General features: G+C 43.5%; 47 protein-coding genes and 1 other annotated feature (1 of these 48 only partly in view). Of the genes, 7 read left to right on the forward strand and 40 right to left on the reverse strand.

The features are described 5' to 3' along the window. From ACZQK9_RS05655 to ACZQK9_RS05825, 35 genes are all read right to left on the reverse strand, one after another. Window positions 1–355: the 5' portion of a DUF6070 family protein gene (locus ACZQK9_RS05655; RefSeq protein ID WP_483269926.1), read on the reverse strand. Its footprint begins 1,934 nt before the window's first position; the window shows 355 of its 2,289 coding nt (coding positions 1–355); its start codon is at window positions 353–355; its stop codon lies off the left edge, out of view. Between the two features lie 61 nt (window positions 356–416). Next, window positions 417–671, reverse strand: coding sequence for a hypothetical protein (locus tag ACZQK9_RS05660; protein WP_483269927.1), 255 nt, complete (start codon window positions 669–671; stop codon window positions 417–419). A gap of 179 nt (window positions 672–850) precedes the next feature. Continuing rightward, entirely contained in the window at window positions 851–1,453 is a 603-nt protein-coding gene (locus ACZQK9_RS05665; RefSeq protein ID WP_483269928.1) for a hypothetical protein, read from the reverse strand. Between the two features lie 11 nt (window positions 1,454–1,464). Next, a complete protein-coding gene (locus ACZQK9_RS05670; RefSeq protein ID WP_483269929.1) occupies window positions 1,465–2,337 on the reverse strand; it encodes a DUF6033 family protein in 873 nt (290 codons plus the stop codon). A gap of 105 nt (window positions 2,338–2,442) precedes the next feature. After that, entirely contained in the window at window positions 2,443–3,384 is a 942-nt protein-coding gene (locus tag ACZQK9_RS05675; RefSeq protein WP_483269930.1) for a hypothetical protein, read from the reverse strand. Between the two features lie 272 nt (window positions 3,385–3,656). Beyond that, window positions 3,657–4,670: a DUF6892 domain-containing protein gene (locus ACZQK9_RS05680; protein ID WP_483269931.1), complete on the reverse strand. Its 1,014-nt coding sequence runs from the start codon at window positions 4,668–4,670 to the stop codon at window positions 3,657–3,659. A gap of 205 nt (window positions 4,671–4,875) precedes the next feature. Further along, the gene (locus ACZQK9_RS05685) at window positions 4,876–6,669 is read right to left on the reverse strand and encodes an oleate hydratase (protein WP_483269932.1); all 1,794 of its coding nucleotides are present in this window, start codon (window positions 6,667–6,669) and stop codon (window positions 4,876–4,878) included. 171 nt (window positions 6,670–6,840) lie between these two features. Continuing rightward, on the reverse strand, window positions 6,841–7,407 hold the full coding sequence (locus ACZQK9_RS05690; protein WP_216506012.1) for a TetR/AcrR family transcriptional regulator: 567 nt from the start codon (window positions 7,405–7,407) through the stop codon (window positions 6,841–6,843). 136 nt (window positions 7,408–7,543) lie between these two features. After that, window positions 7,544–8,164, reverse strand: a complete 621-nt coding sequence (locus ACZQK9_RS05695; RefSeq protein ID WP_483269933.1) for an alpha/beta fold hydrolase — start codon at window positions 8,162–8,164, stop codon at window positions 7,544–7,546. A 1,051-nt stretch (window positions 8,165–9,215) separates the two neighbouring features. Next, window positions 9,216–10,403, reverse strand: coding sequence for an elongation factor Tu (tuf, locus tag ACZQK9_RS05700; protein WP_178018386.1), 1,188 nt, complete (start codon window positions 10,401–10,403; stop codon window positions 9,216–9,218). 145 nt (window positions 10,404–10,548) lie between these two features. Next, window positions 10,549–12,666 carry an elongation factor G gene (fusA, locus tag ACZQK9_RS05705; protein WP_177982257.1) on the reverse strand — a complete coding sequence of 706 codons (2,118 nt, stop codon included), beginning with the start codon at window positions 12,664–12,666 and terminating at the stop codon, window positions 10,549–10,551. 40 nt (window positions 12,667–12,706) lie between these two features. Beyond that, window positions 12,707–13,177: a 30S ribosomal protein S7 gene (rpsG, locus tag ACZQK9_RS05710; RefSeq protein ID WP_021985292.1), complete on the reverse strand. Its 471-nt coding sequence runs from the start codon at window positions 13,175–13,177 to the stop codon at window positions 12,707–12,709. A 231-nt stretch (window positions 13,178–13,408) separates the two neighbouring features. Next, window positions 13,409–13,828, reverse strand: a complete 420-nt coding sequence (rpsL, locus tag ACZQK9_RS05715; RefSeq protein ID WP_021985293.1) for a 30S ribosomal protein S12 — start codon at window positions 13,826–13,828, stop codon at window positions 13,409–13,411. 213 nt (window positions 13,829–14,041) lie between these two features. Continuing rightward, window positions 14,042–17,920, reverse strand: a complete 3,879-nt coding sequence (gene rpoC / locus ACZQK9_RS05720) for a DNA-directed RNA polymerase subunit beta' (RefSeq protein ID WP_483269934.1) — start codon at window positions 17,918–17,920, stop codon at window positions 14,042–14,044. Between the two features lie 19 nt (window positions 17,921–17,939). Next, window positions 17,940–21,764, reverse strand: a complete 3,825-nt coding sequence (rpoB, locus tag ACZQK9_RS05725) for a DNA-directed RNA polymerase subunit beta (RefSeq protein ID WP_178018388.1) — start codon at window positions 21,762–21,764, stop codon at window positions 17,940–17,942. Between the two features lie 228 nt (window positions 21,765–21,992). Next, complete coding sequence (gene rplL, locus ACZQK9_RS05730; protein ID WP_177982249.1) at window positions 21,993–22,361, reverse strand: 50S ribosomal protein L7/L12; 369 nt, start codon at window positions 22,359–22,361, stop codon at window positions 21,993–21,995. A gap of 62 nt (window positions 22,362–22,423) precedes the next feature. Continuing rightward, entirely contained in the window at window positions 22,424–22,912 is a 489-nt protein-coding gene (rplJ, locus tag ACZQK9_RS05735; protein ID WP_178018389.1) for a 50S ribosomal protein L10, read from the reverse strand. 34 nt (window positions 22,913–22,946) lie between these two features. Then, window positions 22,947–23,077: a sequence feature (ribosomal protein L10 leader region), on the reverse strand. A 171-nt stretch (window positions 23,078–23,248) separates the two neighbouring features. Beyond that, entirely contained in the window at window positions 23,249–24,202 is a 954-nt protein-coding gene (locus ACZQK9_RS05740) for an N-acetylmuramoyl-L-alanine amidase (RefSeq protein WP_483269935.1), read from the reverse strand. 132 nt (window positions 24,203–24,334) lie between these two features. Beyond that, on the reverse strand, window positions 24,335–25,645 hold the full coding sequence (locus ACZQK9_RS05745; protein ID WP_178018391.1) for an alpha-amylase family glycosyl hydrolase: 1,311 nt from the start codon (window positions 25,643–25,645) through the stop codon (window positions 24,335–24,337). Window positions 25,646–26,298: 653 nt separating this feature from the next. Next, window positions 26,299–28,878, reverse strand: a complete 2,580-nt coding sequence (gene clpB / locus ACZQK9_RS05750) for an ATP-dependent chaperone ClpB (protein ID WP_483269936.1) — start codon at window positions 28,876–28,878, stop codon at window positions 26,299–26,301. A gap of 370 nt (window positions 28,879–29,248) precedes the next feature. Then, window positions 29,249–30,727, reverse strand: a complete 1,479-nt coding sequence (locus ACZQK9_RS05755; RefSeq protein ID WP_216505981.1) for an NCS2 family permease — start codon at window positions 30,725–30,727, stop codon at window positions 29,249–29,251. Window positions 30,728–30,753: 26 nt separating this feature from the next. Next, window positions 30,754–32,877: an RNA degradosome polyphosphate kinase gene (locus ACZQK9_RS05760; protein ID WP_483269937.1), complete on the reverse strand. Its 2,124-nt coding sequence runs from the start codon at window positions 32,875–32,877 to the stop codon at window positions 30,754–30,756. A gap of 3 nt (window positions 32,878–32,880) precedes the next feature. Continuing rightward, complete coding sequence (locus tag ACZQK9_RS05765) at window positions 32,881–34,416, reverse strand: Ppx/GppA phosphatase family protein (protein ID WP_483269938.1); 1,536 nt, start codon at window positions 34,414–34,416, stop codon at window positions 32,881–32,883. A gap of 334 nt (window positions 34,417–34,750) precedes the next feature. Next, window positions 34,751–35,575 (reverse strand): 2-amino-4-hydroxy-6-hydroxymethyldihydropteridine diphosphokinase, encoded by an 825-nt coding sequence (gene folK / locus ACZQK9_RS05770; protein ID WP_483269939.1) that lies wholly within the window; start codon window positions 35,573–35,575, stop codon window positions 34,751–34,753. A gap of 149 nt (window positions 35,576–35,724) precedes the next feature. Next, complete coding sequence (gene folP, locus ACZQK9_RS05775; RefSeq protein WP_483269985.1) at window positions 35,725–36,531, reverse strand: dihydropteroate synthase; 807 nt, start codon at window positions 36,529–36,531, stop codon at window positions 35,725–35,727. Between the two features lie 271 nt (window positions 36,532–36,802). Continuing rightward, window positions 36,803–37,951, reverse strand: coding sequence for an iron-containing alcohol dehydrogenase (locus tag ACZQK9_RS05780; RefSeq protein WP_483269940.1), 1,149 nt, complete (start codon window positions 37,949–37,951; stop codon window positions 36,803–36,805). Window positions 37,952–37,968: 17 nt separating this feature from the next. After that, complete coding sequence (locus ACZQK9_RS05785) at window positions 37,969–39,186, reverse strand: aspartate aminotransferase family protein (protein ID WP_483269941.1); 1,218 nt, start codon at window positions 39,184–39,186, stop codon at window positions 37,969–37,971. 34 nt (window positions 39,187–39,220) lie between these two features. Beyond that, window positions 39,221–39,853, reverse strand: a complete 633-nt coding sequence (locus ACZQK9_RS05790; protein WP_021985308.1) for a cytidylate kinase-like family protein — start codon at window positions 39,851–39,853, stop codon at window positions 39,221–39,223. Between the two features lie 54 nt (window positions 39,854–39,907). Continuing rightward, window positions 39,908–40,657, reverse strand: coding sequence for an amino acid ABC transporter ATP-binding protein (locus ACZQK9_RS05795; RefSeq protein ID WP_483269942.1), 750 nt, complete (start codon window positions 40,655–40,657; stop codon window positions 39,908–39,910). 11 nt (window positions 40,658–40,668) lie between these two features. Then, window positions 40,669–41,439, reverse strand: coding sequence for an amino acid ABC transporter permease (locus ACZQK9_RS05800; RefSeq protein WP_483269943.1), 771 nt, complete (start codon window positions 41,437–41,439; stop codon window positions 40,669–40,671). A gap of 142 nt (window positions 41,440–41,581) precedes the next feature. Beyond that, window positions 41,582–42,445 (reverse strand): transporter substrate-binding domain-containing protein, encoded by an 864-nt coding sequence (locus ACZQK9_RS05805; RefSeq protein ID WP_483269944.1) that lies wholly within the window; start codon window positions 42,443–42,445, stop codon window positions 41,582–41,584. 457 nt (window positions 42,446–42,902) lie between these two features. Next, window positions 42,903–43,382 carry an HD domain-containing protein gene (locus ACZQK9_RS05810; RefSeq protein WP_483269945.1) on the reverse strand — a complete coding sequence of 160 codons (480 nt, stop codon included), beginning with the start codon at window positions 43,380–43,382 and terminating at the stop codon, window positions 42,903–42,905. Beyond that, complete coding sequence (locus ACZQK9_RS05815; RefSeq protein ID WP_483269946.1) at window positions 43,366–44,697, reverse strand: bifunctional folylpolyglutamate synthase/dihydrofolate synthase; 1,332 nt, start codon at window positions 44,695–44,697, stop codon at window positions 43,366–43,368. The genes ACZQK9_RS05810 and ACZQK9_RS05815 overlap by 17 nt, the downstream gene beginning before the upstream one ends. Next, on the reverse strand, window positions 44,698–45,774 hold the full coding sequence (locus ACZQK9_RS05820; protein WP_483269947.1) for a polysaccharide deacetylase family protein: 1,077 nt from the start codon (window positions 45,772–45,774) through the stop codon (window positions 44,698–44,700). It abuts the gene before it with no gap. 150 nt (window positions 45,775–45,924) lie between these two features. After that, on the reverse strand, window positions 45,925–46,713 hold the full coding sequence (locus ACZQK9_RS05825; protein ID WP_483269948.1) for a hypothetical protein: 789 nt from the start codon (window positions 46,711–46,713) through the stop codon (window positions 45,925–45,927). A gap of 101 nt (window positions 46,714–46,814) precedes the next feature. Between ACZQK9_RS05825 and ACZQK9_RS05830 the strand changes: the two genes are divergently transcribed. Together ACZQK9_RS05830 and ACZQK9_RS05835 are read left to right on the forward strand one after the other, a co-directional pair. Beyond that, window positions 46,815–47,717, forward strand: coding sequence for a hypothetical protein (locus tag ACZQK9_RS05830; protein WP_483269949.1), 903 nt, complete (start codon window positions 46,815–46,817; stop codon window positions 47,715–47,717). Between the two features lie 94 nt (window positions 47,718–47,811). Beyond that, window positions 47,812–48,159 (forward strand): hypothetical protein, encoded by a 348-nt coding sequence (locus ACZQK9_RS05835; RefSeq protein ID WP_178018403.1) that lies wholly within the window; start codon window positions 47,812–47,814, stop codon window positions 48,157–48,159. A 59-nt stretch (window positions 48,160–48,218) separates the two neighbouring features. On the opposite strand, the gene ACZQK9_RS05840 is transcribed toward ACZQK9_RS05835, so the two are convergent. Continuing rightward, window positions 48,219–48,584, reverse strand: coding sequence for a hypothetical protein (locus ACZQK9_RS05840; RefSeq protein ID WP_483269950.1), 366 nt, complete (start codon window positions 48,582–48,584; stop codon window positions 48,219–48,221). Between the two features lie 199 nt (window positions 48,585–48,783). Between ACZQK9_RS05840 and clpX the strand changes: the two genes are divergently transcribed. From clpX to proC, 4 genes are read left to right on the forward strand one after another with little or no spacing between them, the layout of a single operon-like run. Next, on the forward strand, window positions 48,784–50,157 hold the full coding sequence (gene clpX, locus ACZQK9_RS05845; RefSeq protein ID WP_178018405.1) for an ATP-dependent Clp protease ATP-binding subunit ClpX: 1,374 nt from the start codon (window positions 48,784–48,786) through the stop codon (window positions 50,155–50,157). Between the two features lie 23 nt (window positions 50,158–50,180). Next, window positions 50,181–50,519 (forward strand): P-II family nitrogen regulator, encoded by a 339-nt coding sequence (locus ACZQK9_RS05850; RefSeq protein ID WP_178018406.1) that lies wholly within the window; start codon window positions 50,181–50,183, stop codon window positions 50,517–50,519. After that, on the forward strand, window positions 50,516–51,250 hold the full coding sequence (locus ACZQK9_RS05855; protein WP_483269951.1) for a glycerophosphodiester phosphodiesterase: 735 nt from the start codon (window positions 50,516–50,518) through the stop codon (window positions 51,248–51,250). Before ACZQK9_RS05850 ends, ACZQK9_RS05855 begins: the two co-directional genes overlap by 4 nt. A gap of 6 nt (window positions 51,251–51,256) precedes the next feature. Beyond that, entirely contained in the window at window positions 51,257–52,054 is a 798-nt protein-coding gene (proC, locus tag ACZQK9_RS05860) for a pyrroline-5-carboxylate reductase (protein ID WP_483269952.1), read from the forward strand. 91 nt (window positions 52,055–52,145) lie between these two features. On the opposite strand, the gene ACZQK9_RS05865 is transcribed toward proC, so the two are convergent. Next, a complete protein-coding gene (locus ACZQK9_RS05865; protein ID WP_483269953.1) occupies window positions 52,146–52,589 on the reverse strand; it encodes a DUF6465 family protein in 444 nt (147 codons plus the stop codon). A gap of 269 nt (window positions 52,590–52,858) precedes the next feature. Here ACZQK9_RS05865 and ACZQK9_RS05870 point away from each other — a divergent pair, with 269 nt between their 5' ends. Then, on the forward strand, window positions 52,859–53,881 hold the full coding sequence (locus tag ACZQK9_RS05870; RefSeq protein ID WP_483269954.1) for an acyltransferase family protein: 1,023 nt from the start codon (window positions 52,859–52,861) through the stop codon (window positions 53,879–53,881). A gap of 87 nt (window positions 53,882–53,968) precedes the next feature. On the opposite strand, the gene ACZQK9_RS05875 is transcribed toward ACZQK9_RS05870, so the two are convergent. From ACZQK9_RS05875 to galE, 3 genes are all read right to left on the reverse strand, one after another. Further along, a complete protein-coding gene (locus ACZQK9_RS05875) occupies window positions 53,969–55,732 on the reverse strand; it encodes an ammonium transporter (protein ID WP_483269955.1) in 1,764 nt (587 codons plus the stop codon). A gap of 366 nt (window positions 55,733–56,098) precedes the next feature. Beyond that, window positions 56,099–56,440 (reverse strand): type II secretion system protein, encoded by a 342-nt coding sequence (locus ACZQK9_RS05880; protein ID WP_483269956.1) that lies wholly within the window; start codon window positions 56,438–56,440, stop codon window positions 56,099–56,101. A gap of 169 nt (window positions 56,441–56,609) precedes the next feature. After that, complete coding sequence (gene galE / locus ACZQK9_RS05885) at window positions 56,610–57,635, reverse strand: UDP-glucose 4-epimerase GalE (protein WP_178018413.1); 1,026 nt, start codon at window positions 57,633–57,635, stop codon at window positions 56,610–56,612. Window positions 57,636–57,671 lie beyond the last annotated feature (36 nt).

Consider the following 57,671-nt stretch of genomic DNA (forward strand, 5'->3'; position numbering starts at 1 on the left):
TACGAAATATAATACAGTCTGCATCCTTTGTCTGTTTTTTACTCTGAATAAACGCCTGCAATTGTTCTGCACATGCCATATCGACTTTGTTTTCCACATCAACAGCAACATAGCCAAGTGAGCCAATTCCCTGCACAACCTGTGTTTGTTTTTGAACATCCGTTATATCATTGCTGGCATCATCATAAATGGATTGATAGACACGCAAGCACTGATCCAGAGTCCCTTCATCTAAAATACCGGTCTGCTCCTCTTCGCTTTCAATTCTGATATTTCCCTTTCCGTTGTTGTGCAAACACCCTGTCAAAAGGAATATCATACTTATCACCATAGCTATCAAGCGTTGTTTTTTCATCTGTTTTCCTCCTAATACTACATTTGTAATATTTATATATTACAGCTGTAGTATTAGTTTGTCAAATCAAACAACATCCGCGATTATCGCAATCCCACGGATATGAATTCCACCCATATTTTAACGTCGCATCAAACTGTTTCGGATAATCGAACACCACATCCTTGCCTATCGTTATAAAATACCGTGGCAATTTATTTCCATGATTCCCATCATTTGAATTCATCTCATACAAAGCGCAATGAATCTGAAATTCCGCTTTTTCATCCATCAGATTATAGAGTCTGCTCTGCAATTTGCTCCATCGTTTTCCCATTGTACTCCTCCTTTGGACGCTTCTTTTGACCCAGTATCGTGACAAAAGCTCCGTCCCCCGATTAACTATACACTACGATAGCCATATATTTTTGTCAACAAAAAAGACTTCCCACTTTTGGGGAAGCCATTCCTGCATCTATATCTGTAACTACTTACACTGAATCATAAATGTATCTTTTATTCTCCTGATGTATCGAGTTCCCCAGTGGCATTGCTAATTGTTGTTTCCACATCTACAACCTCTGGTCCATCCGCAAATGCATCCGTATTATTTGCTTCTTCGGTTGCACTTATCTGCTCCTTTTCTTCTTCATCCTCCCACAGCGATTTATGTTCTTTGCGTTTTCGCATCTCCAGCATCGCCGCTGCATTTTTTGCCATCATATAAAGCTTCGGATCGTATTCCATCAGCTTTTTCTCATCTTTCGCCGGAACCTTGTCCCCATGCATAATGCGCCTTGCAACAAGCATGATCTTGTTCATTTCTTTTGCCTGATCTGCCATAGCGTCCGACTGCTGTTTGCTTGCTATCTTGTCCGAGATCATGCGCCACTGTTCCATCAGTTTGTCCATGTAATCCTGATATTCCTGTCTCTTCTCATCGACAGCACTGTATTGCAGCTCAAGAATCGCCGACTCATCCTTGTAAACTTCCGCGCCATTCTCGGTCGTCTTTATCTTCTCTTCGAGTTTCTGTTTCTGCGCATACAATTCCTTCTGCTTCGAGTAATAGGTTTTGATCTGTACGTTGTACCGCTCTCTTGCATCTTCAATCTTCATACCTGTCACCTCTATCCCCGGAAATCAAATTTCTGTCCAACGCTCTTTTCACTTTCTGTGAGTACATTTCGCTCGGAGTTCTCATATGCATAAGAAGAAACTTTGTCAATCAGCTCTTCCATTGAACCGGCTGTGATCTGCACGTATTCCTTCTCATCTGCAATCGTTGTTTCCTCATTTTTGGATTCTTCCGCGCGCTTCTCATCGGTCTTCTTTTCTGCTGTTTTTTTCTCAGCAAGCTTCTGATCTTTCGCCTTTTCCGCTTTCTTCTGTGCAGCCTTCTTCTCTGCTGCTTTCTTTTCCGCCTTCTTTTTCGCCGCCTTTTCCACAGTTGCAAAGAAAGTTGCCTTTCCATTTGCGTCAACCGACATACCAAAGTTATTTACACTGGCACCGCTGCTTGTCAGACTGTTTTTTGCCTCCTGCAGCTTTGCCTGTGACATCGCAATAATTCCTTCATATTTTCTCCGGAAAGACTCATCCGTTGCCATCTTCTCAATTTTCTCATCGTCGATCAGAACAACCTGCTTGCTCGCATTTCCATATGCCGCCGCATTTGCCTGCACCTGTGATTTCATGTCCTTGCTTACAAGTATAAAATCCATATTTCCAAACTTGGCTTTCAGTTTGTTGTAATAGTCCTTCGCTTTGTCAGACAGCTCCACATTTCCGATTACCGTCCCATATCCGTTCTTCGTTGTCGGCACGAGCGAACCTGTCGTATCGGCTGGGTTGAAGGTCGTTGCCTTCACGTTGTCTGTCTCTGTTTTCTGTGCATCTGTTTTCTCCGCATTCTTCCGGTCTGTCTTCGTGTTATTCGTGCGGGTGTTGTTCCACGTGTTGTTCGTCTGCTGATACGCAGATACTCCATATAAATTTGCCATTTCTTTCTCTCCCTTCATGTAATATGTAATGCCCCCTCACATCCGTTCGGCGGCTGGTCGTCGGAACCGATCCTAAATATGAACTTCGTTCATATCGGTTTCTCCTCATACCTGTGCTGTAAAGCTTCCTCTGCCACTGTGATTGCGTCGCAGAAATCGTTTGATTTCCTCTGTTATCTCTGTAAATGTCTGTGCAGCTTCCTGCTGCCTGCGTGCCATGCTTGCATCACCGGCTGTCTTCTGCAATTCCGGCGGTTTTATTTTTTCATGTGACTCTACATTTGCAATTTCTACCGTTTCGTATACATCAGACATTTCCGATTTTACATCAGATTGCGGTTCATCCACTTCCTCAGCCTCTGCATCTGCCTTATTTTTATTGTCGACTTTTGAATCTTCTGTCGTTTCTGCCTGCTCTGTATCCTTTTGATGCTCCATTTTCTCTGCAGATTCCTCTGCTGCCTCCCTGCGCAGCTCTTGTTCCTCCGGAAGCTCCTCATATGCCCGGCTCTTCTCAAACGCCTGATGTGCATCACGGATCATGCACACCTCATTATTCAGCCGCTGCATAAGCACTACCTTCTTGTCCTTCGGAATATACGGATTGCTTGCGATTTCCTTCGCCTGTGCCGCAAAGCTTCCCATGCGGTTCAATTTGAGTCGTTGTACATCTTCCTTTGTCCGGCAATTTTTCAGTGCGTTTTCATACGCTTTCTTCTCCGTCTGCGCTTTCTCATATTCCGCAAGTGCTTCCGGATCATGTTCTTTCAGATATGCGATTTCCTCTTCCGTCAAGGTTCCGCCGGTTTTCAACTTCGTATACAGCTCACTGGTCGCAGAACGCTCCCTCTCCGTCTGCGCCTGTCGTTCCAGATTGTCCAACAGGATCTCATCCTGCGTCATACCCTCTGTATCCTTCTTACTGTTGATATCCTGTTTCTTTTTCTGCCATTTCAGATCCAGCATTTGCAGACTGACCTGACTTTGAATCGTTCCTGTATACATCGTCTCACCTCCCGATTTATACTGTTTCACCTGCGTTTCCATGATACAGGCTCCGATCTTTTTATCACAACTATAAATTACGCATTTTCACATAGGAAATAAGCCCACTACAAGGGTAAAGAAATAATACAGAAATAGGTATAGTAATCCCCTATACCTCTGAAAACCTTATTACTTCATCCTTGAAGTTTTTTGAACTCAATTCCTTTTGAGCTTTTATATGTATGTTATCGGATTGGGAAGGGGATTGGTTAACCTTTTAAATCAAGTAATATAAATAAAAGCCAAGAATATATAAATATATCTCTTCTAATCTAAACAGACGTACAAGCCATAGGTTCCACTGCAATCCCCAACGGATCACATACTTTTCTAAGACTTTCTGCGTCACGTTCATTTCCAAAAATGAGCATTTTCTTCAGATTTGGGAACTGCTCCATCTCCGATTTTGTTACTTTTCTGAAATCGAATCTTTCGTCTCTTCCGTCCCACTCTGGTGCTATCTGCATATAGATTTCGTCGGAACCATCCATATTAATTTCCTTGACCAGCCCTGCAAGACTTGCCGGAATCGGTAATTCCTTAAAGAAGCTTACCGCGGCGCGTACATTTTTATCTGTTCCAAGATTCCAATGTGCTTTTTTGAAAATCATATAATCATATATATCAAAATATGGTTTCAAGACTTCCTGATTATACATGAGCTCCTGTATCACGGCGAGCTTAAAATTAAATGTATCGAATATCAGACAAGGTTCATCCGAAACCGTGATATTATAGTTCTCATCACTCTTTGGACGTTCCGGTTTGAATCCGATATATACATCTAATAGAATTTGATCTCCATCATAGACCGGAATATCTTTTCTCTTTAATTCATCTTCTACCTTCAGAACAATATCCATATGAATCTGCCGAACCATATTCCCCTGCTCATCCTTAATTTCTGAATTATAGCCGTAGCCTAAAATATATGGATATAATCTGTCGTGTGACATATTTTGATTTAAGACTTTTAGTCCACCAATATAACATTTTTCTGTCTTTGATTCTGCGAATACTTTTTTCCCTGTAACATACATCGTCATAGATGTAATATTATGCGTCTCATCTATATAAGCTTTCTGTTTTTTTAAGTTCCGAAGATATGCAGTTGCCCCCTCAAACGATATTCCCAGCTCATCATAGAAATACTCAAAATGATTATCACTTTGAACATTTATCCGAGCCTCACCGAATAATGCACGTATATCTTCATAGGAAAGTGGGAATGTCAGCAAATTGCCATTCAATACTACACCATTATCCAAAACCTCTACCTGATTCATTACTTATTGCACCCCCTCTTTCAATGTTAAATAGGAATTTACGAATATATTGTACCATAACAACTATAATCTTCAATCAATAATCAGAATCAATGGCATATTGCACAAAAAGAGGAAACATCGCACATGCTTCCTCTTTCCTTGCTCTTACTTATATTGTCATCTGAGACATTTTGCTTAAATCCATATCAGTGAATAATCTCTCCTACCGAAGTAATCCACTTTCCTTTAGCAAAATCTCCAGGTCGGTTCCTTCCACAGCTTTTATTACTTTCTTTAAGACAATCTTTTCTTTGAGAGAAAGCGGAAGTTCATCAATCGGCTTTTTATCAACTGCATAATATGCGGCCCGCAGCAATTCCCGTACATCGTACTTAGAACCCCACACTTCCGGAACACCACGATCTACGTTCATAAGTGTGTAAACTGCTTCCATACCCGTACGGATGGAGTATTCTGTTGTGAAAATAGTATCTCTCGGTGTCTCCGCAAACTGTCCCAGGAATGCAAAATTGACAGCGCCTTCCGGAACAACGAGCGGACGATCACTTTCTTTTCTTGGCTGGAAGAACGCATTGATATATGGCATGAAGCAGGTTGTTGTATTGCAGCGATTTTTTGCCCAATCGTCAATCTGATCTGTCGGCACGCCAATGTGATACAGCCACTCCCGGCAAACTTCTTCACCTGTACAATCCCGCATTGCCTTCTTCACATAATTTCCTTCTTTATTTGTTGTAAGTGCATATACCCAGATCAAAACTGTATTTTTATCCTGCGCTTTAAACTGCGGCTGACGATTGATTGTCCATGAAAGATACCAGTTGTCGGTACTATCCTTCACTGTCACAATTCCTCCGGTTGTTACCTTTCCCTCTCTCGGATCCCGCTTGCAAATGCTGATAATCTTCTGGATAATCTCTTCATCCGAGGTTTCCACTGTTGCACTCATCCAGTTTGTTGCCTCAAAATTGTCGCAGAATTTATCCGGATTACCATACTCGCCATTCTTTGCCTGTGCAGCAATATTCTTCCACAAATCCCAAGATTCGCCTGCACCGTTTTTAATCCGGCTCAAATCCGGCGCTGTATTCTGATCTCCATAGCAGGAAGTATCTGTACAGCATCCATTTGTTATAAAGACCAGATCATCCTCAATCAAATCAATTGTACCAGGTTTTCCATCCTTCTCATATACAATCTGTGTGGCAGTTTTTTTACCATTTTCATCTTTGATAACAACATTTTTGACATCCATGCCATACTCGACTGACACGCCATGGCTTTCGAGATATTTTACAAGCGGAAGAATCATGCTCTCGTATTGATTGTATTTCGTAAAGCGGAGTGCGGAAAAATCCGGAAGTCCATCAATATGATGGCAATATCTGCATAAATACCGTTTCATTTCCAATGCAGATGACCATCTCTGGAATGCAAACATGGTCTGCCAGTACAGCCAGAAATTCGTGTCCCAGAAGGAATCCGGCAATATCTCACTGATTTTCTTATCCTCCAAATCTTTTTCCGGTGTCATAAACAACTTTGACAATGCCAGGGCTGAATCCTTATCAAGTGTAAATTTCTTATCTGTATGTGCATCCTGCCCGCATTTCTCAGAAGCTCTGCAAAGGGAATAATTCGGATCATGCTTGTTTAACCAATAATACTCATCCAGGACAGAGACGCCCGGCGTCTCTATCGAAGGAACATCCCGGAACATATCCCACATACATTCAAAGTGGTTGTCCATTTCTCTTCCGCCACGCATGTAAAAGCCTTTTCGGACATCCTTTCTTCCATCGCAGCTGCCTCCGGCAAGATCCAGCTTCTCAAGGAGATGAATACGCTCTCCCTTTACCTGCCCATCCCTCACCAGATAAAAGGCGGCAGAAAGCCCAGCCAATCCTGTTCCAATGATATATGCTGATTTCCGGTCAGCACCCTCCGGTTTTTCTGGTCTTGCAAATGCTTCATAAGTTCCTGCTGAATAATACATAATAAACACACTCCTTTTTTGTTTAAACTGTGACATTTTTCTTTGTTTCCATATACACAGTATATCCACAAAATCTTCTTCCTACTATGCACAAAAAAAGAGAACTGTCATAGAAAGCGACAATCCTCTTACATTGCATCCATATACGACAAACTACGGGGTTTGTCGCAATCAGTTCTTGTTCAGTTTTGCATTATTCAATGCATGCGCGAAAGATCCCTGAATCAATGCATTCAATCTTTCTATGATCTGTTTCGGATCCTCCTTCATCCCCTTGTCAATCCATTCTAACACCAGTCCGACAAACCCATATTTGTAAAAATCCGCAATGAATGTTTTATCCTCTTCCCGCACAACCATACCTTCCGCTTTTTCTTCAAGTACATCATATATCAGCTGATACGTTACTTTATACAAATAGCGGTAAATATATCCTCGCGGAGCATTATGATAGATGTTGACAACAAAGGGTTCGTCCTTTTTCAGTAGATGAAATATTGCCAGAAATCCTTCCTGCCATGTATCATATGTTTTATTCTGTTTCAGGACATGATCTGCATCTGTTTCGCAAATCCATTCAATCAACTCATATATATCATGAAAATGATAGTAAAAAGTCTGCCGGTTTATCCCACATTTTTCCGTAATGTCATTGATTGTTATTTTATCAATTGATTTTTCTAATAATAATTCCTTAAACGCAAATGCAATTGCAAACTTTGTCGTTGCCTTGCTCATGCTGCCTGACACCTCCTATCTGTTCCGCTGTTTTCACCTGCCAAACATAGCTTTGACTAAGTAGAATTATCAAACTCAACCATTGGTTGGGAGAGATGTTGTGTTTGATAAATTCACCTTTCATCAACAATATGTCCTAAACTACATTTAATTTCTCTATTATCTTAGCTAGTCCTTTCGGATTATCAATGTTAACCTCATGTCCTGAATTTTCAATCGTGCTGAATTTAGCTCTTGATAGTCTTTCGGCAATCTTTACCGCTGCCTTTTTATTAACATTATCCTTTTCTCCACAAAGAACAAGTACAGGACAAGCAACATTTTCAAGCTCACTTGCAAAATTCATATTAGCCATCGAATTTGTAAGGGTAATAAAGTCCTTTTTTGTTAGTCCTATATCTTTGAACTGACTTTCAGGCATAAATTTAAATAACACATTCTGTACCTTGAGCAGAAATTTCGGCATATTATACTGCGGTGCAATAAGTATAAGTGACTTTACTTTTTGTGGGTAATCGATAGCATAATTCAATGCCAAAACCGCTCCAAGTGAAAGACCACACAAGTTTAATGGCCCAGAAAAATTATTACAATATTCACAAAAGGAACTATACATTTTAGTGTAATAACAGTTTTCTTCAGTAAAAAAATCGCTTAGTTCCGGACAGATTGTTTCAACAGTATTGGATAAATATGATACTGTTTCATCCCAACTTGAAGCATTTTGCCCCATTCCATGTAAAAGTATATATTTCATTTGACACCTCTTTTTTATATGACATATTTCATTGACTTCAAAGTTTTCTATCAATCAAAGCTGATTATATCATAGCCAATGTTATTCTGCACCCTCAATTTAAGAATGCGGAGCTTTACACTCCACACCCAAACTACACATATATCAACTCTATTAATACAATTTTCTCTGCCGAACTTCGCACATTATTCATCAGCCCTACCCACTTCATTTGATCGAAAGTTTCTGCAATTCCTTGCGCTGTTTTGCATTGAATATACTCTTTGTTTCGGCAAGCTCCTTTTCCACATTTGCAAGCTGTTGCTCCCTCCCATAAATAGCAGTATTCTGTTTCTCCAGTTTATTGTAAATATCCGCAAGCCTCGGATACTTGGAAGCAAACGATACAATTTAAGCTGCTGTATCATAAGGATGCGGAAAGAGCAGAACAGATAAAACAGATTAAAGGATGGTAAAAAATAGCTCCAGTGAATATGTGTGTTCACTGGAGTTTTTATCTGAAATGATATTTTAAGGATTGATAAATCGAATTTAGTCTGTTACAATCGGCTCATGGGTGCTACCATAACGGTAGGCGGTTAGTCCTTCAACAGAGGGACTGTGACCCTCTGATTACATAGAAATCCCCAGCTTGTCTGTCGGAAATCTTGCTAAAGGAGGGGATGCCAATGCTGACTATTGAAGGTCTGATTGCAGTTATTAGCTTATGCTTGACTGCTTTTGGACTTGGATATGCCATCGGGAGCAATAAAACACAAAAATAGCCGCCCTGTCTGGTAAACTAAGCGGCATTTTTGTCAATCTAATTTACTTGGGCTGACCGTCTATCGGTAGCACCTTTTCTACCATTATATTAACACTATGTATCTCATATGTCAAAGATTTTTCTCCAACGGATATCTAAATTCGCTGGAGTTTTTATTTTTGGCACCGTATTAGCGCCGCTAACTCTATCTTTACTATTCTTTTCACTTATTTCATGTTACAAAAAGGGCTTCCCGATTACTCGGAAAGCCCCATAAAATCTAACCTTTTGAGGTGCTATCAAAGATTACTCGATGATAGTAGCAACTCTTCCTGAACCTACTGTTCTACCACCCTCACGGATAGCGAATGTAAGACCCTGGCTCATAGCGATTGGGTGGATGAGCTCGATTGTCATCTCTACGTTATCACCAGGCATGCACATCTCTGTACCAGCTGGAAGGTTACATACACCAGTTACATCAGTTGTTCTGAAGTAGAACTGTGGACGATAGTTGTTGAAGAATGGTGTATGACGACCACCCTCGTCCTTTGTCAGAACGTAAACCTGAGCTGTGAACTTTGTATGACATGTGATTGAACCTGGCTTACAAAGAACCTGTCCACGTACGATATCCTCTCTCTTGATACCACGAAGAAGAGCACCGATGTTATCACCAGCCTGACCTTCGTCAAGGAGCTTACGGAACATCTCGATACCTGTTACAGTTGTCTTCTGCTTCTCTGGCTTGATACCAACGATTTCAACTTCGTCGTTAAGATGAATAACACCAGCCTCAACTCTACCAGTTGCAACAGTACCACGACCTGTGATTGTGAATACGTCCTCAACAGGCATGATGAAGTCCTTATCTGTATCTCTCTGAGGATCTGGAATGTAAGAATCTACTGTATCCATAAGTTCCATGATCTTGTCGCCCCAAGGACCCATTGGATCTTCAAGAGCCTTAAGAGCAGAACCCTTAACGATTGGGCAATCTGTGAAATCATACTCTTCAAGCTGCTCTGTAACTTCCATCTCAACGAGCTCAAGAAGCTCCTCATCGTCAACCATATCGCACTTGTTCAAGAATACTACGATATAAGGTACACCTACCTGACGTGAAAGAAGGATATGCTCCTTTGTCTGAGCCATAACACCATCAGTTGCAGCAACAACGAGGATAGCACCATCCATCTGTGCAGCACCAGTGATCATGTTCTTTACATAGTCAGCATGGCCCGGACAGTCAACGTGTGCGTAATGTCTCTTCTCTGTCTCGTACTCAACGTGAGCTGTAGAGATAGTGATACCTCTTTCTCTCTCTTCTGGAGCCTTATCGATGTTCTCGAAATCTGTAGCTGTGTTACCAGCAACTCTAGCAGCCAATACCTTTGTAATTGCAGCTGTTAAAGTAGTTTTACCGTGGTCAACGTGTCCGATTGTACCAATGTTACAATGTGGCTTTGATCTGTTAAACTTTTCCTTTGCCATTATAATTTCCTCCTTAATATAGCCCCTCCGGGCATTTTATTGCCCTTTCCGGGCGTTTACTCGGCTAAAAATCATTATATTAAAATATAGCGATATTTTCAAGCATTTTTATAAATTTATACCACAAATATACTTTGCAGACAAATTATGCGTTCTTGTTTGCAAGAACCTTCTCCTGAATGTTCTTTGGACACTGCTCATACTTCTCGAAGAACATTGAGTAGTTACCACGTCCCTGTGTAGAAGAACGAAGCTCTGTAGAGTAACCGAACATCTCAGCAAGTGGAACCAATGCCTTAACAATCTTTCCACCACCGATATCGTCCATGCTCTGGATCTGTCCACGCTTTGCATTCAGGCTACCGATTACATCACCGAGATATTCCTCAGGCATTGTAACCTCAACCTTCATGATAGGCTCAAGAAGCACTGCTCCACCCTTTGCCATAGCATCCTTGAATGCCATAGAACCAGCGATGTGGAATGCCATCTCTGAAGAATCGACTTCATGGTAAGAACCATCATAAACGTTTGCCTTAACACCAAGTACCGGATATCCGCCAAGAATACCAGCCTTTGCTGCTTCCTCGATACCTTCACCAACAGCTGGGATATATTCCTTAGGAATAGCACCACCGACAACAGTTGACTCGAAAATAAACTGCTCTTCGCCGTTTGGATCCATAGGCTCGAACTTAACCTTACAGTGACCATACTGACCACGACCACCAGACTGCTTCGCATACTTGCTATCTACATCAACAGCCTTTGTAAATGTCTCCTTGTAAGCAACCTGAGGTGCACCAACGTTTGCCTCAACCTTAAACTCACGGAGAAGACGATCAACGATAACTTCCAAGTGAAGCTCGCCCATACCTGCGATGATTGTCTGACCTGTCTCTTTGTCTGTATGTGCACGGAATGTAGGATCTTCTTCAGCAAGCTTTGCCAAAGCTTCACCCATCTTACCCTGATCATTCTTTGTCTTTGGCTCGATAGCAAGCTCAATAACCGGCTCAGGGAATTCCATAGACTCAAGGATTACCGGATGCTGCTCGTCACAGATTGTATCACCGGTTGTTGTAACCTTGAATCCAACTGCTGCAGCGATATCACCAGAGTAAACCTTGTCAATCTCTGTACGTGAATTTGCATGCATCTGAACGATACGTCCTACACGTTCCTTCTTACCCTTTGTTGCGTTCAGTACATAAGAACCTGAGTTCAATGTACCGGAATATACTCTGAAGAATGCTAACTTTCCTACGAAAGGATCTGTCATAATCTTAAATGCAAGTGCTGCAAATGGAGCCTCATCAGATGAAGGACGAGTTACCTCGTTACCATCTTCGTCTGTACCTGTGATATCAGGGATATCTGTAGGAGCAGGCATATACTCAATGACACCATCAAGCATCTTCTGGACACCCTTGTTCTTGTATGCAGAACCACAGAATACAGGAACTGCCTCGTTTGCGATTGTACCCTTACGGAGTGCAGCCTTCATATCAGCGACAGATGGCTCCTCACCCTCAAGATACTGCATCATAAGGTCATCATCAAGCTCACAACACTTCTCTACCAGATTCTCATGCCACTTATCAGCAAGCTCCTTCAAATCTGCAGGAACCTCTGTGATCTCGATATCTGTACCCTCATCGTTCTTATAATAGTATGCATCCATCTCGAACAGATCGATCAGTCCGATGAAATCATCCTCCTGTCCGATTGGAATCTGTACAGGAATTGCATTCTTGCCAAGACGGTCAATGATTGTCTGTACAGACATGAAGAAGTCTGCACCCATCTTATCCATCTTATTGATAAATGCCATACGTGGAACATTGTATGTGTCAGCCTGACGCCATACGTTCTCTGACTGTGGCTCAACACCAGCCTTTGCATCAAATACACCAACTGCTCCGTCCAATACACGAAGTGAACGCTCTACCTCAACAGTAAAGTCTACGTGTCCCGGAGTATCGATGATGTTGATACGGTGCTCTAAAGCACCTGGCTTCTTCTTATGATGATCCTCTAATGTCCAGTGACATGTTGTAGCAGCAGATGTGATTGTGATACCACGCTCTTTCTCCTGCTCCATCCAGTCCATGGTAGAAGCGCCATCATGAGTCTCACCAATCTTATAGTTTACACCGGTATAGTAAAGAATTCTCTCTGTAAGAGTTGTCTTACCAGCATCAATATGTGCCATGATACCGATGTTTCTTGTTCTATCAAGTGGATATTCTCTTCCAGCCAAGGTTTTTTCCTCCTTATTTTAGTATATATGCACCCGAAAACTAGAATCTGTAATGAGCAAATGCCTTGTTTGCCTCTGCCATCTTGTGCATGTCTTCTTTTCTCTTAACAGATGCGCCTGTATTGTTTGCTGCATCCATAAGCTCTTTTGCAAGTCTTTCTTCCATAGTCTTCTCACTTCTTGCACGTGAGTAAGTTGTCAGCCAACGAAGTGCTAAAGCCTGTCTTCTGTCAGGTCTTACTTCGATTGGAACCTGGTATGTTGCACCACCGATACGTCTGGCCTTAACCTCGAGTGATGGCATGATATTATTCATAGCAGCATCAAAAACCTCTAAAGCCTCCTTACCAGTCTCGTTTGCGATACGATCAAAAGCACCGTAAACGATCTTCTGAGCAACACCCTTCTTACCATCAAGCATGATGTTGTTGATAAGCTTTGTAACGATCTTATTGTTATAAATTGGATCCGCTAATACGTCTCTTTTTGCAATATGTCCTTTACGTGGCACGGTTCTTCCCTCCTTAATTATTTTTGGATCATTCAATCCGAATTAATTCAACGGTACTCACATTCCCCTCAATAGAGATACAGCAAACCGTTACCTGCTGTACTTGAGTATTGTGGAAATGTGTTCGTGCGGAAATTGCTATCTTTCCTTCTATAAATAATGGAAAACATAACCCACTTTCGCACTTTTTAGTTCTTGAAATACGAACTGTTACAATACTAATCTACCGACTTATTTTGCATCCTTCGGTCTCTTAGCACCGTACTTAGAACGTGCCTGACGTCTCTTAGCAACACCTGCTGTATCAAGAGTACCTCTGATAATATGGTATCTTGTACCAGGTAAGTCCTTTACTCTACCACCACGGATCAGAACAACGCTGTGCTCCTGAAGGTTGTGACCTTCACCCGGGATGTAAGATGTAACCTCGATTCCGTTTGACAAACGAACTCTGGCGATCTTTCTAAGAGCTGAGTTAGGCTTCTTAGGAGTAGCTGTCTTAACTGCTGTACAAACACCTCTCTTCTGTGGTGAAGCTGTATCAGTAGGCTTTTTCTTAAGTGAGTTGTAACTTCTTAAGAGCGCTGGTGCAGTAGACTTCTTCTCTACAGTCTGTCTTCCCTTTCTAACTAACTGGTTAAAAGTTGGCATGTTTTCACCTCCATTCAAATATTTTACACCATGCATACACAAGTATGCACACAAATTACATGCCTTAAACGCATGCTTGACTATTATATTATCGAAATCGTCGGATGTCAACAGGAAAACCCGCAAAATATAAGAAAAAATTTCATTTTTTAGAAAATAAAGTATTTCATAAGAAAACACACATGGCTGATAACAACCATGTGTGTATTTTTATTACTCTTCGATATTCACAGTTTCTTCTACTGTAATATCTGCATCTTCAAAACCATCTGTATCTTCGCCTGTTACCTCAGACATATCGATGTTTCCATCACCTGTATCAAGCTTTACAGAACGATAACGCTTCATACCTGTACCAGCAGGAATCAGCTTACCAATCAGAACGTTCTCCTTCAGACCAATCAACGGATCAACCTTACCCTTGATAGCAGCATCGGTCAATACCTTTGTTGTCTCCTGGAAGGATGCAGCTGATAAGAAAGAATTTGTAGCAAGGGATGCCTTGGTGATACCAAGCATAATCTGTGTTCCCTTTGCCGGCTCCTTGCCTTCTGCCTCCAGCTTCTCGTTCAGCTCTGCGAATTCAAGTGCATCTACATTGATTCCCGGCAGATACTCACTGTCTCCACTTTCCTCAATACGGATCTTCTTTAACATCTGACGCACGATAACCTCGATATGCTTATCGTTGATCTCAACACCCTGCAGACGGTATACCTTCTGTACTTCCTGGATCATGTAATCCTGTACAGCACGTACGCCCTTGATCTTCAAGATATCATGTGGATTTACAGAACCCTCTGTCAGCTCATCACCAGCTTCAAGTACCTGTCCATCCTGTACCTTCAAACGTGAGCCGTAAGGAATGAGGTAAGCCTTTGCTTCGCCTGTCTCCTGATTTGTAATAACTACTTCACGTTTTCTCTTTGTCTCACGGATCTCAACCACACCACCAAGTTCTGTGATGATTGCAAGTCCCTTTGGCTTTCTTGCCTCGAACAACTCCTCAACTCTAGGAAGACCCTGTGTAATATCTCCACCGGCCACACCACCTGTATGGAATGTTCTCATTGTAAGCTGTGTACCAGGCTCACCGATTGACTGCGCAGCGATGATTCCGACTGCCTCACCAACCTGAACAGCCTGTCCGGTTGCCATGTTTGAACCATAACACTTGGAACATACGCCAAGGTGTGAACGACAGGTGAGAATCGTACGAATCTTGATCTTCGCATCTCTTCTTGGTTCTGCCTCACCCTCAAGTGTGAATGGAACACCATCCTTATCTACACCATTCTTCAAAACGTTCTCTGCACGCTTTGGAGTGATCATATGGTTAGCCTTCACAAGCATGTTACCATCTTTATCGAAAATGCTTTCAGCCGCATAACGACCTGTGATACGATCCTTCAGGCTCTCGACTACACGGTCACCTTCCATAAATACTTCAACATACATGCCTGGCTTCTCATCACGATCCACACTACAATCTACATCACGGATGATAAGATCCTGTGATACATCAACCAGACGACGTGTCAGGTATCCGGAATCGGCTGTACGAAGGGCTGTATCAGAAAGTCCCTTACGAGCACCATGTGCAGAGATAAAGTACTCCAATACGTCAAGACCTTCACGGAAGTTTGACTTGATTGGGAGCTCGATAGTACGTCCTGATGTATCTGCCATCAATCCACGCATACCAGCCAGCTGCTTGATCTGCTTATCACTACCACGGGCACCGGAATCTGCCATCATGTAGATGTTGTTATACTTGTCAAGTCCATCCAACAGAGCCTTTGTAAGCTTGTCATCGGCATCCTGCCATGTCTTGACAACGGCATGATAACGTTCTTCGTCGGTCAGATATCCACGACCGAACAGCATATTCTCTTTATCTACGATTTCCTGTGCATGCTCCAGAATATCCTTCTTGGATGCAGGCACTGTCATATCGGAAATAGATACTGAAATCGCACCTCTTGTTGAGTACTTATAACCCATTGCCTTGATATCGTCCAATACCTCTGCGGTCTTTGTAACACCGTGTGTATTGATACACTTGTCAAGGATCTTCTTCAACTGCTTCTTATCAACATGGAAGTTGATTTCTGGCTCCAGAACATTTTCCGGCTTGCTGCGATCTACAAAGCCTAAATCCTGCGGAATGATCTCATTGAAGATCAAACGGCCCAGTGTACACTCTACAAATCCTGTATGCTCCTCGCCATCCGGAGTTGTAACCGTACGAACAACTTCGATCTTCTGATGTAATGTAATCTCTTTGTTCTCATATGCGAGCATTGCAAGGTTCTCGCTGCTGAACTTCGGCTTCATGAAGTTTCTGACTGTTCCTACAATATTCTTGTAGAATGTCTCTGCCTTTGTCTTCTTTGCAACGACACGAACTCTGATATAATCATCTGCATCTAACTCGCCTGCGTAACAATCTGTATGCAACTGCTCCAGATTGCCCTTCTCATCATCTGCAAGATATTCTTTCTTGATTTCTACATTTGCAGCTTCCTCGTCAGAAATACTTGCATAACGCTCCATAGTCAGATAGTAGATACCAAGTACCATATCCTGTGAAGGAACAGCTACCGGACCACCATCGGAAGGCTTCAGCAAGTTGTTCGGTGACAGAAGCAGGAATCTACACTCGGACTGTGCCTCTACAGAAAGTGGAAGGTGCACAGCCATCTGGTCTCCATCGAAGTCAGCGTTGAACGCAGTACATACCAATGGATGAAGCTTGATTGCCTTACCTTCTACCAGAATCGGCTCAAATGCCTGAATACCAAGTCTGTGAAGCGTCGGGGCACGGTTCAGCATAACCGGATGCTCTTTGATTACATCTTCCAAAACATCCCATACTTCCGACTCCAAAGACTCAACTTTCTTCTTTGCTGCCTTTACGTTTGTGCAAATTCCACGTGCTGTCAGTTCTTTCATTACGAAAGGCTTAAACAGTTCGATTGCCATTTCCTTAGGAAGACCACACTGATAAATCTTCAGTTCCGGTCCTACAACGATAACAGAACGTCCTGAATAGTCAACTCGCTTACCAAGAAGGTTCTGGCGGAAACGTCCCTGCTTACCCTTTAACATATCAGAAAGAGACTTCAATGCACGGTTACCAGGACCAGTTACCGCACGTCCTCTTCTACCATTATCAATCAATGCATCAACAGCTTCCTGAAGCATACGCTTCTCATTACGAACGATGATGTCAGGTGCCTTCAGATCCAGCAGTCTCTTCAGACGGTTGTTACGGTTGATGATTCGACGATACAGATCATTCAGATCAGAAGTTGCGAATCTTCCACCATCCAACTGTACCATTGGACGGATATCCGGTGGGATAACCGGAATTGCATCCAGAATCATCCACTCAGGTTTATTGTGTGAGTTACGGAATGCTTCTACAACCTCCAGACGCTTGATTACACGCGCACGCTTCTGTCCGGTTGCTGTCTGCAATTCCTCTGTCAATGTCTCAGACTCCTTGTCCAGATCGACGGCCTGCAAAAGTTCCTTGATCGCCTCAGCACCCATTCCAACACGGAACTTTCCGCCGAAGTCCTCTTCTGCCTTTCTGTATTCTGCTTCAGAAAGTACCTGTCTATATTCCAGATTCGTCTCTCCCGGATCAATTACAATGTAAGACGCAAAGTAAAGTACCTTCTCCAAAAGCTTTGGAGAAATGTCAAGCATCAAACCGATACGGCTTGGAATACCCTTGAAGTACCAGATGTGTGACACTGGTGCAGCAAGTTCGATATGTCCCATACGCTCACGACGTACGGAAGCCTTTGTAACCTCTACACCACAACGGTCACAGACAACGCCCTTAAAGCGGATCTTCTTGTACTTACCACAATGACACTCCCAGTCCTTGCTCGGTCCAAAAATTCTCTCGCAGAAAAGTCCGTCTTTTTCCGGCTTCAAAGTTCTATAATTGATTGTCTCCGGCTTTGTTACTTCACCATGAGACCATTCTCTTATCTTTTCAGGAGATGCAAGTCCAATTTTGATGGCATCAAAATTTATAGGCTGCTCTTGATTTTTCTCGTTATTCATCGCTAACATCTCTTACAAATCTCCTTCCTTAAAATTCATCATCATCGAAATTACCGTCGAAATCATCGTCCAGATAATCATCATTCAAAGACTCTAATTCGTTATCTTCGTTAATTCCGCTGTATCCGTTCTCTCCAAGATCCTCATTGAAGTCATCCGGATCTTCGCCCATGAACTTCTTCACGTTCTCATTTCCGGTATCCATAGACTCACCAAGTTCTACTTCTTCTCCGTTCTCATCGAGAACTCCAACATCCAGACCAAGTGACTGGAATTCCTTAAGCAATACCTTGAAGGATTCTGGAATACCAGGAGCCGGGATATTATCTCCCTTGATGATTGCTTCATAAGTCTTCAGACGTCCTGTTACATCATCAGACTTCACAGTCAGGATCTCCTGCAATGTATGAGATGCACCGTAAGCCTCAAGAGCCCAAACCTCCATCTCACCAAAACGCTGTCCACCAAACTGCGCCTTACCACCAAGTGGCTGCTGTGTAACCATTCCGTAAGGACCTGTCGAACGTGCATGGATCTTATCATCAACCAGGTGATGCAGTTTCAGATAATGCATGAATCCGATTGTAACCGGTGAATCAAATTCTTCTCCGGTTCTACCATCACGTACCTTTACCTTACCTGTACGGTTGATTGGAACACCCTTCCACTCTTCACGGTGGTCTCGATGCTCATACAGATAATCCATAACCTCTTTCTCTGTATCATCCTTATACTTCTCATAGAATGTCTCCCAATCGGAGTTTGCATAATCATTTGCCATCTCCAGAGCATCCATGATATCATGCTCATTTGCGCCATCGAAGACTGGCGTAGATACGTTGAAGCCAAGTACCTTTGCAGCAAGGCTCAGGTGAATCTCAAGCACCTGTCCGATGTTCATACGGGAAGGTACGCCCAATGGGTTCAACACAATATCAAGCGGACGTCCGTTTGGCAGGAATGGCATATCCTCAACTGGAAGGATACGCGAGATAACACCCTTATTACCATGACGACCAGCCATCTTATCACCAACGGAGATTTTTCTCTTCTGTGCAATATATACACGAACAGACTTGTTAACTCCTGGTGGCAATTCATCACCATTTTCTCTCGTAAAGATCTTTGTATCCATAACAACACCGTAAGCACCATGTGGTACCTTCAGTGATGTATCTCTTGTCTCTTTTGCTTTCTCACCGAAGATTGCACGAAGCAGTCTCTCTTCAGCAGTTGCCTCAGTCTCTCCCTTTGGAGTTACCTTACCAACCAGGATATCACCGGCACGAACCTCAGCACCGATACGGATAACACCATTCTCGTCGAGATCCTTCAGGGCATTGTCACCATTTCCGGAAACTTCCTTTGTGATCTCTTCCGGTCCGAGCTTTGTATCTCTTGCCTCTGTCTCGTACTCTTCAATATGAACAGATGTATAAACATCTTCCTTTACCAGTCTTTCACTCAGAAGAACAGCATCCTCGTAGTTGTAACCTTCCCATGTCATGAAGCCGATCAATGGGTTCTTACCAAGCGCAATCTCACCATTTGATGTAGATGCACCATCTGCGATTACCATTCCCTTTGTTACGCGGTCGCCCTTCTTTACAATCGGGCGCTGATTCATACAGTTTCCCTGGTTGCTTCGTGCAAACTTGATTACATGGTATTCATCCAATGTACCATCATCACACTTGACAATGATTTTTTCACTAGATGACATTTCAACAACACCATCATGCTTTGCAACGATACATACGCCAGAGTCAACAGCTGCTTTACCTTCCATACCCGTTCCAACAACCGGAGCTTCTGTTCGAAGAAGTGGCACTGCCTGACGCTGCATGTTGGATCCCATGAGGGCACGGTTTGCATCATCGTTCTCCAGGAACGGAATCATGGATGTCGCAACTGAGAATACCATCTTAGGTGATACGTCCATCAAGTCTACATTCGCCTTCGGGAACTCAGATGTTTCTTCTCTGAAACGACCGGATACGTTGTTCTTCTTGAAGTGTCCATCCTCATCCAATGGCTCGTTTGCCTGTGCAACAATATAATTATCCTCTTCATCCGCTGTCAGATATACAACTTCATCTGTAACAACCGGATTGGCAGGATCTGATTTATCTAGTTTTCTGTATGGTGCTTCAACGAAACCATACTCATTGATTCTTGCATACGTAGCAAGAGAGTTGATCAAACCGATGTTCGGACCTTCAGGCGTCTCGATTGGACACATTCTACCATAATGTGTATAGTGTACATCTCGAACCTCGAATCCGGCACGATCTCTTGACAAGCCACCAGGTCCAAGGGCCGACAGACGTCTCTTATGTGTCAGCTCGGAAAGCGGATTGTTCTGATCCATGAACTGTGACAACTGGGAGCTTCCGAAGAACTCCTTGACTGCTGCTGTAACAGGCTTGATATTGATCAGAGACTGCGGGGTAACAGTATCCTTATCCTGTGTTGTCATTCTCTCACGAACCACTCTCTCCAAACGGGAAAGTCCGATTCTATACTGATTCTGGAGCAATTCACCAACTGCACGGATACGACGGTTACCTAAGTGGTCGATATCATCGTCGTTACCGATACCATACTCCAGATGAATGTTATAGTTAATAGAAGCAATAATATCTTCCTTTGTTATATGCTTTGGTACAAGCTCACTTACAGATGCTTCGATGGCAGCCTTTAACTCGTCCTCATCATCGTACTCCTGTAAGAGCTTCTCTAATACCGGATAATAAACCGCTTCATGTATGCCAACTTCCTTCGGATCAAAACCTACATATTCAGAAAGATCTACCATCATGTTTGACAGAACCTTTACATTCTTCTCCTCTGTCTGAATGTACACAAAAGGAACTGCTGCGTTCTGAATCGCAGTTGCATCCTCTCTTGTAAGAGTGGTGCCTGCTGCAAACAAAACTTCACCAGTACTTGGATCAACGACATCCTCTGCCAGAACATGTCCTGCGATACGATTCTTTAATGCAAGCTTCTTATTATACTTATAACGACCAACCTTTGCCAGATCATATCTTCTTGCATCGAAGAACATACCCATAAAGAGATTTGTCGCATTTTCCACTTCCTCCGGTTCACCTGGGCGAAGTCGCTTATAAAGCTCGATGACACCTGTCTCAAAACTGTTTGAAACATCCTTCTCCAAGCTCGCCATAATCTTTGGCTCCTCACCAAACAGATCAATGATCTCCTGATTGGTTCCAAATCCAAGTGCACGAATCAGAACTGTGATTGGTACCTTTCTATTTCTATCAACATGTACGTAAAATACATCATTGGAATCCGTCTCATACTCCAGCCATGCTCCACGGTTTGGAATTACAGTAGATGAGTACAAGGTCTTACCAAATTTATCGTGATCGATTGCATAGTAGATACCAGGAGAACGAACCAACTGGCTGACGATAACTCGCTCTGCACCATTGATCACGAATGTACCTGTCTCTGTCATAAGTGGAAGATCACCCATGAAGATATCATGCTGTGCAATTTCACCTGTCTCTTCGTTACGAAGATGCACATTGACCTTGATTGGAGCTGCATAAGTTGCATCACGTTCCTTGCATTCTTCGATAGAATACTTGATGTCTTCCTTACACAACTGATAATCAACCAGTTCCAAACTCAAATTGCCTGTGTAATCGACAATTGGAGAAATATCCTTAAACACTTCTCTCAAGCCTTCGTCAAGGAACCACTGATATGAATTTTTCTGTACTTCGATGAGGTTTGGCATGTCCAAAACTCTCTTCTCAGTTGAAAAACTCATTCGCATACCTCTTCCCGATTTCACAGGACGCATTCTGTACTTTTTCATCGACGCATTCACCCCTTGAATTTATTTGGTTTTTTCTTTACTATCCGAATTTATAGCACACATATCCATAGTAATGACATTTTACTATGTTAACATAGTTGGAAATTTGTGTCAACACACTTTTAGAAAAAAATTGTAGAAAAATAAAAAAGATTTTTTGTATCATTTCTTAGATAAAAAATCCGGCTTGGCATCTGCCAAACCGGACATTTTTTGTTTAAATCAAAATTACTTAAGAGTAACCTTAGCGCCTTCAGCCTCAAGCTTCTCCTTGATCTCGTTAGCCTCTTCCTTAGAAGCACCTTCCTTAAGAACCTTAGGAGCGCCATCAACAACATCCTTAGCTTCCTTAAGTCCAAGACCTGTACAGTCACGAACAACCTTGATAACCTTAACCTTGTTAGGACCTACTTCTGTAAGCTCTACATCGAAGGAATCCTTCTCCTCAGCTGCGCCAGCACCGTCTCCGCCTGCTGCTGCAACTACAACGCCTGCTGCTGCAGATACGCCGAACTCTTCCTCACATGCCTTTACAAGGTCATTTAACTCTAATACTGATAAACCTTTGATAACTTCAATAATTTCCTGAGTTGTCATAATAATAATCCTCCATTATAAATTTAAATTTGTTTTGTAATTTCCAATCTCAATGATTCCAATTAAGCTTCCTTGCTCTCAGCGATCTGCTTAATAACACGAGCAAAGTTTGTAATTGGTGACTGGATGCTTCCAAGGAACTTAGAGATAAGTTCGTCTCTGGAAGGAATTGTAGCGATTGTCTTAATGCCGTCTGTGTCGTAGTGAGTACCCTCAACAACACCGCTCTTAAGCTCAAGTGCTGGGTTTGCCTTAGCAAAATTAGCTGCCAATCTTGCAGGAGCTGTTGCATCTGTCTTAGAGATTACAACGGCTGTAGGTCCTTCGAGCTCGTCCTTTAATGACTCGAACTCTGTACCAGCGATAGCAATCTTTACCATGGTATTCTTGTATACCTTGTAAATGACATCTGCCTCTCTCATTGACTTACGAAGCTGTGTATCCTGCTCAACTGTAAGTCCACGGTAATCAACCAATACTACTGACTTTGCGTCCTTAATATTCTCTTTGATTTCCTCAACGACAGGCTGTTTTAACTCGATCTTAGCCAAAGTCTTGCACCTCCTTATAATATTAACGGAAACTGCACTTAAAAGAAAAACTCCCATACTGCAGTATGAGAGTTAAAATTCGTTCATCACGATTCTTCCTCGGTAGGCGTTTACCTGCTTATGCCTTTCGGCACCTACTGTCTACGGCAGTTCATCGTTTGATACTTTATCATGTAAACCTATGGTTGTCAATACCTATTTTTCAGTTTTATCGACAATTTTGAACAGTTTTCAATATTTTTATATATGCCAAAACTGATATCGTACCAAGATTTATTTGCCAATATTTTATTTATATACATTGCAGCATTTCTTTTAAGTGCTGTTTTTCTAAGCTTATGCCTTATGCACAATCAGCGTATCGTATCCGCGGTCGCGCAGTTCCCGCTGTGCGATGATTGCATCTTCGATTGTTTCATAATCCCCGACGCGCACCTGATACAATCCATCATCCTCATACACCATCGCATCATATCCTGCATTGATAAACCGGTTTGCCTGATATGATGCAGTACCGAATGTCCGGTAGATTCCAACCAGAATCTGGTAACCCATCGATGTCTGCGGTTCCTCTTCCGCAAATGCAGGAACCGTTCTCGAAATCCCGTAATACTCATTTACCACCTGTGTACCGGTATATACTTTATTTTTCCGGTTTTCATCTGCACTGGCACTCGTTGCAGTTCCCCGTTTTTCGTTCTGTATGGCAGTCTTTACCGCACCTTCCCGATTTCCAGTCTGCGACACTGCATAGCCCGCATCCCGGATTGTCTCGTCGATACCGCGTGCGATTGCCTCCGCTGTCTCCGAAAACTTTGTATCAAAGAGATTATTGTCCTCATCGCTGTTGATAAATCCGGCTTCCACCAAAATCGCCGGCATCTTCGTACGACGGAGCACCGCGAGATCTGGTCGTTCCACCACGTTAATGTTCCGGTAACCGACCTGTTCGAGTTCTTTGTTCACATTTTCCGCCATTACTGCCTTCAGTCCGGCATTATTATAGATTAACGTCTGTACACCATTATACTGGTTCGGTGACGGAGAAGAATTCCGGTGAATAGATACAAAGAAATCCGCCCCACTCTCATTTCCGATCCGTGCCTTCTGCACCGGGGAGTCATAGACATCATCCGTTCTCGTATAGATGACATCGTATCCCTGTGCCTCCAATATCTCACCGACCGCAAGTGCCAGTGCCAGCGTATCATCCTTCTCTCTTCTTCCATTATACGTAGCGCCGGCATCATATCCACCATGTCCGGCGTCAATCACGATTTTTACTGCCATAAAAAAGCCTCGCAAACATACACCTTCTGTATAGTTTATGCGAGACTTTTTATTTGTTGAAGAAATCAGCCTGCGCCCTTGCCGGATGTGCAGATATTTCTTATCTATGGTGTTTATATAATTCCACAGTCATTAATGCTCCATCTTCCAGAATGCTGCAGAATATGGAGGAAGTTCAGAGCCGCCTCCGAAATCATGCGGCTGTCCGGTAATCAGATCCTGTGCCATTCCACATCCGGCATCAAAATGCGCCGTATATGGCTGGTCACTTGCATTGATTGCCACAAGCACGCGTTCATGCTCGGATTTTCTTTCGAAGATGCACTGATGATTCGTGAGTACAACCGAACGGAAACCACCGTAATTCAATGCCTCGCTATGCTTCTTTGCCTCTGCCAGCTTACTGATCCAGTCTGTCAGTTCGTTCCATTCCGGCTTCTCATAGCTGAGACGCAAAGACGGATCTCCCTCTTCTTTTCTGCCTTCTGCCCCCCACTCGCTTCCATAGTATACACAAGGGATACCCGGCATGCCGAATGCAAGTGCATAAATAAGCGGCAGATGATTCTTGTTATTCAGGATGCTTGCCACTCTTGTCACATCGTGATTATCCACGAAAGACAGGAAATGTTTTCCTTTATAGCGAGTCCATTCTTCCGGTCCAAACTGCTGCAGCAGACTATGAATGATCTCAAACATGTTCATGCAGTTGAAGCTTGAATAAAGTCCCTTATAGCACATATAGTTTGTCGCGCTATGCAGCATGCCATCGTTTACGAATACATTGTAATCACCGTGCAGCAATTCTCCTAACAAGAAGAAATCCTGTTTCAAGCCGTCACAGTGTGTGCGCAGTCTGCGAATGAAATCATGATCTAGGCAATATGCCACGTCCAGCCGGAGTCCGTCGATATCGAACTCATCGATCCATCCCTTCACACAGGATAAAATGTGCTGGATTACTTCTTCGTTGCGAAGGTTTAATTTGACAAGGTCGAAGTTTCCTTCCCATCCCTCATACCAGAGTCCGTCGTTATAATTGGAATTGCCGTCAAAGCTGATATGGAACCAATCCTTGTATGGGGAATCCCAGCGGTTTTTAAGCACATCCTGAAATGCCCAGAAGCCTCGTCCCACATGATTGAATACTCCATCTAAGACAACCTTGATTCCTGCTGCATGCAGCTTGTCGACAACCTCCTTGAAATCTTCATTCGTGCCAAGACGGCAGTCAATCTTCGTATAATCCCTCGTATTGTAGCCGTGTGTATCACTCTCGAACACCGGCGAGAAATATATTGCGTTGGCGCCAAGCTTTTGAATGTGAGGAATCCAGTCCTCTACCTTCTTGATTCGTGACACAAGTTTCCCATCGTTTTCAAATGGTGCGCCACAAAAGCCAAGCGGATAAATCTGATAAAATACACTTTCGTTTGCCCACATAGTTTTGTCTCCTTTCATACATGCCGTGATATACATGCGTAAGTATATGCGTCTCTCCAAATCACATATAATTTCACATAGTCTGTCGCATATAAATGTATTGAACCTAAGAAGTTCTAAATGCTCTGATTCACATATTAACACCGCACGAAACCGTCGCCAATTCGCCATCCATGGCTCAGTGGCGACTTGATTGAACATCGTGTTCAATCATTTCTAAATACTCCTTCAAGCATTAAGAACTTCTAAGATTCAAACATATCTATATGCTTACAGACCATCTTGAAATTATATGTGATTCATCTACATTCTATATACTTACGCATGTATATCCTGCACGTTTTGCCTTATTTATTTTACCATTTTTTTTTAGTCTGAACAACCTTTTAGGAGCAATATGTCAAATACAATAATTATACTCCAATATCGACACTGAGCAGCTATGCGCGCAATCTGATACTCAGACAGAATTGTTGCATACAATACCTTTCCCACGTAATTAGACAAAAACACCGCCAATACGGGATTGCTCCCATACTGACGGTATCATTATATTATATATGTCTCTCCGGCATCGTTTTACTTTCTGCCTAGCAACTGGCTTATGCTATATGCATTCAATATCTCAAGTTACTATCCCGCACACATTACGCTTACTTCTTGATATACAACGCATTGCCATCATAATCAAGTGTGATCGTATCGCCCGCACGAAGCTCATTTGACAAGATGCTCTTCGCAACCAGTGTCTCCACATTCTTCTGCAGATAACGCTTGAGTGGCCGCGCCCCATAATGCGGATCGTAACCGGCTTCGATAACATGATCCATCGCTGCATCGGTGAGTTTCAGTGTCAGTTCCTTATCTGCAATCCGCTTATTAAGATCTGTAAGCAGCAGATTGACAATACCACTGATAGACGCCTTGTCAAGTGGCTTGAACATGATAATCTCATCCAGACGGTTCAAAAACTCCGGGCGGAAATGATTCTTCAAGCCTGCCATAACCTGTGCCGACGCCTCCGGTTTGATCTCGCCATTCTCATCGATACCTTCAAGCAGATACTCAGAGCCAATGTTTGATGTCATGATCAGGATCGTATTCTTGAAATCGACCGTCTTACCCTTCGAGTCTGTGATACGTCCATCATCAAGTACCTGCAGCAGTACATTGAATACATCCGGGTGTGCCTTTTCTACCTCATCAAAGAGGACAACGGAATACGGCTTCCGTCTGACTGCTTCTGTAAGCTGTCCACCTTCATCGTATCCGACATATCCCGGAGGCGCTCCAATCAGACGTGCCACACTGTGCTTCTCCATGTATTCACTCATATCGATACGCACCATGTTTGCTTCATTATCAAACAGCGCAGCAGCAAGTGACTTCGCAAGTTCTGTCTTACCTACACCGGTCGGTCCAAGGAACAGGAACGATCCAATCGGTTTTGTCGGATCCTTGATGCCTGCCTTAGAACGGATGATGGAATCACTGACCAGACGGACTGCTTCATCCTGTCCGACGACACGCTTATGCAGTTCATCCCCCAGATGCAAGGTCTTGTTACGCTCACTCTCGGTCAGCTTTGCAACCGGAATTCCTGTCCATTTTGCAACAATCTTCGCAATCTCTTCCTCTGTGACACACTCATGTACCAGACTTCTGTCCTTCTCACTGACCTGTGCCTCCAGATGCTCCAACTCCTGCTTGATCTGCGGCAGTTTACCATATTGCAGCTCTGCTGCCTTCTCCAGATTGTATTCCCGCTGTGCGACCTGAATCTGGTTATTCACATCTTCTAACTCTTCCCGAAGCTTCCGTACACGTTCAACATCCTGCTTCTCGTGCTCCCACGTTGCCTTCATCTGCTTGGATTGTTCACGCAGATCCTCCAGTTCTTTCCGAAGTACCTGCAGACGATCCTGACTCAGATGATCGGTTTCATTTTTAAGAGCGGCTTCCTCAATCTCCCTCTGCATGATCTTTCTGGATATCTCATCCAATTCAGCAGGCATGGAATCAAGCTCCGTCTTAATCATCGCACACGCTTCATCAACCAGGTCAATTGCCTTATCCGGCAGGAAACGATCGGTGATATAACGGTTCGAAAGTGTTGCGGCACTAACCAATGCGCCATCACTGATCTTGACACCGTGGAACACTTCATACCGGTTCTTGATACCACGCAGGATGGAAATTGTATCTTCCACAGTCGGTTCGTTCACCATAACCGGCTGGAAACGACGCTCCAATGCCGCATCCTTCTCGATGTATTTCCGGTATTCATCCAGTGTTGTCGCGCCGATACAATGCAGTTCGCCTCGTGCAAGCATAGGCTTCAACATATTACCCGCATCCATAGAGCCCTCGGTCTTACCGGCTCCGACGATTGTATGAATCTCATCGATAAACAAGATCAAATGACCTTCGGAATTCTTCACTTCATCAAGAACAGCTTTCAAACGTTCCTCAAACTCACCACGATACTTGGCACCTGCTAACAGCGCGCCCATATCCAAAGCGAAAATATCTTTATCTTTGAGCGAATCCGGGACATCACCACGTACGATACGCTGTGCCAGTCCTTCGATAGCGGCAGTCTTACCTACACCGGGCTCACCGATTAAGACCGGGTTGTTCTTCGTCTTACGGGACAGGATTCGGATAATATTCCGGATCTCGTTGTCACGTCCGATTACCGGATCGAGCTTCTGCTCTCTGGCACGTTGTACCAGATTGTATCCGTATTTGTTCAGTGCATCGTAAGTGTCTTCCGGATTGTCACTCTCCACCTTCCGGTTACCACGGATATTTGCCAGCACTTCAAGGAATTTACCTCTTGTGATACCATACGCATTTATCACTCGCTTGATATCCTTATCTGCCTTCTCAAGCAGGCCCAAGAAAATGTGCTCGACAGAAATGTAGTCATCACCCATCTGTTTTGCTTCTTTTTCTGCCTGAATCAATGCCTTGGAAAATTCCGGACCTGTAAACAGCTGTCCGCCCGATACCTTCGGACGGTTTGCAACCAGCTTCTCACATTCGCCGGTAAACGCATCCATATTGATTCCCATATTCGTAAGCAGCTTCGCAACAAGGCTATCCTCTATCGTTACGAGTGCATACATCAGATGCGCCTGTGTCAGTTCCTGATTGTTATACTCATATGCAAGCTTCTCACAACTCTCTATTACTTCCAATGATTTCTTTGTAAACTTTTCAGCATCCATACTTCTCAACTCCCTTCCGGATCTGTATCTCTTTTTCTGTTCTATTTGAAGTATAACACATATAGCAAATTAGTCAACAAGAAATACTATCCAATATTTTAATCGGTTTCCTTCCTGTTATTCGTCAAATTGCACAACCTGAATTGTGAACATTGTATAACACTATCTCGTTTGCCGGATGACGTGTGTGAATCATCCTATAAATATACGAACGCACACAATTCTATATAACATGTTTTGCACGAAAAAGGACCGTACCCCGCAAGTACGATCCTTTTTATCCTTCTATGACTAAAGAAAGAAACTAATGCATGTACAGCAATGCTCTCCACATCAGTTTCAAACATCATTAAGTCTGCATAGTTTATTACTACATCGTAACGAAGATAAACTTACATACGAACAATGCAGCGATAACTGTAATCACAATATCCTTCTTCTTGAAGTTACCTGTGAACAGTGCAATTACAACATAAGCGATTGCTCCGATACCGATACCATTTGAGATAGAGTAGGTTAAAGGCATCATGATCAATGCAAGGAAAGCTGGAACTGCAGAAAGCATATCGTCCATATCTACCTTTGCAAAGTTTCTGGCCATAAGAACACCTACATAGATCAGAGCCGGTGCAGTTGCACAGCTTGGAATCACACTTGCAAGCGGGCTTAAGAACAGGCAGAACGCAAAGCAGATTGCTGTAACAATACTTGTAAATCCTGTTCTACCACCGGCACCAACACCGGATGCAGACTCTACGAATGTTGTACATGTAGATGTACCAAGAAGTGCACCGGATACTGTACCGATTGAGTCACAGAGCATACACTCATTCATGCTGATCGGATCGCCATTCTCATCCATCATGTTTGCAGATGCGGCTGTACCATAGATGGTTCCGATCGTATCGAACATATCTACCAGACAGAATGCTACGATCAGCATAATTCCGGAGAATACACCGCCGACATACGAACTGTTAAATGCGGCATCCCATGCGTCACCATTAAATACGCCCAAGAAACCTACATTTGCAAAATCCTTGAAGGACTGAGAAATATTGCTCATATCAAAAGAAGGTACTTCCCACATAAACAGGTAATAAAGTACTGCTGATGCAAGGATTCCAATAATCACGTTTGACTTAATGCCCTTCTTCGCAAGGATTGCAATGATAAGCACACCAAGCAAAGCTACGACAACCGGTACAATCTGATGCCATACATCCAGTCCTGTTACCATCACGCCGTCAACCTCTGTACCGATCTGCTTGATTCTGCCATGAAAATCGTAGAACTGTACAAATGTGTACTGGTTATCTTCGATAATACCTGCATTCTTGAAACCGATCATTGCGATGAACAAACCGATACCTGCAGGAATTGCCTTCTTCAGGCACTCCGGCATAGATACCGCAATGTACTTACGAAGTCCGGTTACAGAAAGAAGCAGGAATACAATACCTGACAAAAATACGATAACAAGACCTGCCTGATAACCTGTCTTAACATCTTCGCCAGCGAAGAAAGATCCTGCTACGAAGATTGTACAGAAGAAGGAATTGAGTCCCATTCCACATGCCTGTGCAAACGGCATATCTGCGACAAATGCCATCAACAACGTACCGATGATTGCTACGATGATAGATGCGATGTATACAGAATTCCAAATCTGTCCCATCATTCCCGGATCCGCTCCTAATCCGACAAGCCATCCATTTGCGCCCTCTGCTGCAACTTGGTTCGGGTTTACAAAGATAATGTAAGCCATCGCGAAGAAGGTTGTAATACCTGCGAAGATCTCAGTCTTAAGCGTTGATCCTCTTTCTTTGATCTTAAAAAACTTTTCCACTTTTTAAGTCTCCTCTCTTGTTTTTATTAATCACCGATCTTCATGCGCGGAATGAAGATACGGGATATTTTCTTTTTATCGTCCTCTTTCAAGGATCCCATCGCCTGCTTGCAGAAATAATTCTGCGCTTCAAGCTTTTCGCGCCCCCTCAGATCCTGCTTTGCATATGAACCATCCGGCTGTAAAATGTATGCTTTCAATGTATCAGAAAGCTGAATCTCCAAAATTTCAATGACACGTTTCTTTAAATCCTCATCCTCAACCGGGAATGTGATTTCCACGCGTTTGTCAAGATTTCTAGGCATCCAGTCGGCACTGCCCATATATACATCCTCGAATCCATCATTATAGAAATAGAAGATTCTCGCATGCTCCAAGAAGTTACCTACAATCGAACGAACCGTGATATTCTCTGAAAGTCCCGGGATACCCGTCTTCAGACAGCAGATACCACGCACGATCAGTTCAATCTTTACCCCTGCATTGCTAGCCTCATACAATGCACGGATGATCACCGGATCACACAGGGAATTCATCTTGGCGATGATTCTGGCATTCTTGCCCATACGTGCATTCTCTGCTTCCCGCTCAATCAATGCCAGGAAACGATCCTTCATCCAGATTGGTGCCACAAGCAGCTTGTTCCATGCCGGTGGTTCGGAATAACCCGACAACATATTGAAGACTGCGGTTGCATCCTCCCCAATCGCATCCGATGCAGTCAACATGCCCATATCTGTATATAACTTTGCTGTAACATCATTATAGTTACCGGTTCCAAGATGTACATACCGCTTGATGCCATCTTCTTCCCGTCTGACAACGAGCGCAATTTTGGAATGCGTCTTTAATCCTACCAGACCATAGATAACATGGCAACCCGCTTTTTCCAGTTTCTTTGCCCAATTTATATTATTTTCTTCATCAAACCGGGCTTTTAGCTCAACTAATACCGTTACCTGCTTGCCATTTTCCGCCGCGAGTGCAAGAGCTGCAATAATCGGGGAATTGCCGCTGACACGATAGAGCGTCTGCTTGATTGCAAGCACATCTGGGTCAATCGCTGCCTGCTTGATGAATTCGATCACCGGTGTAAACTCATCATACGGATGATGTAACAGAATATCCTTCTTCTTGATCTGGTCGAAGATATTCGCATCAAGATCCAAGCCCTTGACCGGCTGCGGAATGTATTTCTTATTCTTCAAATGATCAAAGCCATCGAGTCCACGTACCTTTCCAAGGAACGTAAGATCAAGTGGTCCATTTACCGAATAGACATAATCACTGTTGACATTCAACTGCTTCTTCAGCTCCTTCAACAGGCGCTTATCCATCTCTGCCTCCACATCAAGACGGATGACTTCTCCCCACGCACGCTTCTTGATCTGCTTTTCAATCTCCTTCAGCAGATCGGAAGCATCGTCCTCGTCGATTGCGAGATCTGCATTTCGCATAATTCTGTATGGATGTGCACAGATAATCTCATAATTCAGGAAGAGTTGATTTAAATTCTTCTCGATGATCTGTTCGAGTAAAATAATCTCTCTGCATCCGCCCTCGCCCGGAATCTCAACCACACGGGGCAATACCGATGGCACCTGAACCGTTGCAATATCAATCACATCCTTCTTCTTATCACGGATCAACGCACCGATATTCAAGGTCTTGTTGCTGATCAGAGGGAACGGTCTCGAAGAATCAACTGCCATCGGGGTAAGCACCGGATAGACTTCCTTCTCGAAGTATTTATCTACGAACCGGCTCTGTTTCTCGTTTAAGTCTTCGTAATTCTTGACCAGCTTCAGTCCATTCTCTTCCATCGCCGGAAGAATCTGACGATTCAGTGTACTGTACTGGCTCGCAATCATGTTTTTCGTCTCCGGTATGATCTGGTCAAGCTGTCCCTGCGGTGTCAGTCCCGCAATGTCCTTCTTCTTCACTTCTGCATGTACGAGATCGATCAGAGATGCCACACGCACCATGAAGAACTCTGACAGGTTTGATTCTGTAATACTCAGGAAATTCAGACGCTCAAACAGCGGGATTGACTTATCCTTCGCCTCATTTAAGATTCTGTAATTGAACTGAAGCCAGCTCATTTCCCGGTTATAATAATTTTCCGGTTTTTCCAATAATTTTTTGTCCATGTCTTACACACTCCTTTTCACCCGAAGTACCGGTCTGATACCATAGATCTGCTCGAAGAAATCCGCACGTGCCTCGAAAAGTCCCGCCTCCAGCGAGATATCTTCGTACGTCTTTGCCAGAATGATCAGCTTATCTTCTTTCATTGTCACCGAAATATCCTCAATCTTCTGCATGTGGCTCTTGTCAAGGATATTTGCAATTCGAAGGATTGCTGCCAGCTTCGCTATCACGATATAATCACAGCCATCGAGCTCTGCTGATATCTTATCCTTGGACGGAAGGTACAGAGGGTTATACCTCACCACGTTTGCGACCTCCATCCGTTCCTTATGTGACAATCCAAGAATCTCGGTATTGGCAACTATATAATAAGAGTTCTTTGCTCCATCATGCAGATTGATGAAATTTCCACATTCGTGCAAAAGTGCAGCAATCTGAAGCTGTAGCCGCTGCATCTTATCGAGTCCAAACGACTTCCGGATCACATCAAATATTTTCAGTGCAAAATATGCGGTCTGATTCACGTGATTCCAATTGCAGCGATACCGTTTTGCAATATTATTCGCCGTTGCCACGATATCCTCTTCAAAGTTATGATTGAATACAACCCGGCTTCCTTCGTCCATGTAATTTGCCACGATGCACTCACAGAAATCCACATCCGGCACATACATTTCCTCCGCCTTACAGTTGTTCAGGAAAGACTGGTAGATTGTAATGTTCGGTAGCATCAATGTCGCACGTTCATATGGAATACCATATTTCTCCGCAAGCTCCTGTGCCGGCATACTGATCACACGCTTGTACATCGCATCGAACTGCGCCCGTGTAATCACATCCTTAATGGAAAGCTCCGGCACAATCTTCTTCAAGGAGCTTACAACTTCCCCCACCGCAATAATATTCTTGATTTCTTTATCCTTCAGATAAATATTCCGGAAGGATACGATATCGTTATCCACATAATCTGCCATGATTTCATCGAGCCGGCCGGATTTGTGTCCGATGAGAGCCAGATAATCGCGGACACGCACGGCACCGATCTGGATATTCTCTGTAACAACCAGATTATTCTTGTCAAACAGGGAAATCTGCACGCTTCCGGCACCGACATCCACAAATGCAGTGTTCTTGCTTACAACCTGGTGAAAATCCTCGTATTTTGCAACCAGCCCCTTGAAGCTGATATATCGCTGTTCGGAGTTACTCAGTACCTGCACCCGGATACCGGTTGTATGTTTAATCACATCGAGCACCAGATCCATATTCTTCGCCTCACGCACAGCGCTCGTTGCATAGGCCCGGTACTCCGTGATTTTATATTCATCCATCTTATTCTTTAACCCGTTAAGTTCTTCACAGATCATCCGGATAGATTCCTGACTCAGTTTTCCTTCGCGATAGGTGTCCCGCCCTAGTTCCAGTATCCGGCTGACACTGTCGATCTGTCGAAATGATTTTCTGCCATTTACCTGAAAGATCTTCATGGATATCTCGCTGCTTCCCACGTAGATGGCGGCAAACATTTTGTATGCCATAGTTTTTACCTCCCTATTTCATCCGCAGATAATTATCCGACATTTCCTGTATGTCTCATGCAGAACACTGCTATTATCCATACGCAGACGCGCTCTCGCTCACTTCCGCACATAGCAGACACTAAGCTCCTAACACATCATTCTGCGAATGAATGCGTTACTCGCTAAGTGCTGATGTGCTCCAATGGTCTGCGTTAGGATAAATACCAGTGTCCCGCATGATTTCTACACATCGATTGTATCGGATAATTATCTGCTCATTTATATACTTCCGGTTACAATGCAAATGGCATACGCATGTCATTTGCCGCTCCCTTGAATAGTTTTCAATATTTCATTCTTCCTTATGATTTAATGCTTCCAGTAGTTCGATGATGGTCTTGTGGTAGCCCGGATGGTAGGCATATGGTGCGATTTCGGCAAGTGGTTCAAGCACGAACGCACGCTTTGCCATCTCCACATGCGGCACCTTCAGATTCTCTTCCATGATCATCTCCCGATCGTAGAGCAGGATATCAATATCTAAGGTTCTTGGTCCCCAGTGGATCAGGCGTTTTCTGCCGGCGCCCTGTTCAATATCGTTGATAACAGCCAGCAGATCCTGAGGAGCGTAGATTGTCTCAATCTCCAGACATCCATTTAAGAAATCATCCTGTTCCACATCGCCATATGGTTCTGTTATTATATAGGAAGAAACCTTTGTCACCTGAATATACTCATCTTTGTTCAGCTGATCGACCGCATAGTCAAGGTATGCCTCCTTGTCTCCGAGATTGGAACCGATACCCAGATATGCAATATGTCTGCCTCTTGTAATATCCACACAGACCGTATCAAACTCCATCGGGATAGGAGCACTCGGCTTACTTACAATCACATGAACCATTTTTATCTGCGGATAGGCAAGCAAAATCGCATCCGCAACATTCTCTGCTGCTGCCTCAATCAGATCGTAGCTTTCCTCCTGCATCGTCCGCCGGATCAGTTCACACACCTCTGCATAATTGACCGTTTTATCCAGATCATCCGTCATGCCTGCCGCATGCAGATCCACATCCATGGATACAGTTACATAGAAATTCTGTCCATTTCTTTTTTCTTCCGCAAGGACACCATGATATGCAAATATCTCTAAATCTTTAATCCATATTTTATCCATATAGTTTCTATCCTTTTCTGTCTTATATCCTCAATTAATGCCATGACATCATTATCACGCATTCTTGTCTCTACACTTTCGAGAGCATTCCATTACGTGGCTGTCTATATATACAGGCGCATTTTCTCCACGTTTTCAAGAGCATTCCATTACGCCTTAAGCATCGCATCTGTCATTGCAAGTGCACGTACATTTTTCTTCACATCATGTACGCGGAAGAAGCTGCACCCCTTCACAAGTCCCAAAACTGAAGTTGCCATCGTACCTTCTTCCCGCTCATCAACCGGCAGATTCAATGTATTACCAATCATAGATTTCCGGGAGGTTCCAAGCAGTACCGGATAGCCAAGTGCAACCAGCTCCTCCAGATGGTTCATAAACTTTAAGTTCTCTTCCGTAGTCTTTGCGAATCCAATGCCCGGATCTAAGATGATCTTATCGTCAGCAAGTCCTGACGCGTGCGCAATCTGTACGCACTCCTTCATATCTGCGATCACATCCGCAATAAAATCATTGTATACCGCTTCCTTCCGGTTGTGCATCAGGCAGACCGGAATCTGGTATTTCGCGCAGAGCGGTGCCATCTCATCGTCCCATTTAAATCCCCATATATCGTTGATCAGATCGGCACCAGCCAGAATTCCCGCCTGGGCCACCTGATATTTGTACGTGTCTAACGAAACCGGAATTTCAAACCGCTCCTTGATTGCCTCAATCACGAAGCAGGTACGCTCGATTTCTTCCGCAACCGAGATCTTCACATGTCCCGGCCGGGTGGATTCTCCTCCGACATCAATAATATCTGCACCATCCCTGATCATTTCTTCTGTATGCTTCAAAGCCGCATCCAGATCCCCGTATCTTCCGCCATCCGAGAAGGAATCCGGTGTTACATTCAGGATTCCCATCACATAAGGGCGCTTCCCGATCTCAAAGCTGCGGTTTCCGATTGTTATTACCTGATTTTTCATAATTTGTTCGTCCTCATCTCTATACTTATCCATAATTATTGTTATTTTAACATTTTTACCATGAAACTGCCACCGCTTTATCTTTATTTTTTTAATTTAGAGGATTTAAACTTTCTTAGATTCAATACATCACATACGATTTCCAATAATAGAATTTTCCATGCTGATCACGCTCAGAGTTTTTTGCAAATAATATTCCCATTAGAAAAAGGCTGCCGCTTCGCGACAACCCTTTCCCGTGTAGACAGGTTTGATATTACATAGCCTTTTTGTAAAGGGCTACGATATCCTTCTTCATAGAGCGGCGTGGGTTCACCATGATATTTCCGCTCTTCATGGCATCATCTGCCATGACATCAATCTTGTCCTCCGTCACTCCTACTTCCGCAAGGGTTGCAGGAATCGAAAGACTATCATTCAACGCTCTGATTGCATCCACCAACATGTCTGGTGTAAAGTTCTCATCGCTTCTGTGTGTCTCACTCACATATTCATAAATCTTCTTATATTTACCTTTATCGGCAAGCTTGTTGTAATCCAGAATCGTCGGAAGCAGAATGGCATTTGCCACGCCATGCGGTACATCAAAATACGCACTGACCGGATGACTCATTGCATGTACGTTGCCAAGTCTCGCCCAGGAGAATGCAATACCTGCGAATAACGAACCAATCAGCATATCGCTGGCTGCATCGACATCCGTACGATTTGCCACATAAGCTCGAATCGAACGACCGATCAATTCCATTGCCTTCTCGGACATTGCCTCCGAAAATGGCGAAGCATCCGTCGAGATATACGACTCACACGCATGGATAAACGCGTCCATGCCACACGCCGCAGCGACCGAAGCCGGTGCTGTTGCAATTAAATCCGGATCCAAAATCGCATACTTCGGAATCAGTTCATAGCTAAATACCGTCAGCTTATAATTCCGGCTGTGATCGGTGATAACTGAAAATGCAGTCACCTCAGAACCGGTACCCGCGGTCGTTGGAATCGCAATCTGCGGAACGATCGGTCCCGGCACTTTGCCGCCACCCTCGTATTCTGTGATGCTTCCGCCGTATCTGGCAACAACTCCGACTGCCTTTGCCACATCCATTGGAGAACCGCCACCGAATGCCACGATAAAGTCCGCACCGCATTCCTTGTACAGCTTTGCAGCCTTTTCAACTGTCTCAACCGAAGGATTTCCCTCTGTCTCGGTAAATGCATCCGCCGGAATCCCAACCTCTGCCAGAGACTGTTTACATACATCCACCAATCCCATCTTATTCAGATGGGGGCCGGAAATAATAAGCGCATGTTTTCCCTGCAGCGACTTCGCGCATTTACCTAATTTCTTAATAGAACCTGCGCCGACAATAATATCCTGCGGCACCGAAAAATTAAAATTCTGCAATCTAATTCACCTTACCTTTATTTTGAAAGTGCCTTCACTGTCTCTTCCAGAATTGCATATGCCTTGTCACAATCCACTCTGCTAGCGATCAGTGGTGGAACCATACGGATTGTGTGTCCACCGATGGCTGTGATCAGAAGCTTTCTGTCGAACGCGCCATGCTTCACATCGACAGCATCAATCGTATCATCAAACTCCACACCGATCATCAGTCCCATACCACGGACTTCCTTCACATGTGGAAGATTCTTCAGCTTATCCATGAAATATGCACCAACTTCCTTTGCATTGCCTGCAAGGTCGCGGTCAAGAAGCTCGTTTACTTCCGCATAAGCGGCTGCGCAGCTGACCGGATGTCCGCCAAAGGTTGTACCATGGGAACCCGGTGTAAATGCGGTTGCAACTTCAGCAGTTGCACAGATGGCACCGATCGGCATACCGCCACCAAGTCCCTTCGCCATAGAGACAATATCCGGCTTAATGCCATAGTTCATGTAGCACATCGGCTGACCGGTTCTGCACCATCCGGTCTGTACCTCATCAATCAAAAGCAGCATATTGTTCTCATCACAGAACTTACGAAGTCCTGTCATAAACTCGTAGGTTGCAGGATGGACACCACCTTCACCCTGAATCGGCTCGATCATGATTGCGATCGTATTCTCGGTACAAGCATCCTTGAACGCCTGCAGATCATTGTATGGTGCATAAGAGAAACCATATGTCATCGGTCCAAATCCTACCTGACAGCCATTGCCCGGCTGACCGGTTGCAGACATCGCACCAAACGTTCTACCGTGGAAGCCCATCTTCGCAGTTACGATATGGTAACGATTTGGTCCATAATGCTCGATACCGTATTTTCTTGCCATCTTGATCATAGCTTCGTTTGCTTCTGTACCGGAGTTCTGGTAGAAGATCTTATCCATGCCGATGGTTGTACAGACCTTCTCAGCAAGCAGAGCCTGCGGAATTGTGTACGGATAGTTGAATGTATGCATGATATCATCGACTTGATCCTTGACGGCTGCAACAACCTTCGGGTTTCTGCTTCCCGCATTATTTACGGCGATACCTGCATAGAAATCCAGATACGGAGTTCCTTTTTCATCGTACATGTACATGCCCTCGGCTGTCTCTGCCAAGAAATCAAAACGCTCGTATGTATCGATCATGTACTTGCTTACCTTATCCTTGATGTCCTGCTTTGTTAATCCAAGATCCTTTAATTTCATAATAAACGCCTCCTAAATATATAAAATGTTTTCGTTACTTTATAATTCCTTTGATCTTCATGTAATCCTTGATCAGCTTCACGCTGTCCTCGATCCCGACCTTCTCACTATTGATCGTCAGATCGTAGTTAACCGGATTCGTCCAGTAATTTCCATGTGTATAATACTTATAATAATCCGCACGGAACTTATCCGTATGCACGATTGTCGCTGTCGCAACATCCTCGGTCACGCCCATATGTTCCATCGTCCGCTTCACACAGAAATCACGCGGTGCTTCTATATAGATACTTACGATATTCGGTCTTCCCCGCAGAATGTAATCCGCACATTTTCCAACGATGACACACGATTCGGTATCCGCTAAGTTCTCAATAATCTGCTTCTGATACTCAAACAGCTTATCATCGGACACGAATTTCTCGTTCCGGCTGATATAGCTTTTCGCACGCGGCAGGCCTTTCAAGAAGCTTGAGAAACCACCATTCGAACGCACCTTCTCATTGACCTCCTGAAATAACTTCTCATCGAGTCCGCTCATCTGTGACGCCAGTGTCAGGATTCGGTTTTCGTAGCAATGGATGCCAAGCTCCTTCGCAAGCTTCGATGCGATTTCCTTTCCGCCGGTACCAAAGCCTCTTGCAAAAGTAACAACATAATTTTCCATATTTTTCCCTCACAATCTATCTACACTTTTTAAAACCATTTTCAAGCAAGGTTGTTATGCGATGAATCTGCTTAAGAACTCTCTGCTTCGATCGTTCTTCGGATTCGTGAAGAACTCCTCCGGCGGAGCATCTTCTACCACATAGCCTTTATCCATGAACAGCACACGGGACGATACATTCTTTGCGAAATCCATCTCATGTGTCACAATCAGCATTGTAAGCCCGGAGCTTGCTAGTTCCTTCATAACGTTCAATACTTCACCGACCATCTCCGGGTCAAGCGCGGATGTCGGCTCATCGAACAACAGCACCTCCGGATTCATACAAAGTCCTCTGGCGATTGCCACACGCTGCTTCTGTCCACCGGATAACTGCTCCGGTCTGGCATTGATGTATGGTGCCATACCAACCTCTTTTAGATGCTTGATTGCACGGTCAAACGCCTCTTCCTTTGATACATGCAAAACCTTTCTTGCACCCTCCATGCAGTTTTCCAGCACTGTCATATTGTTAAACAAGTTAAATGACTGGAACACCATACCTACTTTGGAACGAAACTCGTTAATCTCCTTCTGGACATTCCGGATTTCCTTGCCATGGTACAACACCTGTCCACTCGTCTGTGTCTCCAGCTTGTTGACACATCGAAGCAATGTAGATTTTCCGGAGCCGGACGAGCCAAGGATACAGATTACTTCCCCTTTTTTTACTTCGAAATCAATCTTTCGCAAAACCTCATGATCACCGAAGGATTTGCTTAAGTCTTTTACTTCAATAATACTTTCTTCATTATTTTTACCCATAAGCGCACCTCCTACTGTTTGTCTTCCATATATTCTACGGCAAGCACATAATCTTTTTTGCCCGCCATCTTTTTCTCAATAAACAAGAACAACCGGTTAAATGCCACACAAAGCACCAGATAAATCAATGCAATTACAAGATATGATTCAAAGTACTTGTAATACGTACCACCAACGGTTTTTGCCTGCATGAACAATTCCTGAATACCGATTACATTCAACACAGATGTCATCTTCAGGTTTGTCAGAAATGTGTTTGCCATCTCCGGTATAATATTCTTGAACGCCTGTGGTAATATGATGTAAAACATTGCCTGCATCGGCGACATTCCCATTGCCAGGGCGCCTTCACGCTGACCGACATCAATGGATTTGATACCGGCACGCACTGTTTCTGACATATATGCACCTGTATTTAATACGGTTACGAGAATACCTGCAACAATCGGGTTGATATTCACACCACCCTGACGGAGGCCGAAATATACGATCATCGCCTGTACGATCATTGGTGTTCCTCGGAACAACTCTACATATAAGAAACAAATAAATTTGAAGAATTTGATAATTCCCTTTTTAACCGGATTATCTTCTTTGTGAATTTTGATATCTCCAACAATACCCACAATGTAACCAAGTATGAAACCTACGATCGTGCCGATCACAGACACATACAGGGTAATCCATGTTCCCTGTAAGAACATGCTCGAATACTTCTCGGCAAGAAATGCCATCCATTCAAAGATATTGCTTGGGGACGATAAACTTAAAATAGTTCCCATATGATTTCCTCCTGTCCTACACGTTTTTTATAATTCCCCCGCAGCCTGAAATCACGAAAGGCTGCGGGAGGATTTTACAACACTATATTTATTATGTACGTAGCAAGCTGCTTACGAATCATCCCCGTCCGGGAGCTGATTTTTAGTTAGCTGCCGGCTGCAAACTGATTGCATCTTCCATTGTCTTATCCATAGTATCCTTATCATTCCAGCCGATGGCATTCATTGCTTCCTGAACCTTATCACGAAGCTCTGTATCATCTTTTCTTGTTGCGATACATACATTTGTCATTTCCTCATCGCCCTGGAACTTATCATTCGGATCAAGATAGATGATTGCCAGATCATCGTTTGTCATAGCTGCCGATTCCGCTGTTGGTACATCGATGACACATACATCTGCGGTTCCGTTTGAAATTGCCATGAAGCACTCTGCTGTTGTTTCATAATTAGAACCAAGCTGTGCATCCGGTACCTGGTCAAGCAGGTTTACCCATCCGGTACCAAGCTGTGTCGTAAGTGTTACATTCTTGCCTGCCAGCTCCGAAAGACCTTTGATACTCTCCAGTCCGGATCCTTTCTTTACAACTAAGCAGTTATCTCTATAATAATATGGATCTGTAAATGAGTATGAAGCTTCTCTTTCTTTCGTACGTCCCATACCTGCGATAATCACATCATAATCACCTGCATCAAGTGACATTCCGATGGAATCCCATTCAACCTTATGTACTTCCAATGTCTTGCCCATCTGTTTTGCAAGTTTTTCTGCTACCATGACATCGTAGCCATATGCATACATGTTTGTTCCGTAGATTGGAACTGCCTTTTCACCATTTGCAAGTGCATCTGTTTCCTGTGACCAGTTGAATGGAGCATATGCACATTCCATTCCGACTCTCAATACGCTGTCATCTCCGGAGGAATCTTTTTTTCCACATCCGGTAAGGGATGTCAATGCTAACGTTGCCGCAAGTACCATGCTGATTAATTTTCTTTTCTTCATAAACATCATCCTCTCTTTCTTTTCACTTTTTCTTAATTTTCTTAAGTCATTTACCCTTGACTTGGGTGTATTATGTTCCTGTACCATTACTTTGTCAACATAGATTAAGAATTTCCTAATTTATTAAAAGTTTTTGAACATTGAGTTATTATATTTAGAAAAAAAAAAGGTTTTTCCTATTATTTTTATGCTTTGTCAGAGTTTTATCAAGTGTTGTTTTGCTTTTGCTTGTTTTTCATGCGTGCAATTGTATTTCTTGTTGTTTTTACAAAGTATCATTTTTTGTTTTGTTATTTTCTTTATCCATCGAACTTCCGTCTATTGCGGTCCTATCATCCCTATACTGAAATCGCATGCCTGTTAATTGTACAAAAAACAGCCGGGTAAATGATATGATGTCTGTCTACCTGACAGGTATCATATCATTTACCCGGCTGCTTCCCTATTGTTATGTATTTTAATATCGTATCGTATAATTCTTTTTTTCATCCGGCCAGTAGCACTGTTCCCGTACCGGACAAGCAAAACAATTTCTGGACTGCTTATCTGCATCATATAGCAGTGTTGCAAGAGATCCTGCCTGCTCACTCGGTGCTTTATGTCTGCCAATCGCATCACAGATTTCCACACATTCAGTCTCTGTATATCCACACGATAAAAGGATTGGACGTGCCAGATCCGCTCCCACCTCATGATGAGACTTCCCGGATGCATACTCCTCACATCTTCCGATATCATGCAGCAACGCCATTGCATAGATCACATCCTGCTGCAGCTTAAACCCCTGTTCCAAATTCTTTATATATCCGATTCTTGCTACATCCAGGCTATGCTCGATTCCATGCAGACAGAACACACGCGTGCGTTCCTGTTCCTCAATCCGACGCATATAAATCTGAAATTTCGGATGTGAGAGAATTCTATCTATTCGCTCCATTTTTTTCATCTCCGCTTTCTAATTGCAGATATTCTGCCAGAAAAGATAACGAACCGCTTACAAGAATTACATCCTCTTTTCCTGCCTGTTCTCTTGCCCTTTTCAGTGCATCGGCACCCGTATCCGCAAGTTGAACCGGTACCCCTTTTTCCTGCAGTAATGTTGCTAAGATTTCCTTTGGCAGACCGCGTGGCGTATCCGGTGTAATGACAACCGCTGCCGCCATCGTAGGTGCCAGAATCTCCACCATTTTTTCGTATTCCTTATCTTTCAGTACTCCTATTATATAGATTACCCTGCGGTTTGTAAAATACTTTTCCACCGATGCGCGCAAGTTTTCCCATGCCGCTGCATTATGTGCACCGTCTACATAGATATACGGATGTTCCGCAGTCTTCGTCATGCGTCCCGGCCATACAGTCTGTGCAACACCCTTATGTATCGCCGTCTCTTCTATATGTAGTATACGAAGTATCGTGATTGCAGTCTGCGCATTCGCAATCTGATGCTCTCCCAACAGTGAAATATGATATGGTTTTCTCCTGTCCCTGATATCCGCAGTCATATTGGTTTCATCCGGATTCGTTCCACAATCCACCAGATCCGTGCCATCCAGATTCATCTGCCCAACTTTCCAGTCTGAAGGGTTCACTTCTATATAAGAAGCATGTTGCTTGTCACACGTCTCCCGCAGCACCTTCGACACCTCCGGTACCTGCGGTGCGGAGATTACCGTCGTATAGGATTTGATGATGCCTGCTTTCTCCGTCGCAATCTTCGTCAGAGTATCGCCTAAGAACTGCATATGATCCATGCTGATCTGTGCAAATACACAAGCTTCCGGTTTTGCAAGCACATTTGTCGCATCCTCTCTTCCCCCCATGCCACATTCGAGCAATACATAGTCCACATGATTTCTTGCAAAATACAGAAATGCCACCGCTGTCTCAATCTCAAATGCAGTCGGACTGGCAAACCCATCCGTCTCCATCGTATCAATCACCATCGCAACTTCTGTAAGTAACTCCGCAAATTCCTCCTCTGACATATAATGTCTGTCCATCTGATATCGTTCGAGGTACGTCAGGATCGTCGGAGATATATACCGTCCCACATGATACCCTGCGACAAGCAGGCTCTCCTGTACAAACGCAAAAATAGAGCCCTTCCCATTTGTCCCGGCGATGTGCAGTGTCCTGCACGTATCCTGTGGATTGCCGAGTCTCCGTAAGAGCTCCTTTACCTGTGTCAGGCCGGGCACAATCCCCAGCCTGCCTTTTTCTTCAATATAATTTTGTGCTTCTTCGTAGTTCAATTATTTGTCTCCCTTATATTCTACATGCTGCACTGGCTTTGTAGAATCATCAATCGGACAAATCTCATATCCCTCATCCTTCAAAGTCTGGATCAAAGCCGGAAGTGCTTCGATCGTTGCATGATTGTTCTGCAGATCATGCATCAATATCACGGAATCACCCGCATTTGCATGTACATACCCAAGTATATTATCATTTAACTCATCCGGTGTCAAAGATGCATCCACGGCATCCCCCGACAGCGAATTCCAATCATAATAGACAATGCCCTCATCATGCAGATAGCCGATCAGATCCTGGATATCCACCTTGCTTACCTGATTGGAGCTTCCACCCGGGAACCGGTACAGATGTGTATCCACACCCGTCTGCTCCTGTATGTAATCGTGAATCTTCGTCACATCTTCTTCAAAGCTTTCCTGACTCGCATACACCTGATCATACACATGACTGTAAGAATGCATTCCGATTGAATGTCCTTCATCGACAATCCGCTTGTAATACTGCTGTGCTTCCTTATCATCATTGTAGACAACAAAGAAGGTTGCCTTCACATTGTTTTTCTTCAACACATCCAGTAGTTCTCCGGTGTAAGTACTTGGACCATCATCAAAAGTCAGGTACACCTTCTGTCCATTGTAGTAGGTCTGCTCCGGCACATCACTTTCCGCTTCGGTTGTTGCCTCTGCATCCTCCTTCTGTACACTGCTTCCATCCCCATTGTCTGTCAGGGCCACATGTACTCCTTCCGAACCTTTCCCCAGATCTCCATACGCCATCTGCTCACTCGTCATCGTCTCGGTTGATTCATCAATCAATCCAATGTTTGTACTGACCAGATTTTTTCCTTCCTCTACCCGGTCAACCAGATTTTCAATCCGGTGATCCAGCCGGTTCATCTTCACCATCAAAAACATACATAATGTAATCGGAATGGCACATACCACCAGGAATGTGACCATCAGCATTCTTTTAAAGCCTCGTACCTTCCGCTTTCGCAGATTCTCCTCTTCCATCTCTTGTGCTTCGGAAATTTCTTTTTCGTATTCAGTTAAAGTTTTTTTCTTGTCTTCCATAAAATTTTCCTTTACATTCTCTATATATTGTGGTACATTACCCATGTAATACAAATTACATTTTGCAGCCTTTAGACGTTTCCGAAAAAAAGGTTGCATTTTTTATATTATAAAATTCTACGAATTATGTCAAGTAAATTTTATTTTTTCTTAATCTTTTGTAATACTTTTGTAATATAATTCCCGCCACTTGCGGCCTTCCTCCTGCATACCCTGTGTCAGCTTTGCCAGCTCATCATATTGCTGTTTGTACCGCTGTTCCATATTTTTTACTGTTGATTTCAACCGCGACTCATAATCGTCCTGCATCTTCCGGATTGCTTCATTATAATTTCTGTCATTTTCTTTACATCGCTTTTCAAGTTCCTGCATCGTCTGTTCTTTACATAATATATACTCCGACAGACTTATGTCACCTAATCTGGAAACATCCACGGCAAATATCCGCGGCTTGTTTTCCGTTGCTAATTTATATAGAAGATAACTGACTTCACCATGCTGTAAAATCTCATAACGCTCAATCCGTCCTGTTCCGTGCACCAACCTCTGAACCTTCCTCTCCCCAAGTGGATTTATCACATACAGACTGTCCGTCCCATCTCCCGGATCTGTCATACGATACCATACATATAGCTGTGTCTGCTCTCCTGTGATCTGTGCGATCTGAACCTCCGAAATGCTCCCCCAAGCATCGCCCTTTACAAGAACCAGCCGTCCCTCCGCGAAAAGCTTATCCCACATTAAAACATTTTCTGTATTGACATATGCCACATAGATTTCATCCTCCCAGTGCAGACTTACACCACAGGAATGATAATCCCGGCACAAACTGCCCCATTGTACCGTCCTGCCAGCTCCAATTACCTGCGCCAGAATTTGATTTCCCTCCTCATAGAGTAAAATCCGTTTATCCCCTTTCCATCTATAAACTGCCTCCAAGTCTGCCTCCCAATTCTTTCTTTTACAAATATATTATAGAAACCGAACAAAAATGCATAATCTGAATATATTATTGTAAGCATATCTGAAAGGAAACGAACATGTCTAAATGCTGTGGCTGTAACAAAAAAGTCTTAAGCAATGCAGTTGCAAACAACACAGATTCCTGCGCATACAGCTTAACTGATACCTGTACCGATGTATGTGTAACACCGCAGTGTGGCGATCCAAAGCTGTTAACAGTGCTTGTTCCTGTCATCTACGACGAGATCGGAATCAATGTATGCCGGACAATTCCGCTTGCTACCCTGCTTGCAGATTATCCAACAACGGCATATATCCGGGCAGAGGTTACGAACATTACCTTTGCAACAGGAGCGGCGCCTTCCGTAACAATCAAGCCGATTGCAGGACGTCCAAACTGCTACGAGCTGACACTTACGAACCTGACCGTTGATTTTGTCATCTATGCCTACGACTGCTGCAAACGTCTGCTTGCAACACTCCCGGTTACAGGTGTTGTCTATCTTCCTTCGACAACTACGGATCCGGAATACGACGAAGATACCAACCCAACTTCTGTAACGATGCAGTTGTTCGCCCCTTATGGTGTCACTTATACCGATACGACGGCAGCAACACCAAACCTGAATTTTATCGGCTTCCTCTCCACCAATGGAACAGTGTCACAGGGACTCAATCTCATGGCGATGTCCAAGGTATTGAACTTCGATATTGCAAGCGCAGAAATGACGGTAGGGCTTACCTTGATCGTAAAATCAATCTACTATAACCAATACCGGATTCCTCACAACGGAAAAGCAATCGTATCCAAGGGCACACTGGCAGGTCCGGAGGATTCTGTCTGCATGAGCTTTGTAAGCGGAAGCCTCTTAGACCGGAACATCAAGCCATTGGAGCTTTGCAATCCGCTTGATCAAAAGCGAAACTGCGAAAGCTGTACCGGTTCTGATGACTGTACCTGTCTGACACCATCGGATTGAATTTCGAAAATTACCGGAAATTGGTAAAATAATCTCCTTATTTAGGTTCATACTATTTTTATAGAATGAAAACTAGATAAGGAGTGTTTTTATTATGAAAAAATTTAAGACAACTGCTGCGATTGTTGCAACTGCTATGATGCTTTCCATCTGTATGTGTGGATGTGGTACGGACGAGACGAGTAAAGACAACGCAACAACTTCTGAACAAACACAGATGACAACCGAAAATAACAACGCAACCGGTGGCAATGCTACCAATTCCAACGGTGTTGGAAACGGCATCAAAGATGCTGCAGACGGTGTCGGTGAAGGAGTAAAAGACGCTGCCGAGGGCGTCGGCGAGGGTGTCAAGGATGCTGCCGAGGGTGTTGGCAATGGTGTGAAAGATGCAGTTGACGGCGTGGAAGATGCTGTCGACGGAAATCAAAGCAAGCGATAACAACAAAGAAAAAGGTTCCGCCTGTGGTGCAGTTTCTACACTACAAACGGAACCTTGTTTTATTTTTTGTCATCCGGTTTTACCCGAAAAGATGGCTCAATCTTGTTCATCATACGATCATATTGTTCGTACATTTTCTGCACACTGTTTTCTAACAGATAATAATGCATGACATATGGAATCAACAACACCAGAAGTGCAAACACCAGTGCCACGATAATCAATGAGCCACTGAAATTCAAATATAAAATAGAAATCACGGTTGCAATCGCAAACAACGCCATTACAATCAGATGTACCTGCCGCTCATGTGCAAAAAAAGCAATCTGTATCAGATGTTTTTCTTTCTCATGCTCCCAGTCGACATCATCCTTCTCTAACAGTGCATCAATATATGCCAGATATTCGGTAATTCTCTTTTTCATCTTCCATTCCTCCTGCCAGTTTCTCTTATTTTCTAATTTATCTAAATCTCTTACACAGTTTCATTTATTTTTGTCTGTATCCTGCTGCCATCACTTTTCATTTATTATATCGCTGTCTGCATAAATATTCCATAGTCATATGTACATTTCCGTGCTATAATAAGGATGCATTTTTATGCATATACATAAGGAGGAAATTATGCCAGACAACAACGGAAATAATCAAAATAACAACGACGATGATGAATACGAAAAGTATTGCTATCTCTGTCGCAGACCGGAATCCGAGGCCGGTCCATTTATCCGGATGCCGGGAAATATGTATATCTGCAACGACTGTATGCAGAAAAGCTTCGACTCCTTTAACAATGGAGCGATGCAGTTTTTAGATCTTTCCAAGATGCCGAATATCAACATGTCGCAGTTCATGCCATTTGATGATATTCCAACTTCCCAGAAGGTCAAAAAGAAGAAAAAGCAGAAGGAAGAAAAAGAACAGAAACCGCTCACGATGGCGGATGTTCCAGCCCCTCACAAAATCAAAGCAATGCTCGATGAATATGTCGTAGGACAGGAATATGCGAAGCGTGCCATGTCTGTTGCGGTATACAATCATTACAAGCGTGTGATCACAGACACGATGGACGACATCGAGATTGAAAAATCCAACATGCTGATGCTCGGTCCAACCGGATGCGGTAAGACGTATCTGGTTCAGACGATTGCGAAAATCTTACAGGTTCCACTCGCCATCACCGATGCTACCACGTTGACAGAAGCTGGTTATATCGGAGATGACGTAGAGAGCATCCTCTCCAAGCTTCTTGCCGTCGCAGATAACGATGTTGAGAAAGCGGAACGCGGAATCGTCTTTATCGATGAAATCGACAAGATTGCGAAGAAGAAGGAAACGCGCAGCCGTGATGTCAGCGGTGAATCTGTACAGCAGGGACTTCTGAAGATCTTAGAAGGTGCCGAAGTTGAGGTACCTGTTGGTTCCGGCAGCAAGAACGCCATGACACCGATGACGACGATGAATACGCGAAATATCTTATTTATCTGCGGTGGTGCATTCCCAGATATCGAGGACATCATCAAACAGCGTCTGAACAAGCAGTCTTCTATGGGCTTTGCAGCAGACCTGAAAGATAAATATGACAAAAACGATAATCTGATCAAGGAAGTGACAACCGAGGATCTGCGTGAATTCGGTATGATTCCTGAATTTCTTGGTCGTCTCCCAGTACTTTTCACTCTGGATGCACTGGACAAAGACATGTACATCAAGATTTTAAAGGAACCAAAAAATGCAATTCTGAAGCAGTACAAGAAACTGCTTGCCTTGGATGAGGTAGATCTCGAATTCGATGACAGTGCCTACGAAGCAATTGCAGAAAAAGCAATGGAGAAAAAAACCGGTGCCCGTGCACTCCGTGCAATCATCGAGAAATTTATGATGGATATTATGTATGAGATTCCGCGCGACGACAATATCGGTCGTGTCACCATCACCGGCGATTATATCAATGGCAAGGGCGCACCGATCATCGAATTACGTGGTACCAATATTTAAACAACAGGACAGGAGGTATCAAGATGAAAAAAGTGGAAGTGATCATCCGACCTGAGAAGCTGGATGACATGAAAGAGATTTTGGATGAATGCAGCACAACCGGAGCTATGGTCAGCAACATCATGGGCTACGGCAACCAAAAGGGATATAAATCCCAGCATCACAACGGCGATTATTTTGTAAATCTGCTTCCAAAACTGAAGGTTGAGACGGTTGTCTCCGATGATGTATGTGAGAAATTAATTTCCATGATTACAGAACGTATCCCAACCGGAAGTTATGGAGATGGCAAAATATTTGTATATAATATAGAAGATGCTGTACGTATTCGTACCGGCGAGCGCGGAGATGATGCTCTATGATAACTGCGATTATCGCACATCGTGGTGCTTCAGCACTCGCTACCCATGAAAATACATTAGAATCGTTCCAGATTGCAATCAACCTACAGGCAGATTTTGCAGAGTTCGATATTCGAAGAACCAGAGATCATCAGATGATCGTATTTCATAACCCGGACTTAAATGGCACAGATATCCGGCAGCTTACCTATGACGAGATCTGCAAGGTCACGGGGACGCACGGTTACAGGGTTCCTCTTTTGCAGGAGGTTCTTGAGTTGTGCCGTGGCAAAATCAAGCTGGATATTGAGTTAAAGGAGACCGGATATGAACAGAGAGTGATTGATCTGGTGGAACGTTATTATGATTATCCTGATTATATGATGAAATCGTTTATCGACCATTCAGTGCTCCGCATCAAAGAGATTGATCCGAACATCAAAGCAGGTTTATTGATTGGAACACCGCGCAACACGATTGTCCATCGTTTAAACGAATATTTTCCTCTTCACCGGCTGCATATGTGCAAGGCAGATTTCATTTCACCACATTTCCAGTTTGTGACACGGGAATTTCTCCTGCGCATGCATCTGCATCATAAAGAGGTTTACGCATGGACAGTCAATGATATTGCAAAGATGAGCAAGCTGATTCACAAAGGTGTCGACGGAATCATTACCGACCGACCCGATTTTGGTTTGCAGGCACGCATGGCTTTTGAAGAATCAGACAAACAAAGACAGAAAGGATGAACAAGCATGAAATACAAAGTTGGATTTATTGGTTGTGGAAATATGGCAAGCGCCATTATCGGCGGATTGAAATCACACGCCAGTATCGACGCTTCTGAAATTATTGCAGCAGACGCTTCGCAAGCTGCTCGTGAAAAAGCAAAGGAAAACCTCGGCATCTGTACAACAGCATCAAACACAGAGGTTTCCACACAGGCAGATGTGTTATTCTTATCCGTAAAACCACAATATTATGAGACAGTGATTTCTGAGATTCAGCCGACGCTCCCGTCCGGACAGATCATTGTTACGATCGCACCCGGCAAGACACTTGCGTGGCTTGGCGAACGTCTCGGCGACGTAAAGATTGTCCGTACCATGCCAAATACACCAGCCCTTGTCGGAGAAGGAATCACCGGGGTCTGTAAGAACGATCTAGTCACAGAAGAAGAATTTACATATGTCTTAAAATTACTGAGCAGCTTTGGACTTGCTGAAGCTATCCCGGAATCCCTGATGGATGCCGTTGTCTCTGTCAGTGGCAGTTCTCCGGCTTATGTATTCCTGTTTATCGAAGCGATGGCAGATGCCGCAGTTGCCGATGGTATGCCACGGGCACAGGCTTATAAGTTTGCAGCACAGGCGGTACTCGGAAGTGCAAAGATGGTTTTAGAAACCGGAAAGCATCCGGCAGAGTTAAAAGATATGGTCTGCTCTCCTGCCGGAACAACGATTGAGGCAGTTCGTGTCTTAGAAGAAAAAGGCTTCCGCGGTGCGGTCATGGATGCCATGAAAGCATGCACTGCAAAAGCAAAGGGAATTTAGCCGCTTTCATCTTATATAAAAACATAAAAAAGAAGCACCCGATCAATATCATCGAGTGCTTCTTTTTTATGAAAGGTTTTGGGAATACAAATTATAATGAGAAAGAACCCTCTGTTCCATCTGCTGTATAGTATACCATGTTTGTCTCTGGCTGATAGTATACGTTCAACTCCTTGATGGCTTTCTTTCCACTTGCCTCTGCTGCCTTTGCCGCGATATCTTCTGTGGATACCTGACCACCCTGATACTCAACAAAAAGCTTTACAGCCTTAGGAGCTGCTGCCTTAGCTGGAGCTGTCTTCTTAGCAGGTGCTTTCTTAGCTGGAGCTGCTGCTTTCTTTGCCGGCTCTGCTTTCTTTGCAGGAGCTGCTGCCTTCTTTGCTTCTTCCTTTGCAGGAGCTACTGCCTTCTTTGCTGGCTCTGCTTTCTTAGCCGGAGCTGCTGCCTTCTTTACTTCTTCCTTTGCAGGTGCTGCTGCCTTTGCTGCTTCTACCTTTGCCATAGTTGCGTCAACTGTTGCTTTCTTTACTGCCATAATCCATTCCTCCGTAAAATTTGTATGTATATTTTCAGTATCACTATGTTGTCTTTTATTTCATTTGTTGACATGATATTACGCCACTTTCCTTGAATTTGCAAGGCTTTTTGGCATTTTCTTAAGTATTTACCAATGGATTTGCGCTTTCAAGAAAAAAAGAGGACATTTTGCACAATGAATTTCTATTGACTTTTGTCCCCGACAAGACTACTATAAACGACAGCTTTTATAGCATATTATTTATTATAAGAAAAGGAGTTCCTTCTATGTCTACGCAAAAAAGAAACATCTGGCTGGACAATGTAAAAGGATTTTTGATTATCTGTGTTGTCGCCGGGCATTTTTTAGAGAGCGGAATTGACTACCATTCCAATATGTGCAAATCTTTATTTTTATTTATTTACAGCTTTCACATGCCCTTATTTGTATTTGCAAGTGGTCTTATGTGTGAGCATGCAATCAAAACAAAGGAACGCTTCTGTAAAAAGCTTGCAAGCTTTGCTGGTCTGTTTGTTCTGTTAAAATTGCTGATTTTTCCATTCCAGCGCCTGAACAATCCTGATCTGACATTTTCACTTGTAAAAACAGACGGGGTTCCCTGGTATCTGTTTGCAATGTGCGTGTTTTATACTTGTGCCTACCTGCTTCGTAATATGGATAAGCGCAAGGTGTTCGCGATATCTTTCTTCATTGCACTGATGGCAGGCTATGACAACGGAATTGGGGATGTATTTGCATTTTCTCGCTGTCTTGTATTCTTCCCATGGTTCGTGCTCGGATGGATGAGCGACGTGAACAAATTAGAATTCCAGCTTCACAGGCGGAGCCTGCGGATACTCGCACCAATAATTGTACTTACATTTTTTATTCTCTGCCGCGTAAATATAGACAGTTTCTATATTTTCCGCCGTTTCTTCACCGGGCGGAGCTCCTATGAAGCTTTACTGGATGACGCAGGCGAAATCGGAATTTTGTTCCGGCTGTCCGCTTATATGATCACATTTATTATCGGTGTATGTATTATGAGTATCATTCCAAGGAGAAAGCTGTTCCATCTTGATGTCCTTGGAAAAGAATCGATGTCGATTTATTTTTTCCATCGTCCGGTTCTCTTCTATCTGGAATACGCGGAGACATATCCGTTCCTGTATCAGCATTTTCATGGATGGGCAAATATTTTATGGCTTATCATCGCGATAATTCTCGTAATCATACTTGCACAGCCACTGTTCGAAAAGCCTTTCAAAATCTATAATGCGTGGATTCAACAAAGGGTTCATGTTTCCTGAATCATCTTGTATCCGGTGAAACCTTATAGCAAAAGGCGGTCTGCACATAACATACAGACCGCCTTTCTTTATATGTAAGGAAATGATTTAGTTTTCTCCCTGCAAAGCGTCGTAACCTTCTTCTCCGGTACGAACCTTGATTACATTCTCAACACCATAGACAAAGATCTTGCCATCGCCGATGCTTCCTGTATAAAGCGCTTTCTTTGCTGCCTTTACAACGGTAGCAACCGGAACCTTGCTGACAACGACTTCCACCTTTACCTTCGGAAGCAATGTCATATCCATCTTAACACCACGATAGTACTTCGTCTGACCCTTCTGGGCACCACATCCAAGTACCTGTGTGACTGTGATACCTGTTACACCGGCATCGTTCAAAGCATTCTTCAGATCCTCAAACTTATTCTGCTTACATATGATAGAAATCTTTGTAAGCTTGACATCCGAAGCAACACCTGTGCCACCACTCATAACCTGAACCGGAACTGCCTCATCCTCAGGTACTGCATTCTCCGAAATCACAGGAGTTGATACCGTTGTCGTACCATCGCTGCTGATGTGATCGCCATATGTCATGAATCCTGCATAAGCTGTCTCTAAGCCATGCTCAGTTGCATCCAGACCTGTGATTTCCTCCTCAGCGGATACACGCAGACCAAAGATTTTCTTAATTACAAGGAATGTGATTGTAATTGTAACAGCTGTCCATGCTGCTGTTGCAAGCATACCTGTCAACTGAATACCAAGGAGCTTGAATCCTCCACCATAGAAGAGACCAAGTAATTTGTCACCATTTGCATCTGCAAGAGAATAGGTAGGTGTACTGTCTGTAGCAAAAAGTCCAACTGCGATAGTACCCCAGATACCATTCATCATGTGAACAGCTACTGCACCAACCGGATCATCGACACGGAGCTTGTTATCAAGCAGCCATACACCAAATACTACGAGTACACCGGATACCGCACCGATTACAATTGCGCCAGTCGCATCTGCAACATCACATGGTGCTGTGATTGCTACCAGACCTGCCAGAGATGCATTCAGACACATAGATACATCCGGCTTACCATAACGAATCCATGTAAAGATCATACATACCACTGTTGCAACAGAAGGAGCAATCGTTGTTGTTGTGAAGATCGCACCAAGCTGTGGAACCGATGTTGCGGCTGCACCATTAAATCCATACCAGCCAAGCCACAGGATAAATACACCAAGTGCACCAAGCGCTAAGTTATGTCCAGGGAATGCACCAACCTTGATGCTTCCATCCTTCTGCTTCTTAAACTTACCAATACGTGGTCCAAGGATAGCTGCTCCAATCAGGGCACAGATACCACCAACCATGTGGATACAGTTCGAACCGGCAAAATCGTGGAAGCCCATCTTAGACAACCAGCCGCCGCCCCATGTCCAGTGTGCTTCAATCGGATAGATGACTGCAGAGATTACTGCGGAGTAAACACAGTAGGATAAGAACTTGGTTCTCTCTGCCATCGCTCCGGATACGATTGTTGCTGTCGTAGCACAGAACACTAAGTTAAATACGAAGTTTGACCAATCAAAATTTGCATAATTTGTGAAGATATCAAAGCCAGGCTTACCTACAATACCTGCCACATCCTCACCTAAGAACAAACCGAAACCGATCAGGATAAACATCACGGTACCGATACAGAAGTCCATCAGGTTCTTCATGATGATGTTACCAGTGTTCTTCGCTCTGGTAAATCCTGCCTCCACCATCGCGAAACCTGCCTGCATCCAGAATACCAACGCCGCACCGATTAAGAACCAGACGCCGTAGACTTCACTTGAAATTGCATTCATAATTTCTTCTGTCATAATCATTTCCTCCTCATCTCGTCAAATTCTTTTGTTAAGTCTGCTAGCTCTTCTCACTCAACATGTTGTCATTATACTTAATAAAATTAATTTGTCAAACAGTTTTACCAAGTCATTTCTTCATATATTGTAATTATATCAAGTATATTCTTGTTTTTACATTCGTTTCTCAAGTGCAAGTAATGAAAACGATTAATTTTTGAAAGTGCAATCGCGGATCGTTAACAATTTTTTAAGTTTAATAGAAAAAAAGAAGCAAAAATGCATTTTTGCTTCTCTTTTTCTATCGCATTAGCCGTTTTACTTCCTTTTATCAAGTTCGTGATCTTTGTTTCTCTGAGAATCAACCTTCATATTTCCTTCCAGTTACTTTTGGTTCACTTTTAAGTGTTTCTTCAGTTCTTCCCAGTTATTTCCCATATTGTTCTTGTCAGGCGCCGATACAAAATAAAACTGCATATGAATGGAATCCCCATTTACTATAAAATAATTCTGTCCGGTTCCCTTACATATCGGTTCACCTTTCGCATACAATTCCACGAATTCCGTCTGTGCTGCGGTCAGACAATTCTTCGCGTTCAGTATGTCCTGATTCTTCTTTGCCTTATCTATATAACCGAGCAATGCCGGTACCAGAATTGCTGCAAGAATTGCCAATATCACGATCACAACAATTAATTCTACCAATGTAAATCCTTTGTTTTTCATGCTCCTTCTCATGCAATCCCCCCTGTTATAGAAGAATTTTCTATTTGTAATATCGGTAATTTATCATATTTATGTACTTATTTACAGAATATTAATGTAAAATGGCAAAAAAAGAATCGGGCAGGCCGGCTCCTGCTCGATTCTTTTTTATCAATTTTTATTTTAGCTTTTACTTTTCCGGTGTGTTATACCCGTCCGGGTTCATAGACTGCCACTTCCACGAATCTGCGCACATCTCATCAATATCATACTGTGCTTCCCATCCAAGTTCCTTCTTCGCAAGGCTTGCATCGGAATAACAGGTTGCGATATCACCTGCCCGGCGAGGCTTGATCTCATATGGAAGCTCCTTTCCACATGCCTTACTGAACGCATGGATTACATCGAGTACACTGTATCCCTTTCCGGTTCCAAGGTTGTATACCTTAACACCCGGATTTTCCTTAATCTTATTGATAGCTGCCACATGTCCCTTCGCAAGATCAACAACATGAATATAATCACGCACGCCTGTACCATCCGGTGTATCGTAATCATCACCAAATACACCTACACAAGGAAGCTTGCCGATTGCCACCTGTGCCACATACGGAAGCAGGTTGTTCGGGATTCCCTTCGGATCTTCGCCGATCAGACCGCTCTTATGTGCACCGATCGGGTTGAAGTAACGAAGCAGAATCACATTCCACTCAGGATCTGCAAACTGAATGTCTGTCAGGATCTGCTCTAACATATGCTTTGTCCAGCCATATGGGTTTGTACATACACCCTTCGGGCATTCCTCTGTGATAGGAATAAATGCCGGATTGCCATAAACCGTTGCAGATGAAGAGAAAATAATATTCTTACATCCATTCTCGCGCATAACCTTGCACAGATTCAATGTACCTGCGATATTGTTCTCATAATATTCCAGAGGCTTGCGCACAGACTCACCAACTGCCTTGAGTCCCGCAAAATGAATCACGGTATCCGGTTGTTCCTTTGCAAATATCTCTGTCATTTTGTCATAATCCCGGATATCCGCTTCATAGAATACCGGTGTCTTACCTGTAATCTGCCCGATCCGATCTACTGCCTTCTCACTTGCATTATAAAGGTTATCAACAATCACTACATCGTAACCTGCCTCAAGCAGCTCCACGCATGTATGACTTCCAATATAACCTGCACCACCTGTTACTAAAATCTTCATAGTCTGCGTACCACCTTTCTTGTTTTGCTTTTATTT

The organism is Wujia sp., from assembly GCF_056872695.1.

Excerpts from the sequence above, each read along its gene's own strand:
- ACZQK9_RS05660 (WP_483269927.1), bottom strand. The coding sequence starts at position 671 with ATGGGAAAACGATGGAGCAAATTGCAGAGCAGACTCTATAATCTGATG.
- ACZQK9_RS05665 (WP_483269928.1), bottom strand. The coding sequence starts at position 1,453 with ATGAAGATTGAAGATGCAAGAGAGCGGTACAACGTACAGATCAAAACC.
- ACZQK9_RS05670 (WP_483269929.1), bottom strand. The coding sequence starts at position 2,337 with ATGGCAAATTTATATGGAGTATCTGCGTATCAGCAGACGAACAACACG.
- ACZQK9_RS05675 (WP_483269930.1), bottom strand. The coding sequence starts at position 3,384 with ATGGAAACGCAGGTGAAACAGTATAAATCGGGAGGTGAGACGATGTAT.
- ACZQK9_RS05680 (WP_483269931.1), bottom strand. The coding sequence starts at position 4,670 with ATGAATCAGGTAGAGGTTTTGGATAATGGTGTAGTATTGAATGGCAAT.
- ACZQK9_RS05685 (WP_483269932.1), bottom strand. The coding sequence starts at position 6,669 with ATGTATTATTCAGCAGGAACTTATGAAGCATTTGCAAGACCAGAAAAA.
- ACZQK9_RS05690 (WP_216506012.1), bottom strand. The coding sequence starts at position 7,407 with ATGAGCAAGGCAACGACAAAGTTTGCAATTGCATTTGCGTTTAAGGAA.
- ACZQK9_RS05695 (WP_483269933.1), bottom strand. The coding sequence starts at position 8,164 with ATGAAATATATACTTTTACATGGAATGGGGCAAAATGCTTCAAGTTGG.
- tuf (WP_178018386.1), bottom strand. The coding sequence starts at position 10,403 with ATGGCAAAGGAAAAGTTTAACAGATCAAAGCCACATTGTAACATTGGT.
- rpsL (WP_021985293.1), bottom strand. The coding sequence starts at position 13,828 with ATGCCAACTTTTAACCAGTTAGTTAGAAAGGGAAGACAGACTGTAGAG.
- rpoC (WP_483269934.1), bottom strand. The coding sequence starts at position 17,920 with ATGTTAGCGATGAATAACGAGAAAAATCAAGAGCAGCCTATAAATTTT.
- rpoB (WP_178018388.1), bottom strand. The coding sequence starts at position 21,764 with ATGAAAAAGTACAGAATGCGTCCTGTGAAATCGGGAAGAGGTATGCGA.
- rplL (WP_177982249.1), bottom strand. The coding sequence starts at position 22,361 with ATGACAACTCAGGAAATTATTGAAGTTATCAAAGGTTTATCAGTATTA.
- ACZQK9_RS05740 (WP_483269935.1), bottom strand. The coding sequence starts at position 24,202 with ATGGCAGTAAAAATCGTGATTGACGCCGGACATGGTGGATATGATGCC.
- ACZQK9_RS05745 (WP_178018391.1), bottom strand. The coding sequence starts at position 25,645 with ATGTGGGCAAACGAAAGTGTATTTTATCAGATTTATCCGCTTGGCTTT.
- clpB (WP_483269936.1), bottom strand. The coding sequence starts at position 28,878 with ATGGATGCTGAAAAGTTTACAAAGAAATCATTGGAAGTAATAGAGAGT.
- ACZQK9_RS05760 (WP_483269937.1), bottom strand. The coding sequence starts at position 32,877 with ATGGACAAAAAATTATTGGAAAAACCGGAAAATTATTATAACCGGGAA.
- ACZQK9_RS05765 (WP_483269938.1), bottom strand. The coding sequence starts at position 34,416 with ATGGCATACAAAATGTTTGCCGCCATCTACGTGGGAAGCAGCGAGATA.
- folK (WP_483269939.1), bottom strand. The coding sequence starts at position 35,575 with ATGGATAAAATATGGATTAAAGATTTAGAGATATTTGCATATCATGGT.
- ACZQK9_RS05785 (WP_483269941.1), bottom strand. The coding sequence starts at position 39,186 with ATGAAATTAAAGGATCTTGGATTAACAAAGCAGGACATCAAGGATAAG.
- ACZQK9_RS05790 (WP_021985308.1), bottom strand. The coding sequence starts at position 39,853 with ATGGAAAATTATGTTGTTACTTTTGCAAGAGGCTTTGGTACCGGCGGA.
- ACZQK9_RS05795 (WP_483269942.1), bottom strand. The coding sequence starts at position 40,657 with ATGGGTAAAAATAATGAAGAAAGTATTATTGAAGTAAAAGACTTAAGC.
- ACZQK9_RS05800 (WP_483269943.1), bottom strand. The coding sequence starts at position 41,439 with ATGGGAACTATTTTAAGTTTATCGTCCCCAAGCAATATCTTTGAATGG.
- ACZQK9_RS05805 (WP_483269944.1), bottom strand. The coding sequence starts at position 42,445 with ATGAAGAAAAGAAAATTAATCAGCATGGTACTTGCGGCAACGTTAGCA.
- ACZQK9_RS05810 (WP_483269945.1), bottom strand. The coding sequence starts at position 43,382 with ATGGAGCGAATAGATAGAATTCTCTCACATCCGAAATTTCAGATTTAT.
- ACZQK9_RS05820 (WP_483269947.1), bottom strand. The coding sequence starts at position 45,774 with ATGGAAGACAAGAAAAAAACTTTAACTGAATACGAAAAAGAAATTTCC.
- ACZQK9_RS05830 (WP_483269949.1), top strand. The coding sequence starts at position 46,815 with ATGTCTAAATGCTGTGGCTGTAACAAAAAAGTCTTAAGCAATGCAGTT.
- ACZQK9_RS05835 (WP_178018403.1), top strand. The coding sequence starts at position 47,812 with ATGAAAAAATTTAAGACAACTGCTGCGATTGTTGCAACTGCTATGATG.
- ACZQK9_RS05840 (WP_483269950.1), bottom strand. The coding sequence starts at position 48,584 with ATGAAAAAGAGAATTACCGAATATCTGGCATATATTGATGCACTGTTA.
- clpX (WP_178018405.1), top strand. The coding sequence starts at position 48,784 with ATGCCAGACAACAACGGAAATAATCAAAATAACAACGACGATGATGAA.
- ACZQK9_RS05850 (WP_178018406.1), top strand. The coding sequence starts at position 50,181 with ATGAAAAAAGTGGAAGTGATCATCCGACCTGAGAAGCTGGATGACATG.
- ACZQK9_RS05855 (WP_483269951.1), top strand. The coding sequence starts at position 50,516 with ATGATAACTGCGATTATCGCACATCGTGGTGCTTCAGCACTCGCTACC.
- proC (WP_483269952.1), top strand. The coding sequence starts at position 51,257 with ATGAAATACAAAGTTGGATTTATTGGTTGTGGAAATATGGCAAGCGCC.
- ACZQK9_RS05865 (WP_483269953.1), bottom strand. The coding sequence starts at position 52,589 with ATGGCAGTAAAGAAAGCAACAGTTGACGCAACTATGGCAAAGGTAGAA.
- ACZQK9_RS05870 (WP_483269954.1), top strand. The coding sequence starts at position 52,859 with ATGTCTACGCAAAAAAGAAACATCTGGCTGGACAATGTAAAAGGATTT.
- ACZQK9_RS05875 (WP_483269955.1), bottom strand. The coding sequence starts at position 55,732 with ATGACAGAAGAAATTATGAATGCAATTTCAAGTGAAGTCTACGGCGTC.
- ACZQK9_RS05880 (WP_483269956.1), bottom strand. The coding sequence starts at position 56,440 with ATGAAAAACAAAGGATTTACATTGGTAGAATTAATTGTTGTGATCGTG.
- galE (WP_178018413.1), bottom strand. The coding sequence starts at position 57,635 with ATGAAGATTTTAGTAACAGGTGGTGCAGGTTATATTGGAAGTCATACA.